This is a genomic window from Thioalkalivibrio sp. ALD1, assembly GCF_000381245.1.
Taxonomy (GTDB): Bacteria; Pseudomonadota; Gammaproteobacteria; order Ectothiorhodospirales; family Ectothiorhodospiraceae; genus Thioalkalivibrio.
In genome coordinates this window covers 225,255-282,925 of sequence record NZ_KB906241.1, presented here as the reverse complement: position 1 = coordinate 282,925, position 57,671 = coordinate 225,255, and the positions used below count along the sequence as shown (strand labels likewise).

The window sequence follows — 57,671 nt, the reverse complement described above, 5'->3', positions numbered from 1 at the left end:
GCCGAGGGCCTGGCCACCCGCCTGCGCGAGGCCGGTCTGGAACCGGGCGCACCCGAGGCCTTCGCCACCCCGCGGCGGCTGGCCGTGCTGTTCCCCGACGTGCCCGCGCGCCAGCCGGACCAGCTCCAGGAGCGTCGCGGCCCGGCCGTGGCCGCCGCCTTCGACGCCGCCGGCGAGCCGACGAAGGCGGTGCTGGGCTTTGCCCGCTCCTGCGGCGTGGAGGTCGAGCGCCTGGAGCGCGAGACCACCGACAAGGGCGAATACCTGGTCTTCCGCCAGATGCAGCCGGGCCGCGCCCTGGGCGAACTGCTGCCGGAGATGCTGGAGGCCGCGCTGGAGGCCCTGCCCACGCCCAAGCGCATGCGCTGGGGAAGCAGTCGCACCGAATTCGTGCGTCCTGCGCACTGGCTGGTCGTGCTGCACGGGACCGAGGTGCTGGAGCTGACGGTGCTGGAGCAGACCTCCGGACGGGCCACCCATGGCCACCGCTTCCATCAGCCCGGCGCGCTGGAACTCAAGCGCGGCAACGACTACGCCGAACGGCTGCGCAGCCCCGGCTTTGTCGAGCCGTCGTTCGAGGCGCGGCGCGAGAATATCCTCGCGCAGGTGCACGAACAGGCCAAGGCCCTGGGCGGGCGCGCACTGGTGGATGCCGACCTGCTGGACGAGGTGACCGCGCTGGTGGAGTGGCCGGTGGCCCTGACCGGCGGCTTCGACCCGCGTTTCCTGGATGTCCCGCAGGAGGCGCTGATCTCCACGATGCAGGACAACCAGAAATACTTCCCGGTGGTCGACGAGGCCGGGCGCATGCAGCCGCACTTCATCGTGATCAGCAATATCGAGTCGCGCGACCCGCACGCGGTGCGCGACGGCAACGAGCGCGTGCTGCGCCCGCGCTTCGCCGATGCCGAATTCTTCTGGCAGCAGGACCGCAAGAAGCGCCTGGAGGAACGGCTGGACGCGCTGGACTCCGTGGTGTTCGAGAAGCGTCTGGGCACGCTGCGCGACAAGTCCGTGCGGCTGGAGGCCCTGATGCAGCGCCTGGCCGGCCTGATGGGGCTGGATGCCGGGCTGGCCGCGCGCGCTGCGCGCCTGGCCAAGTGCGATCTGGTCACCCAGATGGTGTTCGAGTTCACCGAGCTGCAGGGCACGATGGGCCGCTACTACGCCCTGCACGACCGCGAGGACGACGCGGTCGCGGCCGCGATCGAGCAGCACTACTGGCCACGCCAGTCCGGCTCGGAACTACCGGATGTCCCACTGGCCCAGGCCCTGGCACTGGCGGACCGACTGGATACGCTGGTCGGGATCTTCGCGATCGGCAAGCAGCCCACGGGCACCAAGGACCCGTTCGCCCTGCGCCGCGCCGCGCTGGGACTGGTGCGCATCCTGGTCGAGCGCGAGTTGCCGCTGGCCCTGACCCCGCTGCTGCAGGCGGCGGCCGAGCCGATCCGCGACCGCGTGCCGGAGGCCGACCAGGCGGTGGAGCCGGTACGCGAGTACATCCTGGAGCGTCTGCGCGGCTACCTGCTGGAGCAGGGCCAGGCACACGAGACCATCGAGGCGGTGGCCGCGGTCGCGCCCGATACGCCGCTGGACTTCGTCCGCCGCGTGCGCGCGGTCAGCTTGTTCCGCGAGCGCCCGGAGGCCGAGGCCCTGGCCGCGGCGAACAAGCGCATCCATAACCTGCTGCGCAAGGCCGGCGAGGAGGCCGAGGCCGACCTCGATCCCGAGGCCCTGGCGCTGGACGAGGAGCGTCAGCTTTACCAGGGCCTGCAGGCGGTGCGGCCGGGGGTCGAGCAGGCGGTGGCCGACGGCGACTACCTGCATGCCCTGGGCGAGCTGGCGAGCCTGCGTGATCGTGTCGATACCTTTTTCGACCAGGTGATGGTGATGGCCGAGGATGCCGCCGAGCGGCGCAACCGTCTGGCCCTGCTGCGCGAACTGCGCCGCGCCTTCGAGACCGTGGCCGACATCGGCCGCCTGGCCACGGGATAGCGCCGCCGCATGCTCCCCCTGATCCGTGGCCTCCTGTTCCAGTTCGGGTTCATCGGCTCCACGCTGGTGTTCGGCCTGCTGGTCCCGCCGCTGATCTGGCCGCTCTCACGCCCGATGCGCTATCGCGTTCTGACCCAGTGGGGGCGTTTCAACGTCTGGTGGCTGCGCATCACCTGCGGGCTGGATTACCGGGTGCGAGGAGCCGAGCACATCGACTCCTCGCGACCGCATGTGGTGCTCTCCAAGCACCAGTCCGCGTGGGAGACGGTCGCCTATGTTGCGATCTTTCCGATGCAAACCTGGGTGCTCAAGCGCGAGCTGATGCGCATCCCCCTGTTCGGCTGGACGCTGGCCATGCTGGACCCGGTCCCGATCGACCGCGAGGCCGGGCGCCAGGCCCTGGAGAACCTGGTTGCGGAGGGCCAGCAGCGCCTGGACCAGGGCCGCTGGGTGATCGTCTTCCCCGAGGGCACGCGCGTGGCTCCGGGCGAGCACGGCCGCTACCGCCAGGGCGGCGCGATACTGGCGGCACGCACCGGCTATCCGGTGCTGCCGGTGGCGCTCAACAGCGGCAGCTTCTGGCCGAAAAAGGGCCTTCGGCGCTACCCCGGCACCATCGAGGTGGTGGTCGGCCCGCCGATCGAGACCGCCGGGCGCAAGCCGGTCGAGGTGCTAAGCGAGGCCGAGGAATGGATCGAGGCCACCATGGCCGGGATCGAGCCGCGTCCCGCCAAACCGTCGTCGGAGGAGTCGCATGGGCAGTGAACCGCTGATCAGTGCCCCGCTGGTCGAGTTGCGTGACCGCAGCATCTACCGCGTGGGCGACTCGGACCCGGCCGTCTGGCTGATCGACGATCGCGAGCTGGGGGGTGTGCTGGTCAATGCCCCGGCCTACTCCGACTCCCTGCTGGAGGCGATTCGGGCGGTCACGAAGCCCGCCTACCTGTTCCTGCCCAGCCGCCATGGCGCGCAGGACCTGGATGCCTGGCGGGCGGCTGGCCTTGAGACCCTGGCGTTCGAGGCCGAGGCCCCGGCGATCCGTGCCGCCGGCGGCGAGATCGATATCGCCTTCAACCGCAAGCAGCGGCTGTCGCGCACCATTGATTTCCTGCCGATGGCCGGGGTGACCGAGGGTACCTGTGCCCTGCGCCTGAAGAATCTGCCGGGGGTCGTGTTCTTCGGCCCGGCGCTGGCACCGGGGGAGGATGGCTGGCCCACGCTGATCCAGACGCCGGAGGATCACTCCTTCGAGGCGCGCCTGTTCGGCGCCCTGGGCGTGAAGGACCTGAAGTTTGCCTACGCCTTCTGCGACCGCTTCGACCCGGCCAGCACGCAGTACGGCCCGGACGCCGACCAGCATATCCAGGCCCGCATCGAGGCGGTCTTCGACGAATAGCATCTTCGTAGGGGGTTGGGTTGTCCTGGCCTGTGGGAGCTCAGCCCTCTGGTCGATGGGGTCGGGCCGCGCCGTATCGCTCAGGGGGCTGAGCTCCCACAGGGCAGGACGATACTTGTGGGCGCAGGGGTCTGACGGAGCGAGCCGTGTATGGCGGTCAGGCGCGGGCGATCAGGGTCTGGATCACGTGGCCGGCGGCGGTCAGGCCGAAGATCGCGGGCAGGTAGGAGATCGTGCCGTTGACCGAGCGCGGGCGGCCGCCCTCGACCGGCCGGTGTTCGGTGCCCTTGCGCGGCTGCTCGATCGAGAACACCACGGGGTAGTCGAGCCGCGCGTCCATGCGGCGCAGGTTCTTGCGCATCTGCCGCGCCAGCGGACATACGCGGGTGGACTCCAGCGGGCCGACTCGCACGGCCGTGGGGTCGATGCGCCCGCCGGCCCCCATGCTGGAGATCACCGCCTGGCCGCGGCGCTGGGCCCCGGCCACCAGCGCCGCCTTGCAGGCGATGGAGTCGATCGCGTCGAGCACGAAGTCGGCATCTTCCGGCACCAGGTCGACGATGCTGTCCGGGCGCAGGAACTCGCGCTGGATGGTCAGCTCGATCTCCGGGTCGATGTCGCGGATGCGGGCCTCCATTACCGCGGTCTTGGGCTGGTCCAGGGTGGAGCGCAGCGCGACCAGCTGGCGGTTCAGGTTGGAGGCGGCGACGACGTCGTGATCCACCAGGGTCATGCGTCCTACTCCGGCGCGCGCAATGGCCTCGGCGGCATAGCTCCCGACGCCGCCCAGCCCGGCAATGAACACATGCCGGTCGCGCAGGCCGGCGGTGACATCGGGACCCAGCAGGAGGTCGGTGCGTTCGCTGTAGGGATTGTTGGACGTGCTCATGAATCCGGGTCGCTCGGGAGCCGGAGGACCCGGCGTGCGTTTTGTGACGTGATTATAGCCATCTCGGCCGGGTCGATGTCCCGCAGGCGGGCCAGATGGCGGTTCACCTCGGCGGTCATCATCGGTTCGTTGCGCTCGCCCTGGTGTCCGGCCAGTGGCTGGTCCGGGGCATCGGTCTCCACCACCAGTGCCTCCAGCGGGGCCTCGCGCACCACGCGGTGCAGTCGTTTCGCCCGCTCGTAGGTCACCGGCCCGCCGATGCCCAGGCAGCAGCCGAGATCCGCCGCCTGCCGGGCCTGCTGCGGCGAGCCGATAAAGGCATGCAGGATGCCGGTCACGCCGGGGTGCTCGCGCAGGCCCTTGAGCACCGCGTCCAGCGCGCGCCGGCTGTGGATGATCACCGGCAGGTTGCGTTCGCGGGCGATGGCCAGCTGCCGCGTGTAGAACCGCCACTGGCGGTCCCAATCGAGACCCTCCTGATAGCCGTCCAGCCCGATCTCGCCGACTGCGATGGTCTCCGGGTGCTTATCCAGCCAGGCCTCCAGGGCTTCGAGGTCCGCGTCCGCATGGTTCTGCAGGAAGATCGGGTGCAGGCCGTAGGCGACATGCAGACCCGCGTGCTGGCGGTGCAGGGCGTCGAGGTCCGGCCAGCGCGTGCGGGTGACGCCGGGCAGGACCAGTTCCCGCACCCCGGCGGCGCGGGCGCGGTCCAGCACCGCCGGGCGATCCGGATCGAACGCGTCCAGGTCCAGGTGGACATGCGTATCGATCAGGTGCACCGGCGGTGGTCCTACGGACAGGGGTAGGTATAGCGGGCGTGGATGGCCTCGATGGCCTCCAGCACGGCATCGGACAGGGTGATGTCGACGGTCGCGATGTTCTCGCGCAGCTGCTCCATGGTGGTCGCCCCGATCAGGTTGCTGGTCACGAAGGGCTGCTGGTTGATGAAGGCCAGCGCCAGCTGGGACGGGGTCAGGCCGTGTTCGCGCGCCAGGCGCGCGTACTCCGCGGTCGCGGCCAGGCCGGATTCGTTGCTGTAACGCTGGAAGCGCTCGAACAGCGTCAGGCGCGCCCCCGCGGGCTTCGCGCCGTCCAGGTACTTGCCGGAGAGCATGCCGAAGGCCAGCGGCGAATAGGCCAGCAGGCCGGCATCCTCGCGGATGGCCATCTCGGCCAGCCCCGCCTCGAAGCTGCGGTTGAGCAGATTGTAGGGGTTCTGGATGGAGACGATGCGCTCGGACAGGCCGCGGTCATGGGCGCGGATCCATTCCATGAACCCCCACGGGGTCTCGTTGGAGATGCCGATGGTGCGCACGCGGCCGCTCTCGACCAGGGCCTTCAGCGCGGCCGCGGTCTCCTCGATCGGGGTCGCGCTTGCGTCCGGCTTGTGGACGTAGCCGAGCTGGCCGAAGAAGTTGGTGGCGCGCGTCGGCCAGTGGACCTGGTAGAGGTCCAGGTAGTCGGTCTGCAGACGCTTCAGGCTGTCGTTCAGGGCCTGCTCGATGTGTTCGCGGTTCAGCTGCGGGCCGCCGCGCAGGTAGTCGATCATGCCGGGGCCGGCGACCTTGCTGGCCAGAACCACGCGGTCGCGGTTGCCGGTCTTGGCCAGCCAGTTGCCGATGTAGCTCTCGGTCAGCCCCTGGGTCTCCTCGCGCGGCGGCACCGGGTACATCTCGGCGGCATCGATCAGATTCACGCCCTGGCCGAGCGCGTAGTCCAGCTGCTCGTGGGCTTCGGCCTCGGTGTTCTGCTCGCCCCAGGTCATCGTGCCCAGGCCGATCAGGCTGACCTCGATGTCGGTACGTCCCAGTTTGCGGTATTGCATGTCAGTCCCTTGGTTCAGGTGAACAGGGTGAGGACCCCGGTGTAGCCGTACAGGCGGTTGGCGAAGATCTCGCCATTGGCGAAGAAGCCGACCAGGGGTACATCCCCCAGACCCTGCTGGACGATTGCCAGTTCCGCGCCCTCCTGGCCGAACTGATGGCGCCCGCGCCCGATGCAGGAGACATAGATCGCCCCGCGGATCCCGTTCGGGGCCTGGGTGCGAATCTGCTCCAGCATGCGCTCAAGGTCGTCGCGGGCGGCCTGGCCGTCGCGGCGCACGAACAGGATCTTCTGTCCGGGCTCCAGCAATTCGCCGACCGCGAGCACCTGCTGGTCGAGGTCCACGCCGATGATGTTGCGGACCCGGTAGTCGCCGGTGTCCGAGCCGGGGATCGGGAAGCCGACCAGGATGTACCCCAGCGCCCGCTCCAGGTCGCGCGACAGGACATCGCCGATGATGCCCTTGAATGCTGGCAGTGCTCGCTGACCATCCAGCTGGACGATGATGTTGCGCCAGGTCTCGGTCAGCTCGTGCTGGCCGGGCAGCGGGGTACAGCCCTGGCTGTGGCGTGCGGCAATCGCGACATCGTCGCGCAGCGCGAGCCCGGTGATGCCTGACGCGACCACACCATCGGCGATCTGCACAGCCCCCTCCTCGCCGGAGTGGATACCGCCGGTCGCGAACCAGGCGGTCTGGTCGCCGATCTCGGTCAGCACGGCCTCGACACCCTCCATGCGTGGATCGGCATTAAGCAGCAGGCGCCCCGGGGTGGCGGGGTCGAGGAAGCCGTCCAGGGCCTGCTTCAGCTCGTCCAGGCTGTGGACCGGACGCTGGATCACGCGCGTGGAACCGGCCGGGAAGTCGCCGATCATCAGGGTAATCGCCGGGTTCTCGTAGAATTCCTGGGTCGGCCCGATCACTGCCATGCCCATGCCGCCGACGAAATGGTCCACCCCGAGTTCCTTGCGTAGCGTGTCCATGACCAGCCGGGCATTGCGGGCCAGTGCGTCCGACACGTAGATGAACCCTACGCGCACGGTCTCCGGGTCCCGGGGCGGCAGCGGGCCCAGCCCCTGGATCAGTTCCGCGGCGAGGGCGCGCGGGTCACTGCCGCTGGCGGCGGTACTGACAAAGCGTTCCATCAACGTTCAGGACTCCATCAAAGCCCCAGCTGCTCCAGCATGCTGAGGGCCTCGTTGTCGGTTTCGGGGATGCCGCGCTGGACGGTCATCTGGTCGTTCTCCTTGAACGCCAGGCGGGCATGGTGGCGGGTGTCCAGCTCTTCCAGGAACCAGGCGATTTCGGAGGGATGGACCGCGCGTTCACCCCGCGTCAGGTGGCGCGCGAGGATCGCGTCCTCGCGGATGTCCAGATACAGCGGCTGGGGCAGCGCCAGGGGCAGCACATGGGTCTGTACCAGCCACTCGATCGGCGTGGGGCGCCGCGCCGGCAGGCGGCGACTGTCGATGCGGAAGTGCCCGCCGCCGCCGGGCTGCTTCAGCAGTTCCTCCAGCCAGTCGCCCTCGAAGCCCTGGTGCACAATCAGCGAGCGGCCGGTATAGCGGCTGCGAAAGCGCTCCATCTGTTGCGCGGGGCGCGGCCCGAACAGTCCGAACACGGCAACTCCATGAGTCCAAGTGGGATGGCCGGAATGCTAGCCCAACCGTCGGCGACCACAAAAAAGCCCCGCCGGAGCGGGGCTTGGACACCGTCGATACGGTGCTGCGATCAGCCGCGACTCTTCAGCATGTCATGGATGATCGGGGCGAGGATGACCTCCATCGCAAAGCTCATCTTGCCGCCGGGTACCACGATGGTGTTCGGCCTGGACATGAAGGAGTCGGGCAGCATGTTCAGCAGATAGGGGAAGTCCACGCCGAACTTCTTCGGCTCCTTGAAGCGGATTACCACCATGCTCTCGTCCGGGGTGGGGATGTCTCGGGCGATGAACGGGTTGGAGGTGTCCACCGTCGGCACGCGCTGGAAGTTGATGTCGGTGTAGCCGAACTGCGGGGTGATGTAGTTCACGTAGTCCGGCATGCGACGCAGGATCGTGTCCACGATGGCCTCGGCGGAATAGCCGCGTTCGGCGTTGTCGCGGAAGATCTTCTGGATCCACTCGAGATTCACGATCGGCACCACGCCGATGCCCAGGTCCACGTGCTGCGCGGCGTTCACGTCACCGTTCACGACCAGGCCGTGCAGGCCTTCGTAGAACATCAGGTCGGTGCCCGGCTGGATCTCTTCCCAGGGGGTGAACTCGCCCGGGCCGAGGTTGGTGCCGAGACGCTCGTTGTGGGCGGCCGCTTCCTCGTCGGAGTGCAGGTAGTAGCGCTTCTGGCCCTGGCCGGTTTCGCCGTAGGTCTTGAACAGGTCCTCGATGCGATCGAACAGGTTGGCCTCGGGACCGAAGTGCGAAAAGTGGTGGTTGCCTTCGTCGGCGGCCTTCTGCATGGCCTCCTTCATCGCCTTGCGGTCATAGCGATGGAAGCTGTCGCCCTCGATGACGACCGGGTTGATCTGCTCGCGGCGGAAGATCGACTCGAACGAGCGCTTGACGGTGGAGGTGCCGGCCCCCGAGGAGCCGGTGACCGCGATCACGGGATGTTTTTGCGACATGGGGTTTCTCCTTGCATAGCTTCTTGCGACGAATAGTGTACGGACGAGTTTAGAAAACGAGATTGAGCATCAACATGGCCACGATACCGAACAGCAGCGTCATGATACCGCCGGCCTTCATGTAGTCCTTCACCCGGTAGCCGCCGGGGCCCATGATCAGGGCGTTCACCTGGTGGGTCGGGATCAGGAAGGAATTCGAGGTGGCGATCGCCACGGTCAGCGCGAACACGCGCGGGTCGGCGTCCATGCCCGCGGCCTGGGCGGCGACCGCGAAGTTGATCGCCAGCGGGACCAGCAGCACGGTGGCGCCGACGTTGGACATGACTAGGGTAAAGAACGTGGCCAGCGCGAAGATCGTCGCCTGCAACACCCACGGCGGGACGGTCCCCAGCAAGTCCAACGTGTTCTGCGCAATCCAGGCGGCCGTGCCGGTGTTTTCCACCGCCATCCCCAATGGTATCAGCGAGGCCAGCAGGAATACGGTCTTCCAGCTCACCGAGCGGTAGGCGTCGTCGATACTGATGACCCCGGTCAGGATCATGCCCAGTGCGCCGGTCAGCAGTGCCACCGACAGCATGATGTCGGTGAACAGGATCAGTCCGACGGTCAGCGCCAGGAAGAACAGCGCATGCGGGACCTTGGAAGGGCGCAGTTCCTCGTGCGGGTAGTCGGAGGTGATCACGACAAAGTCGCGATCCTTGTCCAGGCGGGCAAGGGACTCCCAGGTGCAGTGGACCACCAGGATGTCCCCGATCTCCAGCGGGATGTCGCGCAGGCCCTCGCCAAAGGTCTCGCTGCCCCGCTGGATGCGCATCACCGACAGGCCGTAGGTCTGGCGCATGGCCAGTTCGGTTACGGTCTTGCCGGCGAGATTGGAGCCGGGCGCGATCGCGACCTCGGCGACCCCGGAGCGGCCGGTATCCAGGGCGTTCGCGAACACGTCCAGGCGGGTCGTCGGGCGCTTGCGCGTGTCCGCGCACAGCTTCTCCATGCGTGCGGGGCTGGCCAGCACGGCCAGATGCGAGTTGGGCTGGATCTCGTAGCCGGTCCAGGGCGCCATGCGCAGTTCGTCGTGCTTGTAGGTGCCGACGATCGCGATCCCGCTCTCGCGCTCGATCTCGGCCACAGTACGGCCGACCAGCGGATCCTTCTCGGGCACGAACACCTCGTGGATCTCGTAGGACAGGCCGTAGACGCGCTGGAAATACTCCTTCGCGCTCTCGCCCTGCGTGGCCTTGGACTTGACCGAGGGCAGCACGAAGCGGCCCAGCACCACGAAGTAGACGATCACCGTGACCAGCAGCGCCAGCCCGATCGGTGTCACGTCGAACAGCTGGAAGGGCTCCATGTCCGACGGCAGCAGGTCGTTCAGCAGGATCAGCGGACTGGAGCCGACCAGGGTGATGGTGCCGCCGACGATCGCGGCGAAGCCCATCGGCATCAGCAGTCGCGACAGGGGAATGCCCAGGCGATTGGAGATCCGGCTCATCACCGGCATGAACAGAGCGGCCGCGCCAATGTTCTGCATGAAGCTCGAGATCACGCCGACGGTACCGGAGACGGTCGGGATGATGCTCTTCTCGGTGGTGCCGCCCACGCGCATGATGAACGCGGCCACTTTGTGCATCACGCCGGTCTTGTCCAGTCCGGCCCCGATGATCATTACCGCGATGATCGCGATCACCGCGTTGGAGGCAAAACCGCTGAACAGCTCGTCCTGCGCGACCAGCAGCCCGAGCCCGGGCACCAGCGTCAGCAGGCCGAGCAACACCATCACCGAGATGGCGGCCAGGTCCACGCGGATGATCTCCGTGACAAACAGGAAGATGGTGAACGCAAGAAGCGCGAGCACCACGATCATCTCGGTGGTCAGCGTAAGGTTTTCCATGTATCGAGTTCGTGTCCTGAAGACCCGCGCCGGACGGCGCAGGGTCGGGGCCGAGGGGACTGACGGGAGGGCCTCGACCGCTGGCCGAGGGTGCGGCAGTTACCGCCAGCACTACCCCTTGAAAGCGCGGGATTATTTCATCCCGGGCGGTCGGACGCAAAAACCGGGCCGCTTGCGCCGTTCGCGAAATGCCGGCTGCCGTATCCCGGCCGGTCGGTTATGCTGGGCAGAAACCGTCAGGGAGACGCCCCATGTCCGACACTCCGCTTTGCCGTTTCGAGACGGTCGTGCTCGCGACCGACGGGACCGAGTTCAGTGCGTCGGCCGAGGCCGTTGGCCTGGATCTGGCTCACCGTTGCGGGGCCCGACTGATCATCGCACGCATTATTCAGACGGATACGCAGCACGACGCGCTCTCGCCCCGGCGCAGCCACGATGCGAGTGTAGCGGCGCAGGGCGACCTGGACGCGATCGAGAAAAAGGCGCGTGCGCTGGGTGTCGATGCCTCGCCGATCCTGCGCCACGGGGTCGATCGGTACAAGGAAATCGTCGGTATTGCCGAGGAATACAAGGCCGGACTGGTCGTGATCGGACGCCGCGACCGAAGCGATCTCGCGCGCCTGATGGTCGGCGATGCGACGCGCAAGGTGGTGGGCACCGCACCGTGCAACGTCATGGTCGTTCCGCGTGGCGCGCAGCCGCCGCACCGCGGTCTTCTGGTTGGGACCGACGGCTCCGAGTTGGGGGACCAGGCCGCGCGGGCCGCCATCGAGTTGGCCGGCCATTGCCAGTTGCCGATCACCATTGCTTCGGTTGCCGTGCCCGGCCAGAGCGACGAGCGTCGTCAGGAGGGCGTGGATGCAATTCAGCGCCTGCAGGGCGAGGCCCGCGAGCAGGGCCTTACGGCGGACGCGACCTTCGAGGAGGGGCGAGCCGAAATCACCCTGATTGATCTGGCGCGACGGGACAACCGCGACCTGATTGTGGTGGGCAGCCATGGACGCACCGGTCTCAAGCGCTTGCTAATGGGCTCGGTGTCGGAACGCGTGATCGGCGGTTCCGAATGCCCGGTGCTGGTGGTCAAGAACGCTAACGTCTGATCACGTGTCGATGCGGCGCGTCTGCCCCTGAAACCCTTCTCGCTCGGCGCCTGCCGGGTTCTTCAACTGGATTCCTCTAGGGAAACACTGATTCATGTACACACTCGCGTTGGCACCCCAGGTTTTCCGAGACAAGGCGCGTCGGGCAGCGGGTAGTGGCTCTACCCGCAAGCGGCGCAACGCAGGATCGGGGAACCTGGGGTACCAACCCCAAGGGGCTCGGCCGCTTTTGCGCGGGAACGGCGTTGCGGCTCCCTTGTGCAGAATGACTGCACGGCAGTCGCCGCGCCTTGTTCGCACGCAAAAGCGACTCGAGCGCGAGCGTGTATCATGAATCAGTGTTTCCCTAGATCCCGATGGCTCTGCTGACCCTGCGCGATATCCACCTGGCCTATGGCATGGCGCCGTTGCTGGATGGCCTGAACCTGAGCCTGGAGCCCGGTGAACGCGTGGCGGTAGCCGGGCGCAACGGCGAGGGCAAGTCGACCCTGCTCAAGGTGATCGCGGGCGCGATCCAGCCGGATTCGGGCGAGGTGGTCCGCCAGGACGGCCTGACAACCGCCTGGCTGACCCAGGAGCTGCCGCCCGGGGTCGAGGGGACGGTGTTCGATGTGGTCGCCGAGGGGCTGGGCGATGCCGGGCAATTGCTGGAGCGTTTTCATCACCTGAGTCAGGCCGCCGCCAGCGGGGATGCCGAGGCCCTGGAGAAGATGGGCCCGGTCCAGGCCCGGCTCGAGGCGATCGACGGCTGGAGCCTGCAGAACCGGGTCGAAACGACGCTCTCGCGCCTGGAGCTCGACCCCGACGCCGGTTTCAGCGCGCTCTCCGGCGGGCTCAAGCGCCGCGTCTGGCTGGCGCGCGAACTAGTGCGCGAACCGCAGCTGTTGCTGCTGGACGAGCCGACCAACCACCTGGATGTGGCTGCGATCCGCTGGCTGGAGGAATTCCTGCGCGGGAGCGGGCTCACGGTGGTGTTCATTAGCCACGATCGCCAGTTCATGGAACAGGTCGCCACCCGCATCCTGGAGCTGGACCGCGGCAAGGTGCACGAACATCCGCCCTCGATCGAGGCCTTCCGCACGCGCCAGGCTGAGCGCCTCGAGGTCGAGGCACGCCAGCGCGCCGAGTTCGATCGCAAGCTGGCACAGGAGGAGGCCTGGATTCGCCAGGGCATCAAGGCGCGGCGTACCCGCAACGAGGGCCGGGTGCGCGCCCTTCAGGCCCTGCGCAAGAAGCGCGCCGAGCGCCGCGAGCGCAGTGGGCAGGTGCGCATGCAGCTGTCCCCCGAGCAGCGTTCCGGGCGTCTGGTGATCGAGGCGGAACATGCGGACTTCGGCTACGGCGACCAGCCGGTGGTACGAGACGTGAACCTGCTGCTCCAGCGCGGCGATGCCCTGGGCATTGTTGGCCCGAATGGCGCCGGCAAGACCACGCTGCTGCGCGGGCTGCTGGGCCAGGTGGCACCGCTTGCCGGCACGGTGAAGCTGGGTACCCAGCTCGAGATCGCCTATTTCGACCAGGCCCGGGCGCGTCTCGACGAGACGACGACCGTGCAGGATGCGGTCGGCGAGGGCCGTGACCGGGTCACCGTGAACGGCGAGACCCGGCATGTGCTGAGCTATCTCGGGGACTTCCTGTTCCCGCCGGAGCGCGCGCGCCAGCCCGTATCGGCCCTGTCCGGTGGCGAGCGCAACCGGCTGCTGCTGGCCAAGCTGTTCCTGCGCCCGGCCAATCTGCTGGTGCTCGACGAGCCCACCAACGACCTGGACGTCGAGACCCTCGAGCTGCTGGAGCAGCTGCTGATCGAGTACACCGGCACGGTGATCGTGGTCAGCCACGATCGCGCCTTCCTCGACAACGTCGCCACCAGCACGCTGGTACTGCCGGGAGATGGCACGGTCGAGGAATTCGTCGGCGGCTGGTCGGATTTGCCCGCCCGCGTCACGCAGCGCCTGCTGACCCGCGAAGCGGATACCGGGGTCAGGGAGACTCCCCCCGCGCCAGCCGCTCGAGCCCCGTCCGAGTCGACGCCTGCGGCCCCTGAACCGGCGCCCCCCCGCGCCCGCAAGCTCTCTTACAAGGAATCCCGCGAACTGGAGGCGCTGCCGGGCCGGATCGAGGCGCTGGAAAACGAGCACCAGTCGCTGGCCGAGGCCCTGTCGGACCCGGAGGTGCTGCGCGACGGCGAGCGGGTGCGCGAGCTTCAGGCCCGGCTGGAGCAGGTCGAACGTGACCTGGCGGTGGCCTTCGAGCGCTGGGAAGCGCTGGAATCACCCTGATCCTTCCTGCGTCACTCGGTGTGATGTAATTCTCAAAACGGTTGGGGCTCAACTTCAGGGGAGTGCGGCCGTAACAGGGGATGAATCGTCTCTACAGGCAGCGGAATAGTCCGCTTGCGTATGCAGGCATGCGCCCGGCAGAAGGCGCTGAGGAAGGAGTCAACCCATGCTCGACAAACTCTCCATTCGGGGGCTGCTGATCGCCGGCTTCGGCCTGGTCGTCGCCATCCTGATCATCAATTCGCTGCTGGCGCTGCGTGCCCTGAATGTGGGCGGGCAGGGCGTAGCCGAGCTGACGCAGTCGGATTATCCGGCCGTCGCGCGTGTCAACCAGGTGGAGCAGCTCCTGCAGGAGAGCGCGGCCTTTCTCGGGTTCTACCTGATGAGCGAGGAAGACGAGCACCGCGATGCCTGGCTGACCGCGATGGACGAGCTGGACGTCGCCATGGATGCACTGGTCAACGATCCGGTGGTGCAGGCCTCGGACGAACTGAGCGCCTCCGCGGAGCAGGTACGCGCGAGCGTCGACGGTTTTGCCGGTCACCGGGAGCGACTGATCGAGATCGCCGAAGACGTGGCCCAGAACATGCCGGCGCAGGGTGTTGCAAACTCGCGAGCCAACCCGGCAACCATGCAGATGACGCAGCTGACCAGCACCATGATCGACGAGGAGATGGCGCGGGCACGCTTCCAGCGCTCGTTCGAGCGCCTCAACGATTTCTACAGTCTGCGCACCAACCTCCTGCAGATCACCTCGAACCTGCGCGGCTTCATCGCGTTTCGTGATGACTCCTTCGAGCAGAACCTGAGGCTGTATCTCGGCCAGACCCATGACGTGCTGGCGCGACTGCTGGAACAGTACGACGAGCTCGATTTCGAACAGCAGATCGCGGTCGAGGACTTCGAGGGGTTGCTGAGTGATCTGGACAGCGCGATTCAGGAGATCGTCCGCATCCACGGCAGCGAAGAGGCCCTGCAGGACGCGTTCCTGATCCGCACCGAGGTCGGCCCGGTCATCCTGGAGGCGCGCACCGAGTTGCAGCAGTTGTCGGAGCGGATCACCGACCGGGCCGAGCGTTCCGCCGAGGAGCTGACCGCGACCATGCGCAACACGCAGATGACCCAGGGCGTGCTCGCGCTGATCGGCGTGACCCTGGGTGTGGCCGGCGCGGTGTTCATCATCCTGGTGGTGCGTCGTGCGCTGGCCCACTCGACCGAAGCGCTGGAAGAAATCGCCGACGGTGACGGCGACCTCAGCCGTCGCTTGGACGAAGACGGCCTGCTGGAGACTGCCCAGCTGGGACGCGCCTTCAACCGCTTCACCGACAAGATCGCGCAGGCCGTGGGTAATGCCCGTAGTGGCACCGAGACCCTGAATCGCGCGACCGAGAACCTGAACCAGGAGGCCTACCAGGCCCGCGAGGCGGTCTCGCGCCAGCGCGACGAGACGGAACGCGTCGCCACCGCGATCAACGAACTGCAAAGCAGTGCCGAGGAGATTGCGCGCAACACCGACGCCACCTCCCAGGCCGGGCAGGAGGCCAGCGGGGCGGTGAACAACGGCTCCGAGGTGATGGAGAAGAACATCACCTCGATGTCCTCTCTGCTGGGCACGGTCGAACAGGCCGCCGGTACGGTTGCCAAGCTGGGCGAGGACTCCAAGCAGATCGGCACAATCCTTGAGGTGATCCGCGGCGTGGCCGAACAGACCAACCTGTTGGCGCTGAACGCAGCGATCGAGGCCGCGCGTGCCGGCGAGCATGGTCGCGGGTTCGCGGTTGTGGCCGACGAGGTGCGCAAGCTGGCGACCCGGACGCAGGAATCCACCGACGAGATCGAGAGCATGATCTCGCGCCTGCAGACCGCCACCAGCACGGCAGTGAAGGCCATGGAGCATGGCCAGGAAGAGGCCGAGACGACCATGGAGCACACCGCCGAGGTGAACGGCGCCCTGCAGCAGATCCGCCAGTCGGTGACCACGATCGTGGAGATGACCGACCAGATCGCGGTTGCCGCGCGTCAGCAGACCACCGTAGTCGAGGACATCAACCGCAACATCGTGCAGATCTCCGACGGGGCCGACCAGTCGGCCAACACCGCGGATCGGGTCAGCGCGGCCTCCGACGAGCTCAAGCAGGTCGAACGCGAGATCCAGCAGGCGCTGGCCCAGTTCCGCCTGTAGTGTCGCTGGCGCACCCCGGGCTCACGCCTCGGGGTGCGCCAGCCAGGTCTGCGCGGCCTGGCGCAGGCGCCGAATGGCCTCCCGCCGTCCGGAAAGCCCCAGTTCACGGGCGAGCGCCTCGCCATCCAGGGACTCGATGGCGGATTGCAGCAGCCTTCCTTCCGGCCCTTGCGGCGGGTGCGCAACAAGGGAGCGTCGCAGGGCAGCGCGTATCCATTCGAGTGGGCGTTGCCGCAGTGCAAAGGCCCCAATCTCTTCGATGTCCCGGGCGTGATCCCGGACGGGTACCGTGACGGTGGACGGCTGGATGGCTTCAAGGGCCCGGCGTTGCCGCCCCGTCTGATCGCGTAGTAGCGCGGCCCCGCCCTCGCGCCAGTCGCGCGCGAAAGACGCTGCGGCTGCATCGACGAGGGCGGCGGTGTCTTGTGTCATCGCCCGGATCAGTACGATCGACACCTCGCCGCTGGCGGGATCGGGTCGTTCCCCGACCCGCACCGGCCGCCAGCCCGTCTGCCCCCAGAACCGTACTAATGCCGGTTGCAGTCCGAAGCTCGTGCCGAGCAGCGCGATGTCGTGGTGTGCCGCGCATTCCTCGACTGCGCGCAGCAGGCGGCTCCCAAGTCCTCTGCCTTGCCAGGAGGGGTGTACGGCGAGCCGTTGGATGCGCCACCAGGCCCGGGTGGCCAGCGCGAACTCGCCGCGAGCCGCCAGTGTGCAGGGCAGGAAGTGTCCCTGGGGGCGCCGCTCCCCGGCCCAGACCGCTTCTGCAAGTTTGGGCGCAAGCCCCCCCTCTTTCTGGACCAGGGCAACCCCGAACAGCGCCCGGTCCTGCGCACCGACGAGCAGCATCAGGTACGCGTCAGGATCGTCCAGCCAGCGGGTCAGGTCCGACGGGCGTGTGCGATAGTGGGCGTCGGCGAGCAGGCCGGCCACGTCCTCGAGCCGACGCGCGTCACGGGCGAGCTCCTTGCCACGCAGCCAGTGAAATCTCACGGCCTGAGGGGCGGGGGCGCGACTCCTGGCCTGCATCAGGAACAGGCCATCCAGCCAGGCCTCCAGCGGGTCGCCGCTCGCCCAGCGCACAGGCTGTTCAAGCCAAATCTGCCGGATTCGGAAGCCCAGGCGCTGCAGGGCGGGAAGCGCGCGCAGGCGAAAGCCCTGTCCGCTGCCCTCGAAGCCGCCGGTGGTCGTCGCCAGCACCAGTCGTCGGACCCGTTCCGCCAGCCGCACCAGGCGGTCGACCGGAAGAGCCGCCGCCTCGTCGATCACCAGGGTGTCGGGCGGAGTGGCGAGGGCTTCGACCTGGTCGGGGGCGAAAAAGGACACTGATGGTCCCGGGTGGCATTCCAGCTGACGAAAGAGCGCTTGCACCGCACCTGCGCCTGGTGCCGTGACGATGACCGGGGCGCTGGTGCTGCGCTGGCCGGCGATCCATTCCCCCAGCAAGGTCGACTTGCCACGTCCGCGATTGGCGACCAGTGCGCCGCACTCCCCGGGGCCAAGCTCATCCAGGGTCGCGAGCCCACGCCGCTGACCTTCCGTCCAGGCCCAGGGGGGCTGGACGCCCGCGGTGGGGATTGGCCATTGTTCGACATCGTCATCCACCCAGTGAACGGATGCGTGCCGCAGGGCTTTCGCCCAGCGCCGGCCAAACGCTCCGTCGCCAGGTGGGGCGACTAGCAGCAGGAGTACGCCGCCCCCGCGCAGCAGCCCCCCGACGATGGCGAGGGCGTCCGCCGGGAGGGGCCAGGTGGCCTCGAACACGATCGCGTCGATCTCGCGTCCCAGCCAGTGACCCGCCTGCGCGGGGTTCACGCGCGCCACGTCCGCTGGTGCCCCGTGGCCGACCCAGAGCGAGCTTGTCCCACTGGGCATCCGTCCGAGCCAGGTGGCGGCTTGCTTGCGGGCCGCCTGCGACATCGGGTGGGCCAGTAGCCGCCGCCAGCCAAGGGTGGGTTTCTCCTCCGCTTGTCTCATAGAGGTCCTTGTCGCATTTCGGCGTGGCGCCAGAGATGAATCTGCGCGCCGCTCCTGAGGGTATCAACACGAGTGTCTACATTGATCCGTGTTTCCTTGTGCGGCCGCGCCGGTTCGGTCTGGGCACGATGCCCGAAGGGGAGTCTTATGGCGAGCGAAAGGGGTTCCGGTTAGCCTGCACGTTTGTTCCATCCCGGCAGGAGAAATTGCATGAGCAATGGTGTCATTGGTACAGCACTAGTGACGGGCAATTCCAGTGGTTTTGGTCTTGGACTGACGCGGGTGCTGCAGGGGCAGGGTGCGCGTGTCTACGGGATGAGCCGCAGGGGATGCCCGGAACCGGGTGTGGCGGGTGACGAGCGCGCAGATCTGTCCGACTTCGACGCCACCGCCGCTGCGATGGAACGTCTGCTCGAAGGGGTCGACGAGCTGGATCTGGTGATCCTGAATGCCGGGCTGCTGGGCCACATGCAGCGCATGCAGGACGCTCCGATGGACGAGCTGCGCCTGCTGATGGACGTGAACACATTCGCCAACAAGGTCATCCTGGACGCCCTGCTACGCCGCCGCGTGCGCGTCGGGCAGATCGTCGCGATTTCGTCCGGGGCCTCGGTGTCCGGCCATGCCGGCTGGAGCGGCTATTCGCTGTCCAAGGCCGCACTGAACATGATGATGCAGCTTTACGCCCACGAGTTTCCCGAGGACACCGCGATCAACGCCCTGGCCCCCGGGCTGATCGATACCGCGATGCAGGATTACCTGTGCGATGAGGCCGACCGCGAGGCCTTCCCCGTGCTCCAGCGGCTGAAGGCCGCGCGCGGAACCGAGACCATGCCGACGCCGGAGAAGGCCGCTGAGGCCGTGCTGGCGGTGCTGCCGCGCCTGCGCCGGACGGCGCGGGGGAGTTTTGTGGACATCCGGCAGCTGGACTAGCCAGACATCGATGCAGGAGGTATTCCAGCCGAAGCCCCTGAATGTCACGTAAATTTCTTGGAAGGCGGTTGGCTTTTGCCGGAATGCAGGCGTATAGTCGTGATCGTGGTCTGCGGATGAACGGCAACACTAGGAAGTCTCTAGTTTCTGAACCAGTGCTCCCGTTGATCTGTTGGCAGCATCCCGCGACCACATTTGTTAGTTACATTGAAGAGGTTACAAGTTGTGAATACTGGTGTTGTTAAGTGGTTCAACGAGAGCAAGGGTTTCGGTTTCATCACCCCGGATGATGGCGGCAAGGACGTGTTCGTTCACTTCTCCGCGATCAACGGTTCGGGTTTCAAGACCCTGGCCGAAGGCCAGAAGGTCTCCTTCGAAATCCAGGAAACCGCCAAGGGCCTGGCCGCCGGTGAAGTGACCGCCCTGTAAGGCGCGCTTCCCAAGGCTGACGGCCCCTCGCGGGTCGTCCAGAAAAGGTCGCCTCCGGGCGGCCTTTTTTTGTGTCCGCGCTTCTGTCATTGCGAGGCGTCGAATAACGGCCGAACAGGGCCGACGCGCCCCCCTTTTGAACGCTGCGCACGGCCGGGAGTATTCGATTGCAGTACACTGCGGGCCTTTGTGCATGGATCCGCGCTGCCCGCGATGAATCGCCTGTTCCGCTCCACCGCCGTTGTCAGTGGCATGACCATGATCTCGCGGATCATGGGCTATCTGCGCGACATGGTGCTGGCGGTCACCTTTGGCGCCGGGGCCGCCACAGACGCCTTCTTCGTCGCCTTCCGCATCCCCAATTTCCTGCGCCGACTGTTCGCCGAGGGCGCGTTCAACCAGGCCTTCGTGCCGGTGTTTGCGGAGTTTCGCGAGAAGCGCGGGCGCGAGGCCCTGCGCGACCTGCTGGATCACACCGCCGGCACGCTGATGGCCGTGGTCGCGGTGGTCACGCTGATCGGGATCCTGGCCGCGCCGCTGCTGATCTGGGTGTTCGCCCCGGGGCTCGCCACGCAGGAGGAGGGGCGGCAGGACCTTGCGGCGCAGATGCTGCGCATCACCTTCCCGTATCTGCTGTTCATCTCGCTGACCGCGATGGCTGCGGGGATCTTGAACAGCATCGGGCGCTTTGCCGTCCCCGCCTTTACCCCGGTGTTCCTGAACCTGGCATTGATCGTCGCGGCGCTGTGGCTGGCGCCGATGTTCGCGGAGCCGATCGTGGCGCTGGCCTGGGGGGTGTTCGCCGCCGGTGCCTTGCAGCTCGCCTTCCAGATCCCGTTCCTGTTGCGCGCGGGGCTGTTGCCGCGGCCGCGTTTCCGCCGTGCACACGAGGGGGTGCGGCGCATCGTCAAGCTGATGCTGCCGGCCATCCTCGGGACCTCGGTCGTGCAGATCAACCTGCTGGTGGACACCCTGGTGGCTTCGTTCCTGGTCGCCGGGTCGATCTCCTGGCTGTATTTCGGCGACCGCTTCGTGGAGTTGCCGCTCGCGCTGTTCGGCATCGCGATCGGTACCGTGATCCTTCCGCGGCTGGCGCGGCAGTACAATCAGGCGGACCCGGCCGCTTACGGGCGCACGCTGGACTGGGCCCTTCGCCTGGCGATGCTGGTGGCCCTGCCCTCGATGGTCGGCTTGGTCGTACTCGCGGTCCCCATCCTGGCCACGTTGATCCAGTACCAGGCCTTTACCCAGTGGGACACCTACATGGCCGCGATGGCGCTGGCCGCGTATGCACTGGGTCTGCCGGGCTTCATCCTGATCAAGGTGCTCGCCCCGGGGTTCTTCGCCCGCCAGGACACCAAGACCCCCGTGAAGATCGCGATCATCGCGATGCTCGCCAATATCGTGCTGAACGCCGCGTTCGTGCTGCCCTGGTACCTGTCCGGTATCCCGGGCGCGCATGCCGGGTTGGCGCTGGCCACCTCGGCCTCCGCCTACATCAACGCGGGTCTGCTCTATCGCGGGCTGGTTCGAGAGGGGATCTATCAGCCGGGGGCCGCGCTGAAACGCCTGCGCGTGGGGTTGCCGATCGCGCTCGGGGTGATGGCCCTGGTACTGGCCGCGCTGTCGCCGTCGTTCGGGCAGTGGACCGACTGGACGGTCAGCACGCGTCTGCTCGCGCTGACCGGTCTGATCACGGCCGGGGCTGGCGCGCTGCTCCTGACGCTGCTCGCCGCAGGGCTTCGCCCCCGACACTTCCTGTTACGGGAGGCCAGCGAATGATGCCGGGGCGCTTAGGGAAACAATGGTTAAGGTACACGCTCGCGTTGGTACCCCAGGTTCCCCGATCCTGCGTTGCGGCACTTGCCGGTAGAACCACTACCGGCTGCGCCCCGCGCCTGGTCTCGGAAAACCTGGGGTGCCAACCCCGAAGGGGCTCGGCCTCCCGTTGTTATCAATAACGGGCGTGCGCACAGCGTTGCGGCTCCCTTGTGCAGAATGACTGCACGGCAGTCACCGCGCCTTGTTCGCACGCAATAGCGACTCGAGCGCGAGTGTGTACCTTAATCATTGTTTCCCTGACGGGTTATACTCGCGATTTTGCGCAGGATCGGGGCGATGCGGCTGATTCGCGGCCTGGGGCCGTCCGACAGCAGGGCTTCCACGGCAGCGGCCGTGCATGGCGCGGTGGTGACCATTGGCAACTTTGATGGTTTCCATCGTGGCCATCAGGCTGTTCTGGGGCGCCTGCTCGAGGCGGCGCAGGATCGCCAGGCGCCGTCGGTCCTGATGACCTTCGAGCCGCTGCCGCGCGAGTACTTCGGCAGCCGGCCCGAGGCCCCGGACCCGCCCGGGCGCCTGCAGCGCCTGCGCGACCGCCTGATCACGCTGGGGGATACCGCGCTCGAGGCCGTCTGGATCCTGCGCTTCGATGCGCAGCTGGCCGGGCTGTCGGCGACCGCCTTCATCGAGGAGGTGTTGCACCAGCGCCTCGGCGCGCAGCATGTACTGGTCGGGGACGACTTTCGCTTTGGCCGTGGCCGCGAGGGCGACCAGGCCTTCATGCGCCGCGAGGGCGAGCGCCTTGGCTTCAGTGTCGAGGGTACCCCGACGGTCGCGGATGCCGAGGGCCGGATCAGTAGCACCCGAGTACGCGCGGCGGCGCTGGACGGCGACTTCACGCGCATGGCCGAGTTGCTGGGCCGGTCCTACCGACTGCACGGGCGGGTCGCGCACGGCGACAAGCGCGGCCGTACGATCGGCTTCCCCACCGCGAACCTGCGCATGGGGCCCTGGCCGCTGGCGCTGCGCGGGGTCTATTCCGGCTGGCTGCGCCGCGCCTCGGGCGAGGCCCTGCCGGCAGTCGCCAATATCGGCTGGCGGCCGACGGTGGCGGGTACCGAGCAGCGCCTGGAGGCGCATGTGCTCGAAGGCAGCCCCGACCTCTACGGCGAGGCCGTGTGCTTCGAGCCGATCGCGCAGGTGCGCGGCGAGCAGCGCTTCGACGGGTTGGACGCCCTGCGCGCGCAGATCGCGCGCGACGTCGAGACGGCCCGCCAGCAAATTGCAGAATTCAGCTGAAACGCGGCCCCGAGGGCCGATCCGGAAAAAACATGGCACGCAAACCGGCACCGCCGAATCCCTACAAGGACACCCTTAACCTGCCCGAGACGGCCTTTCCGATGCGCGCCGGCCTCGCCCAGCGCGAGCCGGAGTGGCTGGAGGCGTGGAAGGCGGAGGATCGCTACCAGCGCCTGCGTGAGCACTGCGCCGGGCGCCCCCGCTTCGTGCTGGCCGACGGCCCGCCTTACGCGAACGGTTCGATCCATGTCGGGCACGCGGTCAACAAGATCCTCAAGGACGTCATCGTCAAGAGCCGCACCCTGTCGGGCTTCGACGCCCCCTACGTGCCGGGCTGGGACTGCCATGGTCTGCCGATCGAGCTGAAGGTCGAGCAGAACCTGGGCAAGGCCGGCCGCGACGTGGATGCCGCGACCTTCCGCAAGGCCTGTCGCGAGTACGCGCAGGAGCAGGTCGACGGCCAGAGCGCGGACTTCCAGCGTCTCGGCGTGCTGGGCGACTGGGACCATCCCTACCTGACGATGAACTATCAGGTCGAGGCGGACACCGTCCGCGCGCTGGGTCATATCTTCAAGCGCGGCCATGTGCAGATGGGCGAGAAACCGGTGCACTGGTGCGTGGACTGCGGCTCGGCGCTGGCCGAGGCCGAGGTGGAGTACGAGGACAAGATCTCGCAGGCGATCGACGTGCGCTTCCGCGTGATCGACGACATCGACTTCCTGCGTCGCTTCGAGGGGGCCAAGGACTCGCGTGGCCCGATCAGCGTGGTCATCTGGACGACCACGCCCTGGACGCTGCCGGCCAACCAGGCCGTGGCCCTGCACCCGGAGCTGGACTACGCGCTGGTGCAGCTGGACAACGAGCGCCTGCTGCTGGCCGAGGCCCTGGTCGAGGACTGCCTGGCGCGCTACTCGCTGGGAGAGGGGGCCGTGGTCGCACGGGTCAAGGGCCAGGCCCTGGAGGGCCTGACACTGCAGCACCCGTTCCTCGAGCGTGAGGTGCCGCTGATCCTGGGTGACCACGTGACCACCGAGACGGGTACGGGCGCGGTGCACACCGCCCCCGGACACGGCCAGGAGGACTACGCGGTCGGCCTCAAATACAGCCTGCCCGTGCACAACCCGGTCGGCCCCGACGGCCGCTTCCTGCCGGACACGCCGCTGTTTGCCGGCGAGAACGTGCACCAGGCGAACGGCCATGTGATCGACGCGCTGAAGGAGCGCGGCGCACTGGTCGTGGCGGTGAAGTTCGAGCACAGCTATCCGCACTGCTGGCGGCACAAGACGCCGATCATCTTTCGCGCCACGCCGCAGTGGTTCATCAGCATGGAGCGCGCCGAGCTGCGCGCGGACGCGCTGAAGGCGATCGCCGATACCCGCTGGATGCCGAACTGGGGCGAGGCGCGCATCCACGGCATGGTGGTCAACCGCCCGGACTGGTGCATCTCGCGCCAGCGCAACTGGGGCGTGCCGATCCCGTTTTTCGTGCACCGCGAGACCGGTCGGCTCCACCCGCATACCCCGGAACTGATCGAGCTGGTGGCGCAGCGTATCGAGCAGGCGGGCATCGAGGCCTGGTTCCAGCTCGACCCGAAGGAGCTGCTGGGCGACAAGGCCGATGACTACATCAAGCTGAACGACACCCTGGATGTCTGGTTCGACTCCGGTGTGCTGCACAGCACCGTGGTGGAGAAGCGCCCGGAACTGGGCGGGCTGCCGGTGGACCTGTTCCTGGAGGGCTCGGACCAGCACCGCGGCTGGTTCCAGTCGAGCCTGCTGACCAGTGTCGCGATGCGTGGCGAGGCCCCGTACCGGGCCGTGCTCACTCACGGCTTCACCGTGGACGAGAAGGGCGAGAAGATGTCCAAGTCGCGCGGCAACGTGGTCGCGCCGCAGGAGGTCGTCTCCACCCTGGGGGCGGATATCCTGCGCCTGTGGGTGGCCGCGACCGACTTTTCCGGCGAAATGGCGATCTCCCAGGGCATCCTTGACCGCACGGCCGACGCCTACCGCCGCATCCGCAACACCACGCGCTTCCTGCTGGGCAACCTGAACGGCTTCGACCCGGCCGAACATGCGCTGGAGCTGGACGAGCTGCTGCCGCTGGATCGCTGGATCGTCGCGCGCGCCCTGCAGGTGCAGGAGCAGGTGACGAAGGCCTACGACGACTACCTGTTCCACCAGATCTACCAGCGCGTGCACAACTTCTGCTCGGTGGAGCTGGGGTCGTTCTACCTCGACGTAATCAAGGACCGCCAGTACACCACGCAGGCGGACTCGCGCGCGCGGCGTTCCGCACAGACCGCGCTGTATCACGTGGCCGAGGCCCTGACCCGCTGGGTCGCCCCGATCCTCACCTTTACCGCCGAGGAGATCTGGCAGCTGCTGCCGGGCGAGCGCGCGGACAGCGTGCTGTTCGCCACCTGGTACGAGGGCCTTGCCCCATTGCCGGAGGGGGCCGAGTTCTCCAGCGCGGACTGGGACGGCATCCTCGAGGTGCGCACGCATGTTGCCCGTGCGCTGGAGCTTGCGCGCAACGAGCACGGGATCGGGGCCTCGCTGAATGCCGAGATCGAGGTCTACCTGCCGGCGGGCTCCGCCGCCCATGGGCGCCTCGCGCGTCTGGAAGACGAACTGCGCTTTGTGCTGATCACGTCCGAGGCCCGGCTGGTGGACGGCGCGGCCCCCGAGGGGGCGCATACCGCCGAGCTGGAGGATGGCACCGCCATTGGCGTAGTCGTCCACAAGAGCGAACATGCCAAGTGCGTGCGTTGCTGGCACCGCCGGCCGGATGTCGGCCAGCATGACGCCCACCCCGAGCTGTGCGGGCGCTGCGTGACGAACGTGGAGGGCCCGGGCGAGACCCGGCGCTTCGCCTGATGGGGCTGGCGCAATCGGGCCTGCGCCCGGGGCTGCTGATCGCGGTCGCGGTTGCGCTGCTGGACCAGGTGACCAAGTGGTGGGCAGAGAATGCCCTGACCCTGTACGCGCCGGTCGAGGTGACGTCGTTTTTCAATCTCTCCCTGGTCTACAACCCGGGGGCTGCGTTCAGTTTTCTGGCCGGCGCCGGGGACTGGGGGCGCTGGTTCCTGTCCGGCGTGGCGGTCGTGATCGGGTTGCTGATCCTCTGGTGGCTGGCACGGCTGCCACGCCAGGCGCGCTGGTCGGTCACCGCCCTGGGGCTGGTGCTGGGCGGCGCGGTCGGCAATCTGATCGATCGCATCGCCCATGGCCGGGTAATCGATTTTCTCGATTTCCACTGGGCCGGCTATCACTGGCCGGCGTTCAATGTGGCCGATATGGCCATCGTCGTCGGCGCGGTCACCCTGATCGTGGCAACCTTTATTGAAGGTGACCGTAGCGGGTCACCAACGGATTCGCGGGAGTAAGGCATGACAACGGTAACCAAGGGCGCGACGGTGGAGATGCACTACCGCCTGATCCTGGACAGCGGCTTTGTCGTGGATGGCACCGACGAGGAGGCCATCCGCCTTGAGGTCGGGGCGGGCGAGATCCTGCCCGGTCTGGAGGACCTGCTGGTGGGTCTGGAGCCCGGCGATCACCGGGAATTTGCGATCGAGGCCGGGGCCATGTTCCCGTTGCGGGATAATGCGGCGGTGCAGACGATGCCCCGTTCACAGTTTCCGGCGGACATGCCGCTGCAGAAAGACTACATTTACGAGTTCACCAGCCCGTCGGGTGATGCGGTCCCGGGCCGCATTGAAGAGGTCGGCGACGAGAGCGTCACCGTGGATTTCAACCACCCCCTGGCCGGGCAGTCGTTCACCTTCGAGGTGGATGTGGTATCGGTTAGCGAACCCCAGTAGTTCGCGGGAGCCACTATGAGTATGCAGGTCCAGCTCGCCAATCCGCGCGGTTTCTGCGCTGGGGTCGAGCGCGCCATCGAGATCGTCGAACGCGCGCTGGAGATCTACGGCGCGCCGCTCTACGTCCGCCACGAGGTGGTGCACAACCGCCATGTGGTCGGGCGCCTGGAAGCGGCCGGCGTGAAGTTCGTCGAGGAGCTGGACGAGGTCCCCGATGGCCAGGTAGTGATCTTCTCCGCCCACGGCGTGCCCAAGCGCGTGCAGCAGGAGGCGGAGAACCGCGGCCTGACCGTGTTCGACGCGACCTGCCCGCTGGTAACCAAGGTCCACCTCGAGGTCGCGCGCTATGCCCGCCAGGGTCGCGAAGTGGTGTTGATCGGCCACGCCGGCCACCCCGAGGTCGAGGGGACGCTGGGCCAGTTCGATGACACCCAGGGCGGGCGAATGATGCTGGTCGAGACCGTGAATGATGTCGCCAGCCTCGAGGTCGCCAACCCCGACCGCCTGGCCTTCGTCAGCCAGACCACGCTGTCGATGGACGACACCGCCGAGATCATCGACGCCCTGACCGCGCGCTTCCCGAAGATCGAGGGCCCGCGCAAGATGGACATCTGCTACGCGACCCAGAATCGTCAGGATGCGGTAAAGGACCTGGCGCAACAGTGCGATCTGCTGCTGGTCGTCGGTTCGAAGAACAGCTCCAACTCCAATCGCCTGAGCGAGATTGGTGCCCGCCTGGGCGTCGAGTCCTACCTGGTGGATGGTGCGGCTGACGTCGATCCGGCCTGGCTGAAGGACAAGCAGCGTATCGGCGTGACCGCCGGCGCCTCCGCCCCCGAGATCCTCGTCAACGAGGTGCTGGACTTCCTGCGCGCCCAGGGCGTCGAGGTGGTCTCCGAACTCTCCGGTCGTGAGGAGACCATCACCTTCTCCATCCCCTCCGCCCTGCGCCGCGAATCCGCCTGACTGGCCCCGTTTTTTCCGGTGCTGCTATTGGCACCATGAAGCCCACGAAGGCCGCCGCGCAGTGGCGATTTCCGCATGTGGCCCCAGTGCCGGATCGGCTATGCTCGGCGCTGCACCCCGCTACCCTTCGTGATCGCGAGACATAGATGATTGAACGTCCCCGCTTTCGCCTCAGCATTCGCTGTCCTGACCAGCACGGGATCGTCTCGCGTATCGCGGCGGCCATTGCCGATACCGAGGGCTGGATCACCGAGGCCGCCCAGCACACCGACGAAGAGGCGGGCTGGTTCTTCATGCGCTGGGTGTTCTCGCTGCCCGCCGATGGCGAGGCCCTGCTCGAGCAGCGGCTGGCCTCTCTGGCGCCCGCGCTGCGCATGGACTGGTGGCTGAACAATGCCGACACCCGTCCACGCGTCGTGCTCCTGGCCTCGCGCGAGCCGCACTGCCTCAGCGACCTGCTGGCCCGCTGGAGTACCGGCGAACTGGCGATGGAGATTCCCGCGATCCTCTCGAATCATCGCGATCTGGAACCACTGGCCGCCTGCCACGGCATCCCGTTCGAGCACATCCCGGTACCGAAGGATGATCGCGAGGCCGCCTTCGCCACGCTCCAGCAACGCCTGGCCGTCCTGGAACCGGAGACCATCGTGCTCGCGCGCTACATGCAGATCCTCCCGCCGGGGCTTTGTGCGGAGCATCCCGAGCGCATCCTCAACATCCATCACAGCTTCCTGCCCTCGTTCGTCGGTGCCCGTCCCTATCACCAGGCCTTTGCCCGCGGGGTCAAGCTGATCGGAGCGACTTGCCACTACGTGACCGACGAGCTGGACGCCGGCCCCATCATCGAGCAGGACGTCACACGCATCCGCCACGACGACGGTGTGCAGGACCTGATCCGCAAGGGTCGCGATGTCGAGCGCTGGGTCCTCGCCCGTGGCCTGCGTTATCACCTCGAGGGCCGCGTCCTCACCCACGGCAACAAGACCATCGTCTTCGACTGACCGCCTTTCCGGGGCTGAGTATGGCCCTCCTTATCGTCGCCGAGCGGGTGAGTTATTGCATGCCCGGAATGCCCGTCGCGCCGCGCGCTGCGCGCTATCCTTGAGGGGGTTGGTAACGGGGCTGGAGGGCGCGGCATGTGGGGATGGGGACACCTTCTTGAGGGCCGTCGATGGCCCGTCCGTTGCCAGCGCCCGCGGGCCCCGTTCTGGATGGCGATACCGCTTGCGCTGGTCGCCCTGGTGCTTGCGCCGGGCCAGGCGCTCGCTGATCCGCTGCCCGACACGGCCGAGCGGGTGAAGGCCTCGGTGGTGAGTATCGCGACCTATCAGCCCACCCGCAGTCCACGCGCCCAGTACCTCGGGACCGGCTTCGTCATCGACGATGGCCGTCTCGTGGTCACCAACGATCATGTCCTCCCCGGAAATCTGGACCAGGACAACCGGGAACGTCTGGTGGTGGTGAGTGGCCAGGGTCGGGACAACACGATCCATCATGCCGAGGTCGTAGCCCGAGCCGCGAGCGATGACCTGGTCCTGCTGCGTATCGCCGCACCCTCCCTTCCCGCGCTGCAACTTGGCAATTCCAGCCGCGTGCGGGTTGGAGAAGAGGTCGCGTTCACCGGCTATCCCATCGGCATGATCCTGGGGCTCTACCCGGCCACGCATCGCGCGGGCATCTCGGCGATGACCCCGATGGCGATCCCGGCGCGTCGCGCCGCGGAGCTGGATGACAGCCGCATACGCGCCCTGCGCAATGCCCCGCCGATGGTCTTCCAGCTGGATGCCACGGCCTACCCGGGCAACAGTGGCAGCCCCCTGTATCGCAAGGACACCGGCGAGGTGATCGGGGTGATCAATCAGGTCTATGTCCAGGGCGGGCGCGAAGCGGCCGTGCGCAATCCAAGCGGGATTACCTATGCCATCCCATCGGACCGTATTCGTCCCCTGCTGGAACAGTACCGCTCGCAGGCGGGTGGTTAGGGAGACGCTGATTCAGTCGCGCGTTCGCATTCGCACGGCGTTGCGACTCCCTAACCGTGCTGTTCCGGCTGCGGCTGGGCCGTGGCCGTCTCCGGTTTCTCGGCCAGGAAGGCCTTGTGGAACAGGTGTCGCGCCAGCAGGCCGGCCGGCATCTTGAGCCAGTGCCCACGCAGAAACAGCATGCCCCGCGCGACCGCATCGCGGCGGGGGGTGATCGAGCCGGCGCGCGTGTGCAGTCCGTGTACGAACGACCATCGGCCAAGTCCCCGCAGGGCAATGCCCGCGCGTGCCCGGGCCAGCCGTTTCACGGGCTCGGCCGGGATTTCGGTCAGCAGTAGTCGGTTTGCGGTCCACAGCGCGCGCTCCGCCATCCAGGCGATGTTCAGGGCCTCGGCCTCCGCGACGAAATGCTCCCAGAAGGCATCGCCGTCACGTGTGCTGAAATGGCGGAGCAGCACATGGATGTCGTAGAGGTCGCGCAGGCCCCGGTCCCATTCCGTCTCCGAAAACAGGTGCACGATCGCGTGGAGGACCAGGTGCGCCGGGCACAGGATCCGGAACCGGAACGGTTCCGGGAGTGCCTGGCTTTGCTGCCGCAGGCGGGCGGGATCGGGATGGCCGCGAAAGGTCTCCGGCAGGATGTTGTGGTGCAGGTCCAGCGTGGTGCCGCGGTTCTGGTGCACCAGTGGCGGCAGTTCGTGCATCCACTCGCGGTAGTAGCGCTGGTCGTAGACATTGTGGTGCGTGCCCGACCAGCCCTCGAAGAACAGGAGCTTCTCGGCCCGCTCCACCTCGTTGCGGGGAAAGAGGAGATCGATATCGTTGGCCAGGCGCCCGCGCGCGTTTGGCAGCCCGGCCGCCAGGTAGGCCGCCCCTTTCAGCACAACACCCGGGCTCATCCTTGAGAGCAGCCCGTCCGCCAGGCCGTGCAGTTCCCAGACCAGTGCCCGCGATCGATGTTCGGCGATCAGGGCGGCTCCCCAGAGGTGGCTGGCCACTGGTTCCGGCAGGCCTTCCGCAAGACCCGCGTCGTCCGCGAGGTGCCAGAGCGTACCCAGCAATGCGCTCTCGCGTGCGGCCGCCAGCAACGGGGCCCATTCGGCCGTCGTGCGCTCGGCCATGCTCTCTGGCCGTGCCAGGGCCAGGCGCAGTGCGGTGTCAGCGTCCATCGGCCAGCCTGTCGAATTGCTGCATGGCCTCGTCCAGACGGCTGTAGGTAAAGTCAAAGCATGCGGACTCTTCGGCCAGTCGCCCGGCACTATGAAAGGCTCGCGTGCCCAGTGCGGCGTAATTGAAGGCGTTGGCGATCAGCTGCATGAACCCCGAACCCGCCGCGCGCGGTTTCAGCTGAATGGAGGCGCCCGGCCGATAACGCGGGAAGACGATCCACCCGGGTCGGGCGGTCTCGTGACTGCGATGCACGGCATCCGTCGGCGGGCGCATGTGCGCCACAGCCCCTTTCAGCGTATCTGCGATCGGCGTACTCAGGACGGCCGATGGACAGGACTCGCGTATCACCCGGATCGAGTCGTTCTTCAGACTCACCGGCCGCGCAGGCCCGGATACCTCGTTGGTCGCCAGGTCCACCAGCACGGATTCATCCGTCAGCAGGCGCCAGCCGTGATGGGCCAGGGCCGCGCAAAGCGTGCTTTTCCCGGCGCCCGGCGGGGCGGGGAGAATCAGGGCCTTCCCGTTGCGTTCCAGGGCCGCTGCGTGCAGCACCAGCCGATATGGCACCTGATTGGCGATGCACCAGTTCAGCCCCCATTCGAGCATCGGGTATGCCTGCTGGCAGGCCAGAGGCTTGAAGACGCTGCGCCGGTCGGAAAGAAACAGGACCTGGGGCCGATAGAAGCGGCGGTGGGAACGCGGTGCGCGCAGCTCGCAGTGGAAGTCGTAGAAACTCGAGTTGTCGGCTACTTCGAAGTCCCGGTACAGCGACTCGATGCCCCGGGCCACGCTGGCGATGGGACTCTGGATGCGGCTGGTGAAGGGGCCGGTGCGCAGATAAAGCCCGCGGCCCGCCAGGCTTTGCTGGAGTCGGGCCAGCCCGAGATCGGCGATCCGCATCAGTGGCGGCCCCGGATCAGGTCGGCACTTTGCAGGCTGGACAGCCAGCGCCCCAGTTCGACGTCCGTGCCATCCGCCGGCAGGCCGAGCTGCCGGGCCAGTTCGGCCTCGTCCATCGCCACGCCTGCAGTCAGGCAGTCCATCAGCGCGGCGGCCGCGGGCGTCAGCAGGTGGGTTGTGCCGGCCCCGGGATGAAAAACAACGCACTCCTGCCCCAGGGTGCGCTGCTGCAGCCCGTCAGTCCGTTGCCACCTGCGGCGCGACATATGATTCCCCCTGGTGTCCAGCCATTACGCAAGACCGAATGGCTCAGGCGGATCCCCAGCTCGGGAGGCCCATGGTGTTTTCCAGGAATCGGTATACCTGTTCCGGGTACAGGCGGTCACCACCATCGGTCTCGTAGTGGCCATTCTCCAGCGTGTCGGTGACGATGTCCCGCACCAGACGTTCGGACAGCGGGTACCCGTTGGTGTACTTGGCATTCAATAATGCGGCGGTGCCGTAGCGGATCACTTCACGCTCGGCTGCCCCCTGCACATCCAGTACGAACACCGAAGCGGAGACGGCCCCGATCATGGTGAGGTCCCCCTCCTCTTCCTGGAAGCCCCGGCTCACGCCCGGGAAGCCATAGTTCGAATCGAACAGGACCCCGGACTCCACAGCCACACGCCACTCCGGGTGGCTGTGGAAGGATGCGCTGTTGAACAGGTGGCCGCCGCCCTGACTGCTGGCGCTTACATTGCTCGCATGGCTGGCGTGGGTCGGGTCATAGCCCCCGCTCCAGTAGTCCGGCGAGTGGCCCCCGCAGTCCTGTGGCCCATCGTGGCGTGACACATTGCCGGACGCCCAGCCCGAAGGCATGCAGTTCGCGCCGGCCGCCTTGAGCGGCGACGCGTGCAGGGTCATCAACAAGGGGGTCGCACCGAGCATCGCCCGGCTCAGGCGGCGTCGGCTCTGGCCGTGTGTATCCAGCCTCTCCTGGCGACGGTTCGGATCCTGGTTGTCGTTTTGTTCCATCGCGTCCCTCCAGAATTATCGGGACCGGGCCTTGGTTGGAGTGGTATCGCGTCAAGGGAGACGCGGGCAGTCCAGGCCTCTTGGCTTGATCCTAGTCCGGGTCACCCGGGATTTCGCATTCGGTCGCTGAATTTGTGTATGCCGCACGCATTCGCGACGACAACCAAAACACAGAGCAATATCTATACCCCAAATCAGCAGCGGTGTAATCCACTGTTTGGAAGGCTTTTTCTAATACCAGGGAGCCCACGAAGGTCTACGGCTCGAAGGAAATGTAAAGCACACTGACACTTCGGCGGTGAGGGTGTGCCGGTACGGGAGGGGCCTGTGCGGCGGTGTCACAACTCTTTACACCGGCTCCCTTCGCGCACGCAGGATGAACGAATGGCACAACCGTTCCGCGAGCCACGGTGATGTTCTCCACAGGGCCTTGGCCCAGCGACTCTCCATGGGCTCCTGGAGCCAGCGCAGCCGTCCCGGGACCAGGGGCAGCCAGTAACATGACGCCGGCTGCAGGCCGACCGCACGTGCTGCCGCCTGCAGGGAGTCGCGGGTCTCGTATCGCAGATGCGGTGCCTTCCCGGCCCTGATCCGCCGGCGCTCCTGCAACACGGTGGGCCATGTCCTGGCGTTCAGTGCATCGACCCAGATCTCGCCGCTGGGGCGCAGGACCCGGCGCATCTCCGCGAGGGCCGGGCGAGAGTCGGCCAGCGCCTGCATCACCCCGAAGCAGAGCACGCCATCAAACTCGCCATCGGCGAACGGCAGGCGGTGAACATCCGCCGCGAGCCAGTCGATCGCGGTGGGGCTGCGCTGCCGGGCCTTGTGCAGCGAGGGGGCGGAGTAGTCCAGCCCGACCGGGCTGCGGCCCTCGGTGTGGAGCAGCCGCGTATAGGTGCCGGCCCCACAGCCGATATCCAGCCAGTGCGCGCCCGCGGGTCGGGCCTGTTGCCAGAGCGCCTGGAACTGGCGTACCCGACTGGCCAGCCCGGTGGGCGTCCAGCCCGCGATTGACGCGTCGTCGTCGCACTGGCTGCCGCGCTGGGTAAAACGCTGGCGCCAGCGCTGCTCAAAACTGGAGTTCGTCACGTTGTTGTTCCCGCTGTGATCGTTCGGTGTTGACTGTAGACCGCGCTGCCAGGCCCGGCGCCGAGGCGGATGGCTGGACCCGACGCCGACCCGTGGCAGCGGGTTCGATGGTGATGTGTGTCATGAAGTGCAGTATTGCCGCCATGGTCCAGGCGGCCGCGGGGGCCAGCACCAGGCTGGCCGGGTCGGGCCGCAGCCCCACGACCAGCAGCTTGCCCCCTTCCACCAGAAGTGCCACGAGCAGCGCGCCCAGTGCCGCGAGCCATTGCAGCCGGCGGGCATCCAGTGGGCGTCGGATCTGCGCCAGCCATATCAGTGCGCCCAGCGGCAGATACATGGCCACATGCAGTGCCGCGCTGCGCATCGCGACCGTCTCGCCGACGAAGTAGTGGTAATAGAACGGCCAGAGATTGAGTTGATCCCATTGTGCCGCTACGGCGTCCCGGTCCCAGTGGTAGGGACCCAGGTCATGGTTCAGGGCGAGCAGTGCCGCCCCGTACAGCGGGGCCGCAATGACCAGCAGCGGGAGTGCGGTGCGACGCAGGGCGTGCATGGCCTGCCGAGGTGAAAGGTATGCGTACAGGAGCATCCCCACGATGAATCCGGTACCCCGCAGTACTGCCGAACGACCCTCCGCAATCCCCGACAGCGTGGCGAGATTCAGGGCTTCCAGCAGGGTGGCCAGCAGCGCGGCGAGGGTCAGCAGCAGGGCCCAGTTCGCGTACGGCAGCCGCCTTAGTCCGTACGCGAGCAGAATTCCGACCGGCACACTGGCCGCAAGTGTCAGGCCCAGTTCGGAGATACAGCGAAGACCGGATGTACAAGCCCCGTCAGCGACCCACAGGCCCCATGCGCTGGAGCCGAGACGCTGGCTCCACTCGGCGGTGGACAGCACCAGGTCGAACGGGGCCAGGCCAATCACGACGTACAGGATTGCGTAGGCGATCAGGACCGCGATTGCGGTGGTTCGACCGGGGTTCGCCAACTGGCTCCGCCAGTTGAGCATCGGCCGGCGAAGCCCCCACCACATCAGGGCCCCGACGACCGCACCGAGAAAGTTGCCTGCGATGTCCGCCCCGGCCGGATGGCGATAGGGCAGCCAGACCTGAAGAAACTCCACCGTTGCCGTGGTTGCCAGCCCGACAAGCGCGACCAGCGCCAGGGCCCCCAGTCGCCAGATGGGGCCATCGCGGCCATGGGTGAGCCAGGCCATCCAGAAAAAGCCCAGCGGCATGAACATCATGACATTGGCCATGAACTGGGCGCGCCCGCTCGTGCCGGGCCCCTGCAGGCTCATGTCGCGGTAGAGCGACCACGCCTCCTCCAGGCTCACCTCGCCGAACTCGAACGGCAGCAGGGTGAGATAAAGGGCAAAACCGAGCGACAGCCATGCCCCGATGACACAGGTCCGAAAGGCCAGTGGTTCGCGCGTGTGCATCATGGTTTCCTGCGCTGGCGCATGGTCTAACCTGACAAGGGGGCGTATACCGGAGTATGGCCCCGCCAACAGACACGGAACCGCCTCGCATCACGGGGTCGGGGTGAGGAGTGCGTTGATGATGGTGCGGTGGTCAATGGTCCTCTCGCTTGCGTTCTGGGTATGGGTGCTGGCGGGCGTGCTGCTGGTGACCACGGTACCGCTGAGCGCCGATGCGCCCCGTCCAGGCGGGGCCTCGGAGCCGCCCGCTGCTGCCACCCGTGTCCTGCATACCGATCCCGAGGGGTTGCGCCGCGCAGTGCGCCAATTGCGCCCGGGTGACCACCTTCAGCTCGCCCCGGGTGAATACCCCGAGCCGTTGGTGCTGCGGGGCATTAGCGGGACGGCCGAGCGGCCGATCGTGATCACCGGCCCGGATTCCGGGGATCCGGCCATCCTCCGCGGCCGTTCGGGCAGCAATACCATTCGTCTGATCAATACCGCGCACCTTGTGATCCGGCACCTGACCCTGGAGGGAGGCGGGCACAACATCGCCGGAGTCGTGGTCGAGCACGACAGTGAATACGCCCACGACATCACGCTGGAGCACCTGACCATCCGCGGCTATGACCGTTCGCAGGGCAACAGTGGTATCACCACCCGCGCGCCTGCCTGGAACTGGACCATCCGTCACAATGACGTTCGCGATGTCGGCACCGGCATGTATCTCGGTCGTCCGGACGGGACGGGGCCGTTTGTCGCGGGCCTGATCGAGCACAACTTCTTTGCCCGAACGCTCGGCTACAACGTGCAGATCAAGCACCAGCGTTCGCGAACTCCGCGCGCGGGGATGCCGACCGAGCCCCATGCCACCATCATCCGCCACAACGTGTTCAGCAAGGCGGAGCGCGCGAGCAGCGGCCATCGTGCGCGTCCCAACCTGCTGGTGGGGCATTTCCCGCCCGAGGGGCCGGGCCAGCACGACTGGTACTGGATCTACGGCAACCTCTTCTACCAGAACCCCCACCAGCGCCTCTTTCAGGGCGAAGGCCGCCTGGCCCTGTACAACAACCTGTTTTTCAACGACGCCGGTAGTGCCCTGATCGTGCAGCCACACAACCACATCCCGAAGGATGTCCTGATCGTCCACAACACCGTGGTGGCGCAGGGATTCGGGATACGGCTGATCCCGGGCGATCGGCGCTATGAACAGATCATTGCCGGCAATGCGGTCTTCGCGGACCCGGCGATTGATGCCGCCCGCACGGCGCATACGGAAATCAACCACGAGGCCGGCTTCGAACGGGCTTCGGCCTACCTGGCGCAGCCGCACGCGGCGCTCGCGGAACTCGACCTGTTCCCGCTTGAGGGGGTGCTGGGGTACAAGGGCCTTCCCGAGTTCCAAAGTCCGGTTCCTCCCGGTCTGGATCGCGATTACAACGGCCGCGATCGCGCCTCCCCCCGCTACGGGGCCTATGCAGGCGATCGCGAGTCCAACCCGGGGCGGCGCGAAGGGATCGGCCCTGAGGCTCTCGATTGAAGCCCTGCCGCCTGGAGCTCGTCACAGGCGCAGGTCGGTGGCCTCCCGCGGGAAGGCCGATTTCACGTCGAACAGCACCGCTTGCGGGTGTGCGAGCGCACGGATCGCTTCCACCCCCATGTCCAGGAACGCCTGATGTGGCACCGCCACGATGATGGCGTCGAACGAGTCCGCCTCGGGGGCCGAGGTGATCGGAGTGATGCCGTATTCGTGCTCGGCCTCCTCCGGGTCGACCCAGGGATCGAACACCACGACCTCGGTGTTGTATCCGTGCAGCGTATGGTAGATGTCCATCACGCGCGTATTGCGCAGGTCCGGGCAGTTCTCCTTGAAGGTCAGGCCCATCAACAGGATGCGCGCCCCCACCGGATTGATCCCCTTGCGCACCAGCGCACGGATGGTCGCGTCCGCGATGTGGGCCCCCATCGCGTCGTTCACGCGGCGCCCGGCCAGAATCATCTCCGGGTGGTGTCCGACGGCCTGGGCCTTGTGCGTCAGGTAGTACGGGTCCACCCCGATGCAGTGCCCGCCGACTAGCCCGGGCCGGAACGGCAGGAAATTCCACTTGGTCCCGGCGGCCTGCAGGACCGCCTCGGTGTCGAGTCCCAGGCGCTCGAACAGCAGCGCCAGCTCGTTGATCAGGGCGATGTTCACGTCACGCTGGGTGTTTTCGATCACCTTGGCCGCCTCGGCGACACGGATGCTCTCGGCCTTGTGCGTACCGGCCGTGATGACGCGCGCATACAGGGCATCGACGAAGTCCGCCACCTCCGGCAGCGACCCCGAGGTGACCTTCTTGATGGAGGTGACCCGGTGCGTCTTGTCCCCGGGGTTGATCCGTTCGGGACTGTAGCCGGTGAAGAAGTCCTCGTTGTGGGTCAGCCCGGATTCCTGTTCCAGGATCGGGACGCAGTCTTCTTCCGTTGCCCCCGGATAGACCGTTGACTCGTAGATCACCACGTCGCCGCGCTTGAGCACCTGTCCCACGGTATGGGTGGCCCCGAGCAGGGGGCGCAGGTCGGGTCGCCGGTGGGCGTCGATTGGTGTCGGTACCGTCACCACATAGACATTGCACGGGCGCAGTGCCTCGAGCTCCGTGGTGTAGTCCAGGTGCGACGCGGCGGCGAGATCTTCCGGTTCGACCTCGCGGGTGCGGTCGATACCGTTTTTCAGTTCCTGGATGCGGTTGGGCTGGATATCGAATCCCAGGGTAGGCCAGACCCGGCCGAACTCGACCGCCAGGGGCAGGCCGACATAGCCCAGTCCGATAACCCCGAGGCGAATCTCTTCCGATGAGGGGAGTGCATGCATGAGTGAAGGCTCTTCCGTGCAGCGGGTTGAGTAACGGGCGTCTTGCCGGGTCGGTTTCCTTTACACCCGGGCAGCCAGCGTAGTGCGAGCTTAGGCACAACATGGATGGCGGGACAATGATGAAAAATCTGGACAAATTTCGTCCTTTCGTCCTATGCCCATTTCCCTCAATTCGAACTACATTGAGCGCTAATGCCCCAGCCAAACCGGTGTGTCGGGGCTTCAACGGGATCTCTTATGCCTACAGATTCGCAATGCGACATCCTGTGCGTCGTCGGGGCGCGCCCGAACTTTATGAAAATCGGTCCGGTGATGCGGGCCCTGCAGCAAGCCGGGATACCGGCACAACTCGTGCACACGGGGCAGCACTACGACCCGGCGATGAACGAGCGGTTTTTCACCGATCTGCAGATCCCCCGACCGGATATCAATCTCGAGGTGGGCTCCTGTTCGCATGCCGTGCAAACGGCCGAGGTGATGATGCGTTTCGAGGGCGTGCTGGACCGCGTGCAGCCCCGGGCCATCCTTGTGGTGGGCGATGTGAATTCCACGATCGCCTGTGCCCTGGTGGCGGCCAAGAAGGGGGTCGGGGTGATCCATGTGGAGGCGGGGTTGCGCAGCTTCGATCGCAGCATGCCGGAGGAGGTGAACCGGGTGCTCACCGACCAGATCTCCGATCTGCTGTTCATCACCGAGCGCCATGCCCGCGACAACCTGGTACGCGAGGGCATCGACCCCGGCCGGGTCCACTTTGTCGGCAACGTGATGATCGATACCCAGCTCTACAACCTGGAGCGTGCCGTGCCGTGGCAGGAGACGCTGCGGTCGGCCGAGGTGGAGACCGATGCGTTCTCCGACGACCGGGCTTACGGGGTGCTGACCCTGCATCGCCCCTCCAATGTCGACCATGCGCCGGTGATGAAGCGTCTGGTCGACAGCCTGGTGGCCATCGCCCGGGAGCTTCCCCTGGTTTTCCCGTTACACCCTCGAACCCAGGCCCGTTTGCAGGGCTTCGGACTGGAGTCTGCCCTGCGCGAGGCGCCGATCGCCGTGCTGCCGCCGGCCGGCTATCTGGAGATGCTGGGGTTGATGAAAGATGCCCGAGTCGTGCTCACCGATTCCGGGGGTATGCAGGAGGAAACCACCGCCCTCGGGGTGCCCTGCATCACCCTGCGCGAGAACACCGAACGGCCAATCACGATCGATGAAGGTACCAATATTTTAGTAGGCAATGATCCGCAACGACTGATGGAGTCTTTCCGCGAGGTCATGGACCATGGGGGCAAACAGGGGCGCATCCCGGAGTATTGGGACGGCAATGCCGCAGAACGCATCGTGGCCGTCGTGGCTGACTGGCTGAATCACGCAAGAAAATCCTGACCGGTACGTTCGCGCCCTCCGACCGACGCCCCCAGCGGGTTCAGGAGATCGTGAGCGCATGCTGCGAGTACCGTTGTCCATGCTGTCGCCGCAAGGCCGGCGCGCGCGCCTGACGATCCTCGCCTATCACCGCGTGCTGGCGGACCCCGACCCGCTGCGACCCGAAGACCCGGTGGCCGAGACCTTTCGCTGGCAGATGCGTCTGCTGGCGAGGGAGATGAATCCGCTGCCGCTGGACGAGGCCATCGAGCGCCTGCGGGAAGGCCGGCTCCCCGCCCGGGCCGTTGCGGTCACCTTCGACGACGGTTATGCCGACAACGCGGAGATCGCGTTGCCGATCCTGCGCGAGGAAGGGGTGCCGGCAACGTTCTTTGTCGCCACCGGCTATCTGAATGGCGGCTGCATGTTCAACGACATGCTGATCGAAACGGTTCGCCAGATTCCCTCGGCGGCGTTGGATCTGACTCCGGAGGGCCTGGGCACGCGTTCGCTGGATTCCATGGCGCAGCGCAGGGGCACGATCCATGCCCTGATCGGGGCCCTCAAGTACCGGCCGCTGGCCGAGCGCGGTCGCTGCGCCGAGGCGCTGGGAGCACGGTTCGGTATAACGCCTCCTGACGACCTGATGATGACCGACGCCCAGGTTCGCGAGCTCGCCGATGCCGGCATGGGGATCGGCGGGCACACCGTTCTGCACCCGATTCTGGCCGAAACCGATGCCGCGACCGCGCAGCACGAGATTGCGGAGGGCAAGGCCGAACTCGAGGCCCTGGTGGGACGTCCCGTACGGCTGTTTGCTTACCCCAACGGTCGCCCCGGCAAGGACTATGCGCCGGAGCATGTCGAGATGGTGCGTGCCAGTGGGTTTGACGCCGCCGTATCCACCATGGCCGGTGCCGCCGGCCGCGACACGGACCCGCTGCAACTTCCTCGCTTTACCCCCTGGGACCGAACGCCTCTGCGCTTTGGCCTGCGGCTGGCGCGCAATCTGGCCTCTGCCCACTGAAGGTGCGAACACGATGACGACCCGCGTTCATTTGACCGTTGATACCGAGTTCAGCATCGCGGGGGCCTTTCGCGAGCCGAAAACCCACCAACCGGTCGGGCCGCCGTCGGTCTACTGCCATCGCAACGGGCGTTCGGAGGGGCTTGGCTATCTGCTGGACACCCTCGACCGGTATGCGATTCGCGCCACCTTCTTTGTCGAGACACTGAACACGACGTACTTCGGCGACGAGCCCATGGGTGAGATCGCCCACGAGATCGCCGGCCGCGGGCACGATATCCAGCTCCACCTGCACCCCTGCTGGACGTATTTCGGGCACCCGGACTGGGTTCAGCGGCTGCAAAGCGACCCGCCAAATGACAATGTCACCCGGCGCAGTGTCGAGGAACTGGCCGACCTGATCGAACAGGGAAGGGCGACGTTCCGCCGCTGGGGGCTGGATGCCCCAAGTGTGCTGCGTACCGGTGGGCTCAAGGTCGACCTGAAGGTCTACGCCGCCATGCGCCAGGCCGGGCTCCCCCGGGCCTCCAATATCGGGCTCGCGATCTATCCGCCGGCCGAGCCGGAGCTGCAGTTGCGGGGCGGCTGCCATGTGATCGACGGGGTACTCGAGTTCCCGGTGACCACCTACACCGATTTCCAGTGGGGGCCGCGGGCCCATCTGAAGTCGCTCACCATTACCGGCACCTCCTGGCCGGAGATGCGCAGGTTGCTGTTCCAGGCCCGACGCCAGGGTCTTAGCGACGTGGTCGTGCTCACCCACCCGTTCGAGTTTGTGCGCTATCGGGACGACCAGCCGACACCCGGCATCAATCCGCTGACTCGCCGCCGCCTAGAACGACTGTGCCGCTTCCTGAAGACGGAACCGGGGTTCAGTCCTGCCTGTATGGCCGATGTGCTGGCCACGCCGGCGCCTCGGGAGGCGACCCCCATGCTCACCGTTCCCGCAGCCCAGGCAGCACTGCGTGCACTGGAGAACTGGACCAGTCAGCGGGTGTTCTGGGGATGAAAGCCGACCACCCAATGGCCGGACATTCTGTGGCCCGCTATCCGGTCGAGCGGGTCCGTCTCGCCCTGCGCATCGGCGAGATCACGCTGGGCGACGTCTCGCTGCGAATGTCGGTCGACAGCCGTCATTTCCTGCAGCGCCCGGCGGCCCAGGCCCCGTACGCCGGGGATGCGGTTGCCGATGGCCACCTGGCCCGCTCGCAGCCCGTCGAGGCGCCCTTGCCACGGCTGTCATGGGTGGAGGGCTATCTGCGCTACGTCCCCAGCCAGTACATGCGCCACTACATCGATCTGGACATGGGCTGGGAGGCGTATCAGGCGAAGTTCTCCTCCAAGTCCCGCCAGACGCTGCGGCGCAAGGTGCGCAAATTCGCCGATGCTTCCGGGGGCACGATCGACTGGCGCACCTATCGCACGCAGGAGGAGATCGAGACCTTCCGCAGCCTGGCGCGCGAGGTCTCGCGACTGACCTACCAGGAACGACTGCTGAACGCCGGCCTCCCGGACGATGACGCGTTCGCCGAGCGTGCCGCGCGGCTGGCTGCCGCCGACCAGGTGCGGGCCTACCTCCTGTTCCTGGACGGCGAGCCGGTGGCCTATCTCTATTGCCCGGCCCGGGACTCGGCCCTGCTCTATGCCTACCTGGGCTACCACCCGAAGGTGGCCGCCCTGTCGCCGGGCACGGTACTGCAATGGCTGGTGCTGGAATCCCTGTTCCACGAGGGCCGGTTTCGCTTTTTCGATTTCGCCCCGGGCGACAGTCCGCACAAGGCCCTTTTTGGTTCGGGCCACCAGCTCTGTTCGGATATCTATTACCTGCGGCGCCGCCCGCGCCCGCTCGCCCTGGGTCTTGCCCATGCCGCCACGACGCTGGGCTCGGACGCCGTCTCCGCGGCCCTGTCCCGGCTCGGGTTCAAGCAGTCGCTGAAGCGTTTCCTGCGCCGCGGCGGGACGGCCCGCCCCGCGGGTCACGAACGGGAGGTGATCAAGAAATGATCCTGAAGCGCCACCTTCGCAAGGCCTACACCTGTGCCAGGGGCTACTACCTGGCGGTATCGCAACCGACCCCGGACGCTCCGCGCGTCACAACCCGGCTGCATGGTGTTCTCAAGGCCCGGTTTCGGCATCGTATCGGGCCGCGTTATTACTCGCTCTTCCGCCTGGCAGCGGTCGAGTCCGCGCAGTGGGACGACTATGTGATCGACAACGAAGCCTACCGAAACCACTTTCGCGCGTGCAGCGCCGAACGGTACCGACGCATCCTCAACCACAAGAGCCTGTTTTTTGAACATTGCCAGCGCCATGGTCTGCCCACCCCGACGTTGCGGGCCATTATCCCGACGAGCGCGGCCACGTCGGCTGGGGATGGTCTCGATGTTTCCGGGCCGGTCACGCCAACCGTCCAGCACTGGCTGGAGTTCCTTGGCGATGGCACCGATGACCTGTTCATCAAGACCGATGACGGGTCGTATGGCGACGGGGCGTTTTCTGCCACTCGGCGGGGCGATCGCTGGGAATACTGCGGCAGGACCACGACGCTCAGCGACCTGTTCCATTTCGTCCGTGAGCGAGCCGACCAGAGCCGCAGGCCCTATATCGCCCAGTCGCGCATCCATGTCCATCACGGGCTCCGGCACCTGATGTCGCCCACGGCCGTGGGCTGTGTGCGGATCGTGACCTACATGAAGGATGGCGAGGTCCATTTCTTTCGCGCCGAGATCAAGCTGACCGCGGGGGAGGGGGATATCGACAACTTCGTGCTGGGAACCACCGGCAATGTGGTTGCGGCGGTGGATATCGACAGTGGTCGGATGTCGGTTGGCTATGCCTCGCGCAGTCCTGCCTGGCCGGTCATACAACCGGTGACCGAGCATCCAGATACCGGCGAGCCTATCGAGGGCACTCCGGTGCCGCTGTGGGAAGAGGTCAAGGCGCTCGCGCTCCAGGCCCAGCGCAGCCTGCCCGAGGTCAGGACGGTTGGCTGGGACATCGCGATTACCCCGGACGGGCCCGTGATCCTGGAAGGCAACTCGACCTACGGGCTGGATATCCTCCAGATCGCCCATCAGCGCGGGTTCAAGCGGGAAATGGAGCAGATCTTTCGTGGGTGACATCCGCCCGCTCGATCAAGATCGAGAGGTGATCAAGAAATGATCCTGAAGCGCCACTTACGCAAGGCCTACACCTGTGCCAGGGGCTACTACCTGGCGGTATCGCAGCCGACTCCCGATGCCCCGCGCGTCACGACTCGAATGCACGGCGTCCTCAAAGCCCGATTCCGGCATCGTATCGGACCGCGTCATTACTCGCTCTTCCGTCTGGCCACGGTGGACCCTTCGCACTGGCAGGACTATGTGATCGACGACAAGGAGTATGGCGATCACTTCCGTGCAATCAGTGCGGAGCGTCATCGAAGCACCGTGAGTCGAAAGAGCCTGTTTTTTGCTCACTGCGTGCGCCATGGGCTGCCAACCCCGCCGGTGCAGGCGATCATCCCCCCGGGCCATGAAACCCCTCCCGCGGAGGGCAGTCCCGAGGGGGCAGGGACGGTTGTCACAAGCGCCCGCCGCTGGCTGGAAGTGTTGCAGGCCGGTGAGGAGGACCTGTTCATCAAGCCCGATGACGGCGCGTATGGGGATGGCGCCTTCTCCGCCACTCGACGGAATGATCGTTGGCATTACTGCGGTCGGCTCACGGCTCTGAGCGACCTGTTCTATTTCGTACGGGCGCGTGCCAGCCAGAGCCAGACCTGTTTCTCGCCCAGTCGCGCATCCAGCCCCACGACAAACTCAGCGGCTTGATGTCCCCCACGGCCGTGGGCTGTGTGCGGATCGTGACCTACATGCGTGACGGGAAGGCCCGCCTGTTCTGTGCCGAGATCAAGCTGACCGCGGGTGAGGGAGACACCGACAATTTCGGGCTGGCGGCCAACGGAAACATGGTTGCTGCCGTGGATATGGACAGCGGTCGGTTGTCTCTTGGATATACCTCGCGCAGTCCAGCGTGGCCGGTCATCCAGCCGGTGACCGAGCACCCGGATACCGGCGAGCCTATCGAGGGCACTCCGCTGCCGCTGTGGGAGGAGGTCAAGGCACTCGCGCTGCAGGCCCAGCGCAGCCTGCCCGAGGTCAAGACGATCGGCTGGGACATCGCGATTACGCCCGAGGGCCCGTTAATCCTCGAGGGCAATACGACCTATGGGCTCGCCAGCCTCCAGATCGCGCATCAGCGCGGGTTCAGGCGCGAGATGGAGCAGATCTTTCGCGGGTAGTTGCCCGTTCCGTGTTTTGCTAGAGCAGGAAAGGCAGTGGGTCGCGCATCGCCTGCCACAGGCCGCGCAGGTTGTACGGAGCGATCCCGCGCCACTGGCGGGGCTGCCAGAGCAGGTGTTTTACTAGATGGCTGTGCAGGTGGTAGGCGCCGGCCACGGGGGAGGCGCGCACAAACGAGCCCCCCGCGGCCAGCGCAAAACCCGCCTCGACGAAGTTGATCCCCGCCCACAGCGAGGCCTGCAGGGTGTACCAGAAGCGCGGGTTGCACTCGAGTACGCGAACGTCCCCGGTCGATTCGTCCACGCGCAGGTCGATATTCGCCACGCCGGTATAGTGCGCCGCCCGAACGATCCGGCGACCGATCTCCAGCAGCCGCTCGTCGGCGAAAAATTCCAGCGAACAGGGATTCCGGCGCGATTGCAGGAGGTGGCAGACCACCTCCCCATCCCGGGCCAGCAGGCTCAGGTCCGCGTCGAATCCGGGCGCATATTCCTGCACCACCAACGGGAAGCGGGCATGCCGGCCACCTCGCTCCAGGTGCGCCTCGATATCCTCGAGCCGCTTCGCCTGAAGGATTCCATGACTGGACTCGCCGTACAGCGGCTTGACCACGAGCGGGAACGTCATCCCGGCATCCTGCAGGCGTTCCGCGTCTCCGGGGCCTTCCAGGCGCAGTGCCTTTGGGCACGGGATTCCGTGGGTCTCCATGAAACGCTGAAAGGTCCATTTGTCGTCCAGCATGCCCAGCACCTCCAGGCTGCTGGAGGGAAAGGCCGTCACGCCCGGCAGGCGCGGTGCGAGCGCGTGGACTACGCCGGCTCCCAGGATGTCGGCCCCGACAATTCCGTCGATACGGTGCCGTGTGCAGTAGTCGCGCAGGCGGCCGCCAAAGGTTTCCAGGGTTTCCGGCTGAGTGTCCGGCAGGGGCATGCGCTGGTAGCGATCGCGGTACCGGGAGTGACGTGCGGCCCCCGGGGACTTGAGCTCCAGCAGGTGGATCTCGGTGCCCATTCGCTGCAGGCAGTACAGCACCTTCAGGGCGAGCGGCGAACCGTCCGAGAGCACCGCGACGCGCTGCGGCCTGGTGGTTTCGGTCATACCGGCAGGCGAAGCTGGATGCGTCGGCGGAACGGGCAGATCTCGATGTAGGAACCGGCAATCCGCCAGCCGGTTTTCTCGCTCACCCGAATCGAACTCTTGTGGCTGTGCCAAATGCGGCTGTACAAGCGGGTGAAGCCGCGTTGCGACATCAGGTAGGCAGTTTGTCGTTTTAGCAGGGCTGCATATCCCTGCCCGCGATGCTGGGCCAGGGTGTAAAGCCCGGTGGATTTCGCGGCGCCCTCGGGCAGCCTCCAGCTGCGCCCCTGGCGTTCGGCCTCGTAGCGTTTGCCCCACCAGTACCACTGCACCGCCACCAGTTCATTGTCGCGAAAAAGGCCGAAGCCCTGGGCCCCTTCACCTCCGAACTCCCGGCGTTGGAGCATGCCTTCATCCACCACGCCGTCCAGGTCCTCGGGGGTGATCGGCTCGACGCGGATACCGGCGGGCATCTCGACCTCGGGCTGCGGGAGGTCGATATAAAAGACCTTCCAGTACTGATAATCGCCCAGGCCCAGATGCAGGGCCTCCTTTAAAAGGCTACGCGGACTATAAACATTGACGGTGGCCACACGCTTCCCCCATTGCGAGCTTCGCTGACGACGCGAGTGCTGAACAAAGCGGTCCTGGATTTCTGTGCATGCTACCCCGCTGGCGCGGTTTCAGGATGGCCTTTGAATCAATCACCTATGGGGCTTGTGCTGGTAAAACGCCCATCATTCTTCAGCAAGCGATCATCAATCAGCGCTTCCCTAGCATATATCGCGTTGTTGCACTTGTCGGTACGGTTTTTTTGGTACGCGAAAGCCCTTTTCGTGCAGCTTCAAGCTGCTAATCTGAAACGTCCGGATCGGGTGTGTCCTGGCGCCGGTCGCGCCGCTTGAAATGGGCTCGTATGAAGGGGAGCACGTGCATCCACGAGACTGGGAACGTGCGGATGGTTGCTTGAATGCTGTGGAGGGTGTCGTGGGTAAAGTCTCGGGGTTGCTGGCATCCGCGCTCTATCGTTCCAACCATATCGTGCGGCACTTTTGCCGCTCCGATGTGTGGGGCCAGTTTCAGGCGGCCGCCGACCACTATGGTTCGTCAACACCGGTCATCGCCTGGCGGGCGCTGCGGTTGTATGGGGCGGGTCGTTTTCTGCCTGGCGAATCGCTCTGCCGGGGGCTGCTGGACCCGCGGCTGCCGGTGAACGAGCACCTGGCGCACGTCAGTGAGGAGCGCCTGCACGGGCTCCAGCTCGCGGTAAATTCGCCGCATGCGGCGATGTGTCGTGACAAGCTCATGTTCCACGACTTCTGTCGCAGCCATGACTTGCCCGTGCCCGACCTGCTCGGCGTCGTTTCGCGCCATGGTTCGCGCGACGCCCGGGGGGAGCCTCTCTCCACGTCCGCACAATGGGAGGCCTTCGTGCGCCGGTTGCCCGCATCGTTTCTCGCCAAGCCCAGACATGGGCGTCAGGGATACGGGATTACCGCCCTGGGCTTGGGCGCAAGGGGAGGGATCGTACTACCCGACTTTGCCCGGGACGTGGCGGCTCTGGCCGATGATGGCGAGGACCGCATCCTCGAGCGGCGCCTACAGTGCCACGATCGGGTCGCCGAACTGACCGGCACTCGGTCCATTTCGGCATTGAGGCTGTTTACCCGGGTCAGCCCGGAAGGCGAACCGGAGGTGCTGGACTGTCACTTCCGGCTGATCGTCGGCGACTCGGTGACCGACAATATCAGCGACCCGCGAACGGGCCGTTTCACGGCCAATGTAGTGGCCCTGCCGCAGCTCGGCGATGGGAGGCTGGGGAAGGCCTGGACGTTCAATGCCAATGGGCTGGGGTACAAGTGGGTTACCCACCACCCGCGGACGGGCGTCCTGATCGAAGGCTTCGAGGTACCGTTCTGGCCGGAAGTGTTGCAACTGGTCAAGACCGCCGCGAGGGACCTGCTGCCGATCCGGACCGCCGGCTGGGACGTGGCCCTGACCCCGAACGGCCCGGTCCTGATCGAGGTGAACGAGCGTTTTCAGCATGTCGGGTTCGGTGATGGCATTCAGCGCATCCGGCAGGCCCTGCTGGCGGACAAGCACTACCTGGAAACCGCTGGCTTCTCGTGTCCCCCTTCGTCTTCGCAGCTGCATTAACCGCCATGACTATGGTGTCAACTCATTACGCGAATCGGCGAAACCGCCTCCAGGGCCACCGGTGGCTCTCGCGGAGCACACAATGGCTTTCTTAGAAGTTATCGGTCGCCAGTGCCTGGGGCAGGTGTCGCATCATCTGGAGTTCGACTGGTTAGCCGGAGGCCCGACGCTCGTCGCGGGCTGGTCATTCGACGGGGCGAGTCTGTCCGTCTCGGCCGATCGGCTCGGATTCATCCCGCTGTTCTATGCCCGCGAGGGCAGTCGCCTGATCGTGGCCGACTCCCTGCAGGAGGCCGCGGCGCGCTTGTCGGCCCCCGCCTTTGACGACGAGGCCATCGCGGTATTCATGGCGCTGGGTTATCTCGTGGGCGACCAGACCCCGCTGGCGGGCGTAAAGGTCCTGATGCCGGGAGAGACCCTGCTGTGGCGAGAAGGCGTGCTCTCCGGCGAACGCCCCGCCATCCCCCTGATACCTCCATTTTCCGGAGATCCGCACGAGGCGCGGACACGATTCACGGAGCTTTTTGCGCGGGCGATCGAGCGGCGCGCCGCTGGCGGTGTGGGGCGCCTGCCGCTGTCCGGTGGCCGCGACTCGCGCCATATCTGTCTGGAGCTGGCGCAACAGGACACCCCGCCACCCCGAACCCTGGTCCTGCGGGCGAAGAGGGGGGACGAGAGTGGCGTGGCGTGTGCGTTGTCCCAGCACCTCGGCATCGAATGTCAGGTGATCGACAATCCCCAGGATCGTATCGCCGCGGAGCGACAGAAAAACCGCCTGAACCACTACTCCACCGACGAGAACAGCTGGTACCTCGCGTTGATGCCGCATCTGGAGGGCCCGGTATTCGATGGCCTGGCCGGCGATGTGTTGTGCAACGGTTCCTATTTCGACGCACGTCTGGCCGAGTGCCTGGATGCCGGTGATCTCGAAGGGGCGGCAAATCGTGTGTTGATGGCGGGCAGTTACACGTCGTTTCTGAAGCGGACCTTCCAGGATCGCTGGCGCCTGCAGGTCGCTCGTGATGCGATCATTCGGGAGCTGGGCGCGCACGTCGGTACGCCCGATCCGGCCAAGTCGTTTGTTTTCTGGAATCGGATTCGCCGCGAGATCGCCCTGTTGCCGATCGCCATGGCCGGACAGCAGCAGGCCGTCTGTCTGCCCTATCAAGACCCTGACGTGCTGGAGTTCCTGCTGAGCCTGCCGTGGCAGTCGTTCGCGACGCGCGCGTTCCACGACGAAGTGATCCGGGGCTGTTATCCCCACGCCGCGCATATCCCGTACAGCCAGAAGGCCACGGGATCACCGCCACGGGTCGAGTGGGCGAGTCTCAGCCGCCGGGTGTCGCATCTGGCGCGGCCGTTGTTCAACGGCTTTACGCGCCCCGAGCGTGTCGTCGGGTATACCCTCGAGGCCCTGCGCACGGGCCATATCCGCCCGCTCACGCCGACCTTCGTCAAGGTGATGCCGCTCCTCCAGGCGGTACAGGAGCTGGGGGTCGACCCTCACTGTCACAAGGCGGCTGCCCACCCAGCCGGAAAGGCTGCCTGATGCGCCGGCTCGCGCGTCGCAGCACCGTCTGGTTGCTGACCATCCTCGCGCTGGCGCTCGCGACCAGCCAGGCAGCGGCCAGTGACAGCTCGTTGGGGCGGATGGCGGCGGGTCTGCAGCCCGGGGAGCTGGCCCCCCTCGATGCCGGCTTTCCAGAGGGGTTCCAGCGCTACTACGACTTCCTGCGCTCCAGGTCGAGCGATCCGGATACCTGGAATGACAGCGCGCACTGGGATGCCAGCCGGCGCCAGGTCTTCATGTATGGCGATCGCGGATCGCGACCGGTATTCATTACCTACCGCGAAGACCAGCATGCATGGCAGCACCTGTCCGCCGAGGGTCCGCCCCCCTTCGCGCATGTCTATGGCGGCGTGGCGCTCGACCCCGAGCGGGGGCATTACTACAAGATCAGTGCCGGCCGTTCGCAGCGCACCCTGTATCGCTATTCCATTGCGGATGATCGCTGGGAACTCGCGACGCGCAGTTTGCCCGGGCCCGGCGGGGGGTGGGAACACACCGACCCGATCGAGTGGCACGACGCGCTGGACCAGCTGATCTACCTCCGCGAGAACCAGGTTTACGGCCTTCGCGATGGTCGCTGGGTCGAACACGGCAAGGCCGCGGTCGATGGCTATCACTCCTCGGCCCAGTACAACCGCGTGCGCGACGAGATGCTGTTTATCGGTGGCAACAAGTCGCGCAACAAGGTCTCCCTGCTGGATGCGAATGGCACAGTGCGTGATCTCGGCGATGCGCCGTTCGTGTTCGGGATCATGAACGAGAGCCTGACCTACGACCCGCAAACGGGGAACTACCTCGTGCTGCGGGCCGGCCGTGTACGCGAGTTGTGGGAGCTCGATCCGGACAAGGACGAATGGCGCAAGGCTGCGGACTGGAGCGGCCAGCGCTGGCCATTCGACCGCTATGGCGGGATCGTGCCGGTGCCGATTGACGACCACGGGGTGGTCCTCTGGCTCAACCAGGCCGGCCCTTTGCTGCACCGGCACCAGTCTGCGTTCAGCCAGGAGCGATCGGGGGCCGACACCCTGCCCCCGGCCGAACCCCGCGCGGCGTTCCTGAAGGTTTCGGCCAGTGCGCCAGCGCCCGCGTCGGAGAAGCGCTCAAAGCTTTACGACATTGCCGAGACGCTGGAGCCTGGCGAGTTCCGCCGTGTCGAAACCCGGCTGCCGGAAGGTGTGCCGGACATGGCGCGAATGAACAACACCCAGTGGCACGACCCGGACAAGCGCGGCACGTTCGGGGTGGGGTGGACCGACCGCCATATCTTCGATCCGGAGACCGGGCGGCTGTTCAATATCCTGATGCGGGACAATTCCGTCCGCTCGGTGACCTGGCTGGAGCCGGATCTGTCCTGGACCGGCGTCGTAGCCCCGCCGGGCCTCGACTATGACGGGGGCGAACGGCGTCCGTACAACCGCCTGATGGATGGCGGTGATGGCTACATGTACTTTTCGCCGAGCGAACCTCGTCGATCCGATATTGGACGTCTGGTGCGCGCCCCGTACACCGATCCGACCGCCTGGGAAGAAGTGGGTCTGGGCGCGGGCCAGGGCAATGCGCACGCGGTGGGCGACCACTCCACCGTGTGGCATCCCGATATCGAGAAATTCGTCCTCTACACGCTGGGGTCTGCCAGCTACGACCACCTGCCGGGCGACGGTATCGAGGCCCACACGATGGGGCAGGTCCGTGTCTGGGGGCATGGTGACCGGGCGTGGACCTATCCCCGGAATCATCCGGACTACCGGGGCCCCGAGGGCCGCACCCAGTCCTCCGGATATGGCGGGACCATGCTCTACAACCCGGTCCACCGCGAGGTACTGATCTACGGCGGGATGACCCAGTACGGTGGCAACCACCGACGCGGGGCCGAGGCCACGGCCACCATCGACCGCGAGGGCCGATTCCAGCGGCACGGGGCCTCCGGACAGGCCTATGTTGCCGGCGGCAGCCGGCTGACCTATCACCCGAAGACCGGGGACTACATCCTGTTGCAGAACAATGCCCGGCAGATGTACATCGGCGATCCGCCCCGCGGCAAACCCTGGCGGCTCCTGTACAACTGGCAAGATGTGGACTTTGCCGATCGCCCGTTTGACCGCTACGAGAACTGGCATCGGGTCACCCCGCTGCCGGGAACGGACGTGCTGATCTGGTCCGACCTGCGCCGCGGGATCATCCTGCAGCGCCTGCCCGAAAGCGACTAGGCGCTCAGTCGCCCCAGCCGAGCGTCAGCCGATGGGCGTAGGGGCCCGGGTGCAAGGGCTTGGGCGGCAATGCGCAGCCCAGCCCCGGGATTGTCGAGGGCAGCGGAACACTGACGATCGAGGGCCCGGAGGCAGGAAACAGGACCTCGGTCCACTGGCGTGTCAGGGGGTCCTGCTGCTGAAAGCGCCGCGCGGGGGGAGGTTGATCGGCGACCAGCGCATGGCCACCCGGATTCAGGTAGTGGACCGGATCATCACCCCGGCATTCGAGCCGGATCTCCTGGCGCAGTGAGGGTCCCGCGGGGTCAAGCCACAGCGTAATGGCCCCGAACAGGGCCGATGAGCGTGGGCGGCGCAAGGCCGCGCCGCGCCCCAGGGCCCCATCGAACCAGCGCCAGTCCAGCGCCGCAAGGCCACGCCTCCAGAGGGTGCGGGCCGCTGCGCGCACCACGGGCACCGCCCGGCCGCCGTCCAGCTGTATGCGCACGGCAGGCGCCGCCGCGTCGACCGCAATCGAGCGAAAATCGGCCAGGGCCCAGATCTGGTCCCCAATCTGAAACAGGGGTACCCACCCGGCCAGGGCCGGGCTGCGCGACAATGATTCGGCGCTGACCCTCACCGGTGGCGGGCACAAGACCCGGTCGCGATAGCGGACATGAACGGGCTGACCGCCTGCGTAGCGCAACTCGGCTGTATCTCGGCTGTAGGCCTGGGGCGCCTGCCCGCGGGTACTGATGATGGCGCACAAGTCCGGCCCCGCCTGGGCGCGCAGCACACCCGCCTGAGCGTCCTGCTGGCAGACCTCTGTGCGCCCTCCTGCCCACTGGAGGCCCGCGATCTCTCCGGGGATCCCGTGGCGACGCTGCCGGTCGCTGGCCCAGGTCAGGAGTGCCGCCGCCCAGGCGTTGTAGACCGACAGATGCATGTAGTCGTCCCATCCTGCAGGGCGGGTTCCGGTTTCGGAAACACGATCCGCGGGCGTCAGATCCAGCAGCCCGTCGATCCGGCGTTGCCGTTCCCACCGTCTCAGGACGCCACGCAGCGCTCGCCCTGGCGGGGTATCCGCCTGCTCGGCGCCGGCCAGCCCGAGGAGCTGCAGACTGGCCACCAGACAGGCATCGCCGAACAGGGAGTGTGTGCTGCGGCCGAGGCCACCTGCGTATTCTCCGCCATCCCAGGTCAGGGCGACCCAGCCATAGAGCTGCTGGGTGATGTTCGCCAAGGCAGGCGCGCGCGTATAACGCACCGCGATCGAGGCGATCAGCAAGGCCTTGTGGTGGTAGGCCATCGGGGTGGCCACGCCGTGTGGGTCGGGTCGGGCAGGAAAATCGATGAACCCGCCGCGAGCGCTCGTCCAGCGCTCCAGAAGCGTGATCAGCCGTTGTGCCGCTCGCTCCCGCGGGTGACCGGGCTGGGCCTCGATGAGACGGCACAGCTGCGCCAGCAAGGTCCAGTTGTTCGAAGGATAGTGGCGGTCCAGGCGACACCGCTGCAGAGCCTCGTCGAGCATCGTTTCGAGGGCTGGCGTGACGGGTTGTGCCCCGGTAATCACTCGCTCCCGCAACAGCAGCAGCAACAGCCGGTTGAAGGGTGCGTGGCCGGCACGGCTGCCACAGCGATCGAGCCAGGCCCGCAGGGCCCAGCCCCACTGTTCCATTTCGGGGCCGCCCTGCAGGTACAACGCCAGCGCGGCGCTGGTCTGACCGTAGTGATCGGCAGGGCTCGGGCGTTGTTCGAGGGCATCCCAAAGTCCGGTGTCCGGGCGTACATGAGCCGCAACCGCCTGGGTCAGGCGGTCGACCCAGGGCTGGAGCACGGAAGCGCCCAAGGTTGCGACCTCACTCACGAGGGGCGAACCGGGTCGGGAAACACGATGCCCGGCGCAACATGTGTCAGCGCGAGGTCCCGGGTGCCTCTGTCGCATTGTCGTGCGCGGCAGTCCCCGGGAAATAGTCCGTCGCGGTGTGTGCGGGTGCGGGCGCCTCGGCGACCCGCGGTGCCTCCTCCAGTTCGCGGCGCATGATGACGGCCAGGGCGATGAACGCGAACAACAGGTTGAAGTAGATCACGTCGAGGAATGTCCCGGCGGCCAGGTAGCCGACCAGGCCTATCTGGATTGCCCACGCGTATTCCGCCAGCCAGACCTGCCCGGTCACGGCCCGCGCACGCTTGCGGATCCGGTTCAGCGTAAAGAACGTGAAGCCGACCAGTAGCAGGAAGGTCGCGAGGCCGCCAAAGCCGTGTTCACCCATCAGACCGAAATAGATGCTGTGCGGCGAGAGCACATGGCGCCAGTCCCCCTCGAAGTTCGCGTAGCGGACCCACCAGTCGTACCCGAGGTGGTGGTTGCGGAAGCCCATTCCGGTCAGGGGCCGTTCGGTGGCCATGTTCCAGTTCACGCCCCAGGCCTGGATGCGCTGCATGGCGGAACGGTCTTCTTCGTAGGTCTCGATGGTGCCCCAGCGATCGAGCAGGCGATCGGGAGCAGTGACTCCGATGACCCCGAAGACCAGCACGCCGACCACCACCATCGCCAGTTTGTGGCGCATATGCCAGAACAGGAACGGGGCCACCACCAGGATCCCGAGCAGGGCCCCGCGAGAGTAGGTCGCGAGGATCGCGATCGCGGTCAGCCAGAAGACGCCGTAGATGGCCCAGCTGATCGGCCGGTAGAAGCGCTCCATGCCGGGAATCTCGAGATCCACCCAGCGCTCGCGGAACAGCCGCGCACTGACCAGAATCAGCGGCAGCACCATCACCATCGCCAGCCCGATGTAGGTATTTCCGGAAAGATAGGAACCCGGCGGACCCAGCACCATGAACTGGCCGCCCGTGGAGAGTGTGAATAGGCCCCCCTTGAATCCGTAAAAGGCGATCGAGAATGTAATAACTAATAACAACCAGACTATACGAAGCTGACCAAATATCAGCATGGGTGTGATAAATGTAATCAGCAGGATCTTAAAAACGTGCTGCCAGAAGTCCCATGCACCGCTGGGATTTACCGCAAAATACGAAGTCATGGTGATGTAGCCGAGAAAAACCCAGAGCATCACCATTTCGCGGGTCATCGGCATTGGGCGCCGATCCTTGGCCAAGAACAGCGCTGCAATCGTGGTCATGCCGATCACAGCGGCCACGGGGAAGCTGCGCATGAACGACCAGGTGAGGCCGTGCGGGGCCATAAGGCCCACCCAGAACCAGGCAGGGATGCCAACCCAGGGCCTTGCCAGGATCACCGGGATCAACACCATAATTATAAAAAACAGCAGGTAGTCGCGCATTCCAGAGAATTCCGCTATACAGCAGTACGGGTGTGTCGCGACACATCGCGAACACGTGAACGTGGCAATATGATTCAGCCCACTCGAAGAGTAGCCTATTTGTAGAACGTTTGGGTATTTTTGCAAAAGATTCGTAATACACTGCACGCCAGAGCATTTGATCCTCAGATTGAAGGAGTCCACCCTGATCATGCGTCCCACGACCCTGCTGCACGATGGCGTCCTGCATAGCGCCGAGCGAACCCCAATGGCCTCGGCGATTACGCATCGGGGCGTCACGCAGTCCTACGAGGCGCTCGCCAGCGACATCGAGAATGCGGCACAGCGGCTTCTGGCAGCGGGAGTCCGGCGACACGACCGGGTGGCCGTGTATCTGGACAAATGCCCGGAAGCAGTACACGCGATGTTCGGAGCCTCGCGGGCTGGCGCGGTGATGGTCCCGGTCAACCCGCTGCTGAAGGCCTCGCAAGTCGCGCACATCCTCCAGGACTGCAAGGTACGGGTCCTGGTGACATCCGCGACACGCTATGCCGCACTGCGGGATGTCCTGGCGCAATGTCCGGATCTGGACACGATCCTGCTCGTGGACACACTGCCTGACGCCGGCGCATCGGGTGGTGCGCAACTGGCTGCCTGGCAATCCAGGACGGATTTCGGGATGGGGCCGTCGGCACACCGGGTCATCGATACGGACATGGCGGCCATTCTGTATACCTCCGGCAGCACCGGGCGGCCCAAGGGTGTGGTGCTGTCGCACCGCAACCTGGTGGCCGGAGCGCAAAGCGTCGCGCATTACCTGCACAATCGTGCGGAGGACCGCATCCTCTGCGTACTGCCGTTCAGCTTCGATTATGGCTTCAGTCAGTTGACGACCGCGTTCCTGACCGGGGCCCATGCCACGCTGCTCAATTACCTCCTGCCTCGCGATGTGATCAAGGCGGTGGGTCAGGGCGGGATCACCGGGCTGGCGGCGGTGCCACCGTTGTGGATCCAGCTCGCCGAGATGGAGTGGCCGGAGGCGGCACGGCGATCCCTGCGCTACATCACAAACTCGGGTGGCGCGATGCCCCTGAAGACCCTGAGACGCTTGCGGGCGCATCTGCCGCGTACCCAGGTGTATCTGATGTACGGGCTCACGGAGGCCTTTCGCTCCACCTATCTGCCGCCCGAGGAGGTCGATCGTCGCCCCGACTCGATGGGGCGGGCGATACCCAATGCCGAGATCATGGTCGTGCGCGAGGACGGCAGCCGTTGCGCACCCGGAGAACCGGGTGAACTGGTCCATCGCGGGGCCCTGGTCGCGATGGGCTACTGGAATGATGCCGTCCGCACGGCGGAGCGCTTCCGGCCCGCGCCGGGGCAGCCCGGTGGCGTGCCGGGCCAGGAGATGGCCGTATGGTCCGGCGATACGGTGCGCATGGACGAGGACGGATATCTGTACTTCGTCGGCCGGCGCGACGAGATGATCAAGACCTCGGGGTACCGGGTGAGCCCGGTGGAGATCGAAGAGGTTGCCTATGCAACGGGGCTGGTGACCGAGGGAGCCGCGTTGGGCATCGCGCATCCGCAACTGGGCCAGGCGGTGGTCCTGGTGGTGTTGCCACACGACCCTGCGGTGACCCATGACCAGATTCTGGCCCTTCTGCGCGAGCGCCTGCCCGCCTTTATGGTGCCCACCCACCTGGAGTTGCGGACCGAGCCCCTGCCCCGCAATGGCAATGGCAAGATCGACCGCAAGGCGCTGGCGCTGGAGTTCGAAGGCCTGTTTCAGGAGGTCGCCCTGCCATGAACCGGGAGGTGTCCCTAACGCCCGCCCCTCGTCATGCAGCAATGGCCGCCTTCGAGGTGCGTGAGCACTCGCTGCTGATCGGCGGTGTGCCCCTGCCCGAAGTCGCCCGCCGCGCGGGGCGGACCCCGTTCTATGCCTACGATCGACAGGTCATGACCCGCCGCGTCCAGGCCCTGCGCGAGGCCCTGCCCCGGGACCTGTCGGTTCACTATGCGATGAAGGCGAATCCGATGCCGGCGGTGGTCGGCCATATGGCCTCGCTGGTTGACGGTCTGGACGTGGCTTCCGGGCGCGAGCTGCAGATCGCCCTGGATGCCGGGGTATCCGCGGCCGATATCAGCTTCGCCGGGCCGGGCAAGTCCCCGGCGGAGCTGGAGATGGCGGTAGCCGCAGGGATCACGATCCACCTCGAATCCGACACCGAACTGACGCGAGTGGCGGTGATCGCCGAGCGCACCGGCAAGACCCCCTGCGTCGCGGTGCGTGTGAACCCCGACTTCGAGTTGAAGACCTCGGGCATGAAGATGAGTGGTGGGCCCAAGGTATTCGGCGTGGATGCCGAATGCGTGCCCGAGATGCTGGGGCGCATTGACGAACTGGGGCTGCACTTTCGCGGCTTTCACATCTTTTCCGGCTCGCAGAACCTGCGCGCCGAGTCGCTGGTGGAGGCCCAGGGCCTGACCCTCGACCTGGCATTGCGCCTGGCCGACCATGCCCCGGGGCCGGTGGAGACCCTGAACATCGGGGGCGGTTTTGGCATCCCCTATTTCCCGGGCGATCAGCCGCTGACCCTGGGGCCCATCGCCGAGCAGCTCGAGCAACGCCTGCCGGAGGTGCGTGCGCGGATGCCGCGGGCCGAGATCATCCTCGAGCTGGGTCGCTACCTGGTGGGGGAGGCGGGCGTTTACGTGGCCGAGATACTGGACCGCAAGGTCTCGCGCGGCCGGGTGTTCCTCGTTACCAACGGGGGCCTTCATCATCACCTGGCGGCCTCGGGCAATTTTGGCCAGGTGATCCGCAAGAACTACCCGGTCGCCATCGGCAACCGCATGGGCGAGACCAACACCGAAGTCGTGGACGTCGTCGGACCACTGTGCACGCCGCTGG

46 protein-coding genes and 1 pseudogene (2 of these 47 cut by a window edge) are annotated in these 57,671 nt (G+C 66.4%); 28 read left to right on the top strand and 19 right to left on the bottom strand.

Annotated features, from left to right (window positions below; translation table 11 throughout):
* The 3 genes in view from glyS to F623_RS0101340 are tightly spaced (at most 9 nt apart) and all read left to right on the top strand, a layout consistent with a single transcriptional unit that may run on beyond the window.
* A protein-coding gene (gene glyS, locus F623_RS0101350) for a glycine--tRNA ligase subunit beta (RefSeq protein WP_018861089.1) crosses the window boundary here: on the top strand, positions 1-1,998 show its 3' portion. Its footprint begins 84 nt before the window's first position; the window shows 1,998 of its 2,082 coding nt (coding positions 85-2,082); the start codon falls outside the window, past its left edge; the stop codon is at positions 1,996-1,998.
* Positions 1,999-2,007: 9 nt separating this feature from the next.
* The gene (locus F623_RS0101345) at positions 2,008-2,763 is read left to right on the top strand and encodes a 1-acyl-sn-glycerol-3-phosphate acyltransferase (RefSeq protein WP_018861090.1); all 756 of its coding nucleotides are present in this window, start codon (positions 2,008-2,010) and stop codon (positions 2,761-2,763) included.
* On the top strand, positions 2,753-3,394 hold the full coding sequence (locus F623_RS0101340; RefSeq protein ID WP_018861091.1) for a hypothetical protein: 642 nt from the start codon (positions 2,753-2,755) through the stop codon (positions 3,392-3,394). Before F623_RS0101345 ends, F623_RS0101340 begins: the two co-directional genes overlap by 11 nt.
* Positions 3,395-3,551: 157 nt before the next feature.
* Here F623_RS0101340 and F623_RS0101335 read toward each other — a convergent pair whose 3' ends face one another.
* From F623_RS0101335 to F623_RS0101305, 7 genes are all read right to left on the bottom strand, one after another.
* Positions 3,552-4,283, bottom strand: a complete 732-nt coding sequence (locus F623_RS0101335; protein ID WP_018861092.1) for a ThiF family adenylyltransferase — start codon at positions 4,281-4,283, stop codon at positions 3,552-3,554.
* A complete protein-coding gene (locus tag F623_RS0101330; RefSeq protein WP_018861093.1) occupies positions 4,280-5,062 on the bottom strand; it encodes a TatD family hydrolase in 783 nt (260 codons plus the stop codon). Before F623_RS0101330 ends, F623_RS0101335 begins: the two co-directional genes overlap by 4 nt.
* Positions 5,063-5,073: 11 nt before the next feature.
* Positions 5,074-6,108 carry an NADP(H)-dependent aldo-keto reductase gene (locus F623_RS0101325; protein WP_018861094.1) on the bottom strand — a complete coding sequence of 345 codons (1,035 nt, stop codon included), beginning with the start codon at positions 6,106-6,108 and terminating at the stop codon, positions 5,074-5,076.
* 14 nt (positions 6,109-6,122) lie between these two features.
* Positions 6,123-7,250 carry an FIST C-terminal domain-containing protein gene (locus F623_RS0101320; protein WP_018861095.1) on the bottom strand — a complete coding sequence of 376 codons (1,128 nt, stop codon included), beginning with the start codon at positions 7,248-7,250 and terminating at the stop codon, positions 6,123-6,125.
* 17 nt (positions 7,251-7,267) lie between these two features.
* Positions 7,268-7,726: a hypothetical protein gene (locus F623_RS0101315; RefSeq protein WP_018861096.1), complete on the bottom strand. Its 459-nt coding sequence runs from the start codon at positions 7,724-7,726 to the stop codon at positions 7,268-7,270.
* 110 nt (positions 7,727-7,836) lie between these two features.
* Complete coding sequence (locus tag F623_RS0101310) at positions 7,837-8,727, bottom strand: phosphoribulokinase (RefSeq protein ID WP_018861097.1); 891 nt, start codon at positions 8,725-8,727, stop codon at positions 7,837-7,839.
* A gap of 49 nt (positions 8,728-8,776) precedes the next feature.
* Positions 8,777-10,615 carry an SLC13 family permease gene (locus F623_RS0101305; protein ID WP_018861098.1) on the bottom strand — a complete coding sequence of 613 codons (1,839 nt, stop codon included), beginning with the start codon at positions 10,613-10,615 and terminating at the stop codon, positions 8,777-8,779.
* Between the two features lie 251 nt (positions 10,616-10,866).
* Here F623_RS0101305 and F623_RS0101300 point away from each other — a divergent pair, with 251 nt between their 5' ends.
* From F623_RS0101300 to F623_RS0101290, 3 genes are all read left to right on the top strand, one after another.
* Positions 10,867-11,715: a universal stress protein gene (locus F623_RS0101300; protein WP_018861099.1), complete on the top strand. Its 849-nt coding sequence runs from the start codon at positions 10,867-10,869 to the stop codon at positions 11,713-11,715.
* A gap of 356 nt (positions 11,716-12,071) precedes the next feature.
* Positions 12,072-13,994 (top strand): ATP-binding cassette domain-containing protein, encoded by a 1,923-nt coding sequence (locus F623_RS0101295; protein ID WP_018861100.1) that lies wholly within the window; start codon positions 12,072-12,074, stop codon positions 13,992-13,994.
* 166 nt (positions 13,995-14,160) lie between these two features.
* On the top strand, positions 14,161-16,176 hold the full coding sequence (locus tag F623_RS0101290; RefSeq protein ID WP_018861101.1) for a methyl-accepting chemotaxis protein: 2,016 nt from the start codon (positions 14,161-14,163) through the stop codon (positions 16,174-16,176).
* 21 nt (positions 16,177-16,197) lie between these two features.
* Here the strand turns inward: F623_RS0101290 and F623_RS0101285 are convergent, their stop codons facing one another.
* Positions 16,198-18,153, bottom strand: a complete 1,956-nt coding sequence (locus F623_RS0101285) for a GNAT family N-acetyltransferase (protein WP_018868131.1) — start codon at positions 18,151-18,153, stop codon at positions 16,198-16,200.
* A 210-nt stretch (positions 18,154-18,363) separates the two neighbouring features.
* Between F623_RS0101285 and F623_RS0101280 the strand changes: the two genes are divergently transcribed.
* The 10 genes from F623_RS0101280 to F623_RS0101235 all read left to right on the top strand — a co-directional run bounded on the left by F623_RS0101280 (position 18,364) and on the right by F623_RS0101235 (position 29,370).
* Positions 18,364-19,086: an SDR family NAD(P)-dependent oxidoreductase gene (locus F623_RS0101280; protein WP_026278615.1), complete on the top strand. Its 723-nt coding sequence runs from the start codon at positions 18,364-18,366 to the stop codon at positions 19,084-19,086.
* 225 nt (positions 19,087-19,311) lie between these two features.
* Positions 19,312-19,515, top strand: a complete 204-nt coding sequence (locus tag F623_RS0101275) for a cold-shock protein (protein ID WP_018861104.1) — start codon at positions 19,312-19,314, stop codon at positions 19,513-19,515.
* 213 nt (positions 19,516-19,728) lie between these two features.
* A complete protein-coding gene (gene murJ, locus F623_RS0101270) occupies positions 19,729-21,297 on the top strand; it encodes a murein biosynthesis integral membrane protein MurJ (RefSeq protein ID WP_018861105.1) in 1,569 nt (522 codons plus the stop codon).
* Between the two features lie 336 nt (positions 21,298-21,633).
* Complete coding sequence (ribF, locus tag F623_RS0101265; protein ID WP_018861106.1) at positions 21,634-22,596, top strand: bifunctional riboflavin kinase/FAD synthetase; 963 nt, start codon at positions 21,634-21,636, stop codon at positions 22,594-22,596.
* 32 nt (positions 22,597-22,628) lie between these two features.
* Positions 22,629-25,475, top strand: a complete 2,847-nt coding sequence (ileS, locus tag F623_RS0101260) for an isoleucine--tRNA ligase (RefSeq protein WP_018861107.1) — start codon at positions 22,629-22,631, stop codon at positions 25,473-25,475.
* The gene (lspA, locus tag F623_RS0101255) at positions 25,475-25,984 is read left to right on the top strand and encodes a signal peptidase II (RefSeq protein WP_018861108.1); all 510 of its coding nucleotides are present in this window, start codon (positions 25,475-25,477) and stop codon (positions 25,982-25,984) included. The genes ileS and lspA overlap by 1 nt, the downstream gene beginning before the upstream one ends.
* Positions 25,985-25,987: 3 nt before the next feature.
* Entirely contained in the window at positions 25,988-26,422 is a 435-nt protein-coding gene (locus tag F623_RS0101250) for a peptidylprolyl isomerase (RefSeq protein ID WP_018861109.1), read from the top strand.
* 15 nt (positions 26,423-26,437) lie between these two features.
* Complete coding sequence (gene ispH / locus F623_RS0101245; RefSeq protein ID WP_018868132.1) at positions 26,438-27,388, top strand: 4-hydroxy-3-methylbut-2-enyl diphosphate reductase; 951 nt, start codon at positions 26,438-26,440, stop codon at positions 27,386-27,388.
* 146 nt (positions 27,389-27,534) lie between these two features.
* Complete coding sequence (gene purU, locus F623_RS0101240; protein WP_018861111.1) at positions 27,535-28,389, top strand: formyltetrahydrofolate deformylase; 855 nt, start codon at positions 27,535-27,537, stop codon at positions 28,387-28,389.
* A gap of 210 nt (positions 28,390-28,599) precedes the next feature.
* Positions 28,600-29,370, top strand: coding sequence for a S1C family serine protease (locus F623_RS0101235; RefSeq protein WP_018861112.1), 771 nt, complete (start codon positions 28,600-28,602; stop codon positions 29,368-29,370).
* Positions 29,371-29,420: 50 nt separating this feature from the next.
* Here the strand turns inward: F623_RS0101235 and F623_RS0101230 are convergent, their stop codons facing one another.
* The 6 genes from F623_RS0101230 to F623_RS0101205 form a co-directional block, all read right to left on the bottom strand.
* Entirely contained in the window at positions 29,421-30,539 is a 1,119-nt protein-coding gene (locus tag F623_RS0101230; RefSeq protein WP_018861113.1) for a nucleotidyltransferase family protein, read from the bottom strand.
* Positions 30,529-31,440, bottom strand: a complete 912-nt coding sequence (locus tag F623_RS0101225) for an HprK-related kinase A (protein ID WP_018861114.1) — start codon at positions 31,438-31,440, stop codon at positions 30,529-30,531. Before F623_RS0101225 ends, F623_RS0101230 begins: the two co-directional genes overlap by 11 nt.
* Positions 31,440-31,706: an HPr-rel-A system PqqD family peptide chaperone gene (locus F623_RS0101220; protein WP_018861115.1), complete on the bottom strand. Its 267-nt coding sequence runs from the start codon at positions 31,704-31,706 to the stop codon at positions 31,440-31,442. Before F623_RS0101220 ends, F623_RS0101225 begins: the two co-directional genes overlap by 1 nt.
* A gap of 43 nt (positions 31,707-31,749) precedes the next feature.
* Positions 31,750-32,457 (bottom strand): hypothetical protein, encoded by a 708-nt coding sequence (locus F623_RS0101215; protein ID WP_018861116.1) that lies wholly within the window; start codon positions 32,455-32,457, stop codon positions 31,750-31,752.
* Positions 32,458-32,805: 348 nt separating this feature from the next.
* Positions 32,806-33,546, bottom strand: coding sequence for a class I SAM-dependent methyltransferase (locus F623_RS0101210; RefSeq protein ID WP_018861117.1), 741 nt, complete (start codon positions 33,544-33,546; stop codon positions 32,806-32,808).
* Positions 33,527-34,987, bottom strand: coding sequence for a VanZ family protein (locus F623_RS0101205; protein ID WP_026279342.1), 1,461 nt, complete (start codon positions 34,985-34,987; stop codon positions 33,527-33,529). The genes F623_RS0101210 and F623_RS0101205 overlap by 20 nt, the downstream gene beginning before the upstream one ends.
* Positions 34,988-35,120: 133 nt before the next feature.
* Here F623_RS0101205 and F623_RS0101200 point away from each other — a divergent pair, with 133 nt between their 5' ends.
* Positions 35,121-36,503 carry a hypothetical protein gene (locus tag F623_RS0101200; protein WP_018861119.1) on the top strand — a complete coding sequence of 461 codons (1,383 nt, stop codon included), beginning with the start codon at positions 35,121-35,123 and terminating at the stop codon, positions 36,501-36,503.
* A gap of 21 nt (positions 36,504-36,524) precedes the next feature.
* Here F623_RS0101200 and tviB read toward each other — a convergent pair whose 3' ends face one another.
* Positions 36,525-37,814 carry a Vi polysaccharide biosynthesis UDP-N-acetylglucosamine C-6 dehydrogenase TviB gene (gene tviB / locus F623_RS0101195; protein WP_018861120.1) on the bottom strand — a complete coding sequence of 430 codons (1,290 nt, stop codon included), beginning with the start codon at positions 37,812-37,814 and terminating at the stop codon, positions 36,525-36,527.
* 237 nt (positions 37,815-38,051) lie between these two features.
* Here tviB and wecB point away from each other — a divergent pair, with 237 nt between their 5' ends.
* The 6 genes and pseudogenes from wecB (at position 38,052) to F623_RS12785 (ending at position 44,479) form a co-directional block, all read left to right on the top strand.
* The gene (gene wecB, locus F623_RS0101190) at positions 38,052-39,194 is read left to right on the top strand and encodes a non-hydrolyzing UDP-N-acetylglucosamine 2-epimerase (protein ID WP_018861121.1); all 1,143 of its coding nucleotides are present in this window, start codon (positions 38,052-38,054) and stop codon (positions 39,192-39,194) included.
* Positions 39,195-39,252: 58 nt separating this feature from the next.
* The gene (locus tag F623_RS0101185; protein WP_018868134.1) at positions 39,253-40,200 is read left to right on the top strand and encodes a polysaccharide deacetylase family protein; all 948 of its coding nucleotides are present in this window, start codon (positions 39,253-39,255) and stop codon (positions 40,198-40,200) included.
* A 13-nt stretch (positions 40,201-40,213) separates the two neighbouring features.
* Complete coding sequence (locus F623_RS0101180; protein WP_018868135.1) at positions 40,214-41,209, top strand: polysaccharide deacetylase family protein; 996 nt, start codon at positions 40,214-40,216, stop codon at positions 41,207-41,209.
* Positions 41,206-42,204, top strand: coding sequence for a GNAT family N-acetyltransferase (locus tag F623_RS0101175; protein WP_018868136.1), 999 nt, complete (start codon positions 41,206-41,208; stop codon positions 42,202-42,204). The genes F623_RS0101180 and F623_RS0101175 overlap by 4 nt, the downstream gene beginning before the upstream one ends.
* Positions 42,201-43,319 carry a sugar-transfer associated ATP-grasp domain-containing protein gene (locus F623_RS0101170; protein ID WP_018868137.1) on the top strand — a complete coding sequence of 373 codons (1,119 nt, stop codon included), beginning with the start codon at positions 42,201-42,203 and terminating at the stop codon, positions 43,317-43,319. Before F623_RS0101175 ends, F623_RS0101170 begins: the two co-directional genes overlap by 4 nt.
* Positions 43,320-43,358: 39 nt before the next feature.
* Positions 43,359-44,479 (top strand): annotated as a pseudogene (locus F623_RS12785) (sugar-transfer associated ATP-grasp domain-containing protein).
* Positions 44,480-44,498: 19 nt separating this feature from the next.
* On the opposite strand, the gene F623_RS0101160 reads toward F623_RS12785, so the two are convergent.
* On the bottom strand, positions 44,499-45,578 hold the full coding sequence (locus F623_RS0101160) for an ATP-grasp domain-containing protein (protein ID WP_018868140.1): 1,080 nt from the start codon (positions 45,576-45,578) through the stop codon (positions 44,499-44,501).
* Positions 45,575-46,150 carry an N-acetyltransferase gene (locus tag F623_RS0101155; RefSeq protein WP_018861128.1) on the bottom strand — a complete coding sequence of 192 codons (576 nt, stop codon included), beginning with the start codon at positions 46,148-46,150 and terminating at the stop codon, positions 45,575-45,577. Before F623_RS0101155 ends, F623_RS0101160 begins: the two co-directional genes overlap by 4 nt.
* Before the next feature lie 448 nt (positions 46,151-46,598).
* On the opposite strand from F623_RS0101155, the gene F623_RS0101150 reads away from it, so the two are divergent.
* The 3 genes from F623_RS0101150 to F623_RS0101140 all read left to right on the top strand — a co-directional run bounded on the left by F623_RS0101150 (position 46,599) and on the right by F623_RS0101140 (position 51,491).
* Positions 46,599-47,714, top strand: coding sequence for a sugar-transfer associated ATP-grasp domain-containing protein (locus F623_RS0101150; protein ID WP_026278618.1), 1,116 nt, complete (start codon positions 46,599-46,601; stop codon positions 47,712-47,714).
* Positions 47,715-47,796: 82 nt separating this feature from the next.
* The gene (locus F623_RS0101145; protein ID WP_018861130.1) at positions 47,797-49,263 is read left to right on the top strand and encodes a hypothetical protein; all 1,467 of its coding nucleotides are present in this window, start codon (positions 47,797-47,799) and stop codon (positions 49,261-49,263) included.
* Positions 49,263-51,491, top strand: coding sequence for a hypothetical protein (locus F623_RS0101140; RefSeq protein WP_018868142.1), 2,229 nt, complete (start codon positions 49,263-49,265; stop codon positions 51,489-51,491). Before F623_RS0101145 ends, F623_RS0101140 begins: the two co-directional genes overlap by 1 nt.
* A 4-nt stretch (positions 51,492-51,495) precedes the next feature.
* Here F623_RS0101140 and F623_RS0101135 read toward each other — a convergent pair whose 3' ends face one another.
* Together F623_RS0101135 and F623_RS0101130 are read right to left on the bottom strand one after the other, a co-directional pair.
* Positions 51,496-53,337, bottom strand: coding sequence for a hypothetical protein (locus F623_RS0101135; protein WP_026279344.1), 1,842 nt, complete (start codon positions 53,335-53,337; stop codon positions 51,496-51,498).
* A 46-nt stretch (positions 53,338-53,383) separates the two neighbouring features.
* Complete coding sequence (locus F623_RS0101130) at positions 53,384-54,775, bottom strand: putative O-glycosylation ligase, exosortase A system-associated (protein WP_018868144.1); 1,392 nt, start codon at positions 54,773-54,775, stop codon at positions 53,384-53,386.
* Positions 54,776-54,965: 190 nt separating this feature from the next.
* Between F623_RS0101130 and F623_RS0101125 the strand changes: the two genes are divergently transcribed.
* Together F623_RS0101125 and F623_RS0101120 are read left to right on the top strand one after the other, a co-directional pair.
* The gene (locus tag F623_RS0101125; RefSeq protein WP_018861134.1) at positions 54,966-56,564 is read left to right on the top strand and encodes an acyl-CoA ligase (AMP-forming), exosortase A system-associated; all 1,599 of its coding nucleotides are present in this window, start codon (positions 54,966-54,968) and stop codon (positions 56,562-56,564) included.
* A gap of 41 nt (positions 56,565-56,605) precedes the next feature.
* Positions 56,606-57,671, top strand: partial view of a pyridoxal-dependent decarboxylase, exosortase A system-associated gene (locus F623_RS0101120; protein WP_018868145.1) — the 5' portion only. 140 nt of this gene lie beyond the right edge of the window; 1,066 of the gene's 1,206 nt are visible here — the first part of the coding sequence; the start codon lies at positions 56,606-56,608; the stop codon falls past the right edge of the window.

Coding starts and splice junctions, on each gene's coding strand:
- F623_RS0101325 (WP_018861094.1), bottom strand. CDS start 6,108: ATGCAATACCGCAAACTGGGACGTACCGACATCGAGGTCAGCCTGATC.
- F623_RS0101280 (WP_026278615.1), top strand. CDS start 18,364: ATGAGCAATGGTGTCATTGGTACAGCACTAGTGACGGGCAATTCCAGT.
- F623_RS0101310 (WP_018861097.1), bottom strand. CDS start 8,727: ATGTCGCAAAAACATCCCGTGATCGCGGTCACCGGCTCCTCGGGGGCC.
- F623_RS0101235 (WP_018861112.1), top strand. CDS start 28,600: ATGGCGATACCGCTTGCGCTGGTCGCCCTGGTGCTTGCGCCGGGCCAG.
- murJ (WP_018861105.1), top strand. CDS start 19,729: ATGAATCGCCTGTTCCGCTCCACCGCCGTTGTCAGTGGCATGACCATG.
- F623_RS0101230 (WP_018861113.1), bottom strand. CDS start 30,539: ATGGACGCTGACACCGCACTGCGCCTGGCCCTGGCACGGCCAGAGAGC.
- F623_RS0101285 (WP_018868131.1), bottom strand. CDS start 18,153: ATGAGACAAGCGGAGGAGAAACCCACCCTTGGCTGGCGGCGGCTACTG.
- F623_RS0101250 (WP_018861109.1), top strand. CDS start 25,988: ATGACAACGGTAACCAAGGGCGCGACGGTGGAGATGCACTACCGCCTG.
- lspA (WP_018861108.1), top strand. CDS start 25,475: ATGGGGCTGGCGCAATCGGGCCTGCGCCCGGGGCTGCTGATCGCGGTC.
- ribF (WP_018861106.1), top strand. CDS start 21,634: ATGCGGCTGATTCGCGGCCTGGGGCCGTCCGACAGCAGGGCTTCCACG.
- F623_RS0101180 (WP_018868135.1), top strand. CDS start 40,214: ATGACGACCCGCGTTCATTTGACCGTTGATACCGAGTTCAGCATCGCG.
- F623_RS0101300 (WP_018861099.1), top strand. CDS start 10,867: ATGTCCGACACTCCGCTTTGCCGTTTCGAGACGGTCGTGCTCGCGACC.
- F623_RS0101170 (WP_018868137.1), top strand. CDS start 42,201: ATGATCCTGAAGCGCCACCTTCGCAAGGCCTACACCTGTGCCAGGGGC.
- ispH (WP_018868132.1), top strand. CDS start 26,438: ATGAGTATGCAGGTCCAGCTCGCCAATCCGCGCGGTTTCTGCGCTGGG.
- F623_RS0101340 (WP_018861091.1), top strand. CDS start 2,753: ATGGGCAGTGAACCGCTGATCAGTGCCCCGCTGGTCGAGTTGCGTGAC.
- F623_RS0101290 (WP_018861101.1), top strand. CDS start 14,161: ATGCTCGACAAACTCTCCATTCGGGGGCTGCTGATCGCCGGCTTCGGC.
- F623_RS0101220 (WP_018861115.1), bottom strand. CDS start 31,706: ATGTCGCGCCGCAGGTGGCAACGGACTGACGGGCTGCAGCAGCGCACC.
- F623_RS0101345 (WP_018861090.1), top strand. CDS start 2,008: ATGCTCCCCCTGATCCGTGGCCTCCTGTTCCAGTTCGGGTTCATCGGC.
- ileS (WP_018861107.1), top strand. CDS start 22,629: ATGGCACGCAAACCGGCACCGCCGAATCCCTACAAGGACACCCTTAAC.
- F623_RS0101305 (WP_018861098.1), bottom strand. CDS start 10,615: ATGGAAAACCTTACGCTGACCACCGAGATGATCGTGGTGCTCGCGCTT.
- F623_RS0101320 (WP_018861095.1), bottom strand. CDS start 7,250: ATGGAACGCTTTGTCAGTACCGCCGCCAGCGGCAGTGACCCGCGCGCC.
- F623_RS0101200 (WP_018861119.1), top strand. CDS start 35,121: ATGGTCCTCTCGCTTGCGTTCTGGGTATGGGTGCTGGCGGGCGTGCTG.
- F623_RS0101185 (WP_018868134.1), top strand. CDS start 39,253: ATGCTGCGAGTACCGTTGTCCATGCTGTCGCCGCAAGGCCGGCGCGCG.
- F623_RS0101130 (WP_018868144.1), bottom strand. CDS start 54,775: ATGCGCGACTACCTGCTGTTTTTTATAATTATGGTGTTGATCCCGGTG.
- F623_RS0101175 (WP_018868136.1), top strand. CDS start 41,206: ATGAAAGCCGACCACCCAATGGCCGGACATTCTGTGGCCCGCTATCCG.
- F623_RS0101215 (WP_018861116.1), bottom strand. CDS start 32,457: ATGGAACAAAACGACAACCAGGATCCGAACCGTCGCCAGGAGAGGCTG.
- F623_RS0101335 (WP_018861092.1), bottom strand. CDS start 4,283: ATGAGCACGTCCAACAATCCCTACAGCGAACGCACCGACCTCCTGCTG.
- F623_RS0101225 (WP_018861114.1), bottom strand. CDS start 31,440: ATGCGGATCGCCGATCTCGGGCTGGCCCGACTCCAGCAAAGCCTGGCG.
- F623_RS0101205 (WP_026279342.1), bottom strand. CDS start 34,987: ATGATGCACACGCGCGAACCACTGGCCTTTCGGACCTGTGTCATCGGG.
- purU (WP_018861111.1), top strand. CDS start 27,535: ATGATTGAACGTCCCCGCTTTCGCCTCAGCATTCGCTGTCCTGACCAG.
- wecB (WP_018861121.1), top strand. CDS start 38,052: ATGCCTACAGATTCGCAATGCGACATCCTGTGCGTCGTCGGGGCGCGC.
- F623_RS0101160 (WP_018868140.1), bottom strand. CDS start 45,578: ATGACCGAAACCACCAGGCCGCAGCGCGTCGCGGTGCTCTCGGACGGT.
- F623_RS0101295 (WP_018861100.1), top strand. CDS start 12,072: ATGGCTCTGCTGACCCTGCGCGATATCCACCTGGCCTATGGCATGGCG.
- F623_RS0101125 (WP_018861134.1), top strand. CDS start 54,966: ATGCGTCCCACGACCCTGCTGCACGATGGCGTCCTGCATAGCGCCGAG.
- F623_RS0101145 (WP_018861130.1), top strand. CDS start 47,797: ATGGCTTTCTTAGAAGTTATCGGTCGCCAGTGCCTGGGGCAGGTGTCG.
- tviB (WP_018861120.1), bottom strand. CDS start 37,814: ATGCATGCACTCCCCTCATCGGAAGAGATTCGCCTCGGGGTTATCGGA.
- F623_RS0101140 (WP_018868142.1), top strand. CDS start 49,263: ATGCGCCGGCTCGCGCGTCGCAGCACCGTCTGGTTGCTGACCATCCTC.